Origin of the sequence: Sulfoacidibacillus thermotolerans (assembly GCF_003144315.1) — a bacterium.
GTDB classification, from domain to species: domain Bacteria; phylum Bacillota; class Bacilli; order Alicyclobacillales; family SLC66; genus Sulfoacidibacillus; species Sulfoacidibacillus thermotolerans.
In genome coordinates, this window is sequence record NZ_MPDK01000017.1 from 1 (window position 1) to 56,976 (window position 56,976).

Sequence of the window (56,976 nt, forward strand, 5' to 3'; positions counted from 1 at the left end):
ATGCGGGAAATGTTGATTGAGTACACGAAAAATAAAAGCAGAGAGGAGAAAGGGGATCGCTACTAAAACAACGGCCAGCAAACTATAAATTCCACTGTAGGCCACCATCACGCCGGCAGTCGCAGAAATACTAAATGCAGGGCCAACACTCGAAATTGACAAACTACTTAGATCAAGCAGCGAAAAAGTTTGACGCAATCTATGATGCTTTGGAGTCAAGTTCGTCTCCACATTCAACCATCCTCTCAAGGCTCTTCTGGTAGTTCATACCATCTTACGCGTTCTCCTACTACAGACCTCATGCGCCAAGCTGCCGATTTCGGTGTGAGATCAATCGCTTGTTGTAGCGTATTAATTTTTTCCAATACTTTTGATTGCTGCATCTCATCCGCGATGAGTGTACACATCTCATTAACGAGCAATTGCAAATTTTTTGTGCACGTACGCCATAACCCCCAATCTTTTGCTAACATCTTAGCCAGATAACGTATATTTATAGCTGATGGTTGATCCGTTTCGACTAGCGGTGCAACAAGGAGAAGTGCGACAAGGTCAATCATATCTTTTCTATTTAATTCAACGATTTGTAACTTCGTAAGCAGTAAGTCTGCAAGAGGTAAAGTCTGTGCCTCCAGATGGATTCGCTCCCGCAAGTCAATTCGATGACAGAGTGAAAACTCATCGATAAATACGTCAACCTTTTCATGATTCGCATAATAGAGAAGTCGCGTCTTACCGTTTAATAGATTGAATTCCCGATCCCCTTTAAGACCGATCGTCTCAAGTAACTCTTGTACCACTTTGCGCTCTTTAGAGATGGTGAATAAATCTAAATCCCCAAGAGGCCGGATGAGCACATCTGGTACTCTTCCTACGACATGCAAGCGAAAAGCCCTTCCTCCAAGCAAACGCAAGGACATATGGGGATTCGTTACTAGGTAATCCATAATCTGATCATCCCATCGATTCTCCAACTGTTTCATGTCGATGCCTCCTCTTTTTCCTCTACATCCGACAGCCCAGACACGCTTTACTCGGGTGGAATTTCTTTGAACACTAAACTCAAATCAACTCCTTGTCGCAAGCGAATAAAACGCGCGGCCCCGTAATAAATGAATCCCGACAAAAAGACTACAATGTTGATCAATAACATCGTTGGCGTTGACAAGCTTATGCCAGAGTTTGGATCATTGAGAAACGCCCATTCGATCAAAACAAGTCCAATGACACTGAGTACACCAAGTATAGAAATGACTGGAACGCCAGCAATACGCCATTTTACAGGTGATGCATCAAACATTTCGCGTTGTCGTATCGGAAAGACAATCGCCGCTAGAGAAGTTAAAATAAATGTGAACACTTGACCAAAAAATCCTGCAATGGTCGCAAACGATGGGTCAAATGCATAAAGATAAAGAAAGCCAATTCCCAATACGCCCGACAACCAGAGGGCCCAGAGCGGTGAATGTGTTCGATCACTCACACTCGCCAATTTACTCGGTGCCAATCCATCAAGCGCCCAAGCAAGCACATTGCGCGTAGTTGTTAAAATATAAATTGGCATCCAAGTATACGTCCAAAGCATAAAACTGATGGAGATCAACAGAATCAGCCAAACATTATGAGTCAACATGGCTGCAATTTCTGCAAATGTTGGCGTAAAGCCCAAATGTACTGATGAAGGGTTCATCGCGCCAATGTCACCCATGAAAGAAAATCCAACTACTTTTAATACTCCTGCGGTCAAGAGCAAAATCCAGATTGCGCTATACAATAATGATCCAGGCATGCCGATTAGTTGTGCCCGATTGGCACCTTTAATCTCACCCCCAATGTACGCCGAAGCGATACTAAATCCTAGAACTGTAAATGGCCAAGTCATCGATATGAGTGTACTATGCCAACTAAATGGCATCGAATGTACCGCGTTTGACCCAAGAGAAGAAATGACCGCCTGATACGTATTGTTTAGATGCGTGAGTGGTTGCATATATTGATTGAACGCTTGAGAAAATGATCCGTGAAAGAAGAGGAAAACCAAGAGAGTAGCCAATAGTCCGATGGAAGCGATCATAAAAAAAATCATTTGCATGCGCATGTAAACATTAATCCCAATACTGAAAAGCAAAATATACAGAATGATCAACGCGACACCAGTGATGAACACTCCGAGTGGTGTTGTAAACCAGTTCCCTAATTGAATCAGACCCGGATTGTGCATAACTACACCCAAAATACGCGTTACAGCAGAGATCCCATACTTCCCAAGAAATGCAGCAGGGACTCCGATGTATAGAAAACTCCAAACCGTGTAATTCCAATTTGCGGCAAATCCCCATAGTGGGGACAAGGAGCGACTGACATATACATACTCACCACCAGAACGCGGCATCGCACTGGCAAATAAAGCATAAACCAAGCTGCTAGGTAAAACAGCCAGTGCACAAAGAATCGTTGTCAGAAACATATTATCTCCTGGATAAGATCCCGCCGGCATAAATAGAAACATAAACGCAACACCGATCGCAATGTTAATAAAATTCACATTGTAAATGAACACATCGGATGCTTTTGCTTGGCGTACAAGTCCTGTCGCTTTACGCGAAAAATTGTTGATCACAACGATCTCCCCTTCTTTCACAATCTGCATTGCCCCCGCTTGATCAGGCCGTCACTAGTTGGTAACCTACCACTTTATCCCGTGTTAAACTGACTAGTGCCCCATGCAATATGCCCTCACTGTATTCACTCCCCGGATTCAAGCAAAGTGTACGTCCGATCTTTTTCACACCACGTGATTCATGCACATGGCCATGAAGTCCAAGCTGGGGTTGAAACTGTTCAATTGTTGCGCGCACGGCTGTGCTTCCCACAGGGGTCATCACGGTATGTCCACCGCGCGTAACAACCTCGTGCTCCCTGAGCAAAGGTGCATTATCCAAACCGCTCCCATAGGGTGGAACATGCAGCGTAAAGATGGCACGTTGCGGAAATTTCAATTTTCTGCTTACTTCGCTCATATAGTGAGACAAATCCTCTTCGCTCATCTCACGCGGACTGTTAAATGGAGTCGTATTGCTGTGACCAACCACTAACATCTCATGATCGTCGTCAATTTGAACCACACCGCCATCATGATTTTCTACAAAATTGCTCTTCGCCAAAATTTCATCGACAATCCATTCATCGTCATTGCCAGGATTGATAAAACAACGAACACCTAACCCTTTTAGACGCTCTTCCGCCATATCCATCCAACGTTCAAGTGATTCCGCAACGAGACGATTAAAAAGCGTTTCTTGCTTTTTTGCGTCTGCCGTGAGATCGTCATATTCTTCCTGCGTAACGCGCAATGGATAAAAGCCATTAAAGCGAATTGCTTTTTCTAGCGCCATTAATTCCTCATTTGTGTGCGCTTCATGTGTTTGACCGAGGAAGCGCGCCTCATACGCGTTTCCTCTAGAGATAAGCGGGACAACGACCTTTCCAGTGATATCACCGCCCAAAACGAGAACATTTGCCTGATAAAATTTGGCTGTGTTCAAAAACTTCAAAAAACAACGTTCTGAACCATGGATGTCACTCGTATAAAAAAGCCGTGTTCCTTTTGCCACATTCCTCACTCCGCTCAACAAGATTTTCGTTTAGAGATCCCTTTGCAGCTACTTATTTTCCGCCTAATTTTTTATTTGCTACTAAGGTAGCTAATACATCCATAATCGCCCTCATTGCTAACAACGCCGTTGTGTCACTCACATCATAGGGTGGAGAAACTTCCACGACTTCCATTGCACAAATCCCTTCTTTAGCTACTAATTGCAATAATTTCAAGGCTTCCCGTGGTAAAAATCCACCTGGTTCCGGCCATCCAGTTCCTGGGACAAAGCCTGCATCTACCGAATCGATGTCAAAGCTTAGATAAACAGCTTTTGCACCTTTCCACGCTACTTCCAGTGCAATTTCTGCCGCCTGCTCTAATCCCATTTCATCGACATCATTGATGGTAAGAATGGTCGTCCCGCGCTCACGCGCTACTTGTACACCTGCCCTTGGTACTTGCCACCCCCCAATACCAACTTGCACTAAGTTCTCTGCTGGAGCGTTTGGAATATTGGTCGCATGAAACCATGGCGTTGTATGCATGCGTTCATCCATGTCTTTTTCCTGTGTATCCGCATGACGATCAAGATGAATTATTCCGACTTTTCCATCTATATTTTCTGCAACCCCTCGCAAACAAGGGTACCCAATTGCGTGATCGCCCCCAAGGATGATCGGCATCGTCCCTTTACTCATTACATGAGAGACCGCCTTAGTAATTTGCGCAAAACTTTTTTCAATATTGGCTACAGTAAATACGTCTCCAAGGTCACACATCTTTAGTTGCTCTCGTAAATCTACGCCAAGTTCGTAATTGTACGTTGTGTATAAAGCCGATATACGACGGATTGCCTGCGGACCAAATCGAGTCCCCGCTCGATAGGTTGTTCCAATATCAAAAGGAACACCAAGAATTGCCGCGTCATAATTTCCAACTTCATGCACATTTTCTAGATAAGGCAATTTTAGAAATGTATTGATGCCCGCCCAGTGAGGTAACTCGCCGCGACTAAAACAAGAAATGGTGCGGTCCTCAATCAAATCAGCTGCCTCAAGCCCAAATTCCAAAGCCCGCTCAATCTCCTCTTGCGCCTTCGTCCTAGGCAACAACGCCTCCGCTTCTGCAGCCTGAATGCCTTCTAATTTTGAACGGTCAAAAGAATGATGATTTCGATCGCGATATTTTTCACCATGATGATGATAAAAACTCATGACTAAAAACCCCCTTTAGAATATAAAAAACCCGAGAGTTTGCACAATTAGATTGAGCAATCTCCCGGGTTTTTGTCCCTCCGTGTCACACCCCTGTCGGGTATGGTCACCTCTCGGTCCAGTCCTCACATCGAATACGAGGTGAGCGGAACCCTAGGTGATCTTTTATGGACTATATATAACATACATTTCGACTATTCGCAACATATAGCGTAATATTTTTTGACATTCACAAAAGAGCTTTCATCATTTCTGTGTGAAACAATCACAAAAAGCCTGTACACGTAAGATTAACTAACACTACGATGATTTCTCAACGAACCATATCGACTCTATGAGAGACAACAATCCCTTCTAAAGTTAGAAGGGATTGTATACGCGTCAACTTTACCTAAAGGAAAACTAAATTTTCCTTCCCCAATGCTTGACCATCCACTGATACGTTGTGAAAAGACCTTGATGCAGTTCTGTTTTTGCCGTAAAACCTAACACCGATTTCGCTAAATCCGGCAGTAACGCATTTCTTCGAATGTCTCCTGAACGTTCTGGCTTGTGCAAGACAGAAATTTCCCGACCCGCCACTTGCTCGAAATAAGAGATCAGTTGCGCATTGCTCGTCTCGATGCCTGTACTTACATTACAGATAATGTTTCCTTCATACTGTCCCGCTAATAAATTAGCGCGAACGACGTCCTCGACATAAATATAATCGCGCGTATGCAATCCGTCCCCAAATAAATGCAACGGCTCTTCACGCACAATCCGCTCAGCGAAAATTGCAATCACGCCCCCTTCGCCAGATACACCTTGACGCGGGCCGTATACATTTGCATAACGCAAAGCCGCATATTGTACCCCATACAAGTGATAAAATGCTTTTAAATACGCTTCTGCTGCCGCCTTGGCTACACCATATGGAGAGATAGGGTCAAGCGGAGTTGTTTCAGCAAGTGGCAAGGGAGCTGTGGGATCTCCATATACAGCTGCTGATGAAGAAAAAACCACTTTACGCGCACCTGCCTTGTGCGCACCTTCTAAAACTCTCACCATACCAAGTAACGTAGTTTTCGCATCGTCAATTGGATCTTTAATCGATGCCGGAACGGAAGCCTTCGCAGCCAAGTGAAAGATCACATCTGGCTGATACTCCGCAATAAAGTTCTCAGCATCTTGTGATGAAATATCTAATTCTACCTGTACAGCCAGAGATTCTAAGGACATCTCAGTTGGCGGTTGAATATCAATCACCGCCACTTCATCTCCTTGCGCTACCAAAGCGTCTACAATATGCGAACCAATAAACCCATTACCGCCAGTTACGATCGCTCTCATGCCTAACATCCCCTACTCTTACTCACAAAATTGCATACGCCTGATTATACTATAAAGCTTCCCCTAATTGAGGCGCTTTTGTCGCTCACGCATAAACGTCTCCCAAAATGCTCCTAGTGTATCGATTTTGGCCTCAACCAACAAACGCAATTGTTTTTGCCAAATACGTGCCGTCATCAAAGCATCACCAAGTGCCGTATGGCGATCACTTGACGTGATATCATAAAGTTGTAAAAGCACATCAAGAGCTGGATATTTTTTAAAATGATGAAGATAAAGAGCGACTTCCCCCGTATCAATGACTGGCGATGTCAATTCCACCCCCCACGTCTTACGCAATCCCGCATTAAGAAACGCCATATCATGGCCAGCATGGTGAGCAATCAATACACGATCATCAAGAAAGACGACTAATTGTTGTAAAACATCTTCAAGCGTTGGCGCACCAGCGAGCCGTTCAGGTGTAATTCCAGTCAATTCTTGAACAACGGGCGGAATCGAAACTCCAGGAGGAAGTTTTATGAAAGATGAGAAATTTTCCGCGTTCTGTGATTCTGTACCCTCTGAATAAACGACACCTGCCACAGCAAGTAAAACATCATCACGTGGAGAAAATCCTGTCGATTCAGTATCAATCGCAACATAGGAAAGGTCCATCAACTTTTGCTCAAACAATCCATGTTCGTGCATCGCATGAATCATATTGCGCAATTCCGCCTGTCCTTGCCATGTTTCTAACTGATCCACTCTGCTATAAGAATTTCCCCCGCCAAACAAATGACGCCAGACACGTATGCGTTCAAATCCCATCCGTGTTCCCCCGTTCATGAAATCTTTTCGCTGTAAGAGATTGGAGTTTCCGGACGAATCGAACAGCAGTTTTTATTTGTTCCCACTCACCTGCCGTGAGTTCCTCCAATTGAAGTAAATCTGTAGCCTTAACACCACGCAACAACTGATCAACATGAAGTCGCACACGCCAATTTAAAATTTTTCTTACAACTTGCTGTGCTTCATGTGCCAATTCTCCATTCCAACAGTGAGATTCATGTAAGCGCTCGATCCGTCGAAGAGTGGACGGTTCTGCGACATCAATGCTATGTGCCCACAAACGAATCGAGTTTACAAGCGGCGAATAGAGTGCTTCTTTTAGCGAGAAAACCCCTTTTCTCCAAAGTGGCAAGGGAATCTTATCCGCTCGCCCTTGATCCGCAATTTTCCAACGCACAAAAGATGAGCGAGCGAAGTAATCCACAACTTGTTGGCGCATCATAAAAACGAGTGCTTCTTCCCCTAAAATCGGAACTGCATCTGCTGCAATCAGCAAAAAGCGAATATGCTCCCAAGTGGGTTCTTGCTGATAGCGAGTAAGTCGCAAAGACCAATCTTCGACTGTCCCACGCCACCGTGGATTGCTCGCCATCACATTGCCAGTACAAAGCGTATAGCCAATTTCATGCAAATAGGCGGATACGAGTTCAGAAAGTTGGAAAAAGTAAGTTTGTAAAGATTGTTCCTCCTCTTTCCTACAAGGAGCAAAGATCAGAGCGTGGTCTTGATCGACGCGAAGCGCTTGCTCACTGCGCGCTCCACTCCCTAACATAATGAAACAAAACGCAGCACAGGGCGGATCTAATCCTTCGCGTTGAAGTTGTTTTTGGGCAAGCAAAAACGCCTGGCGATGCATCATACGATGGTGTTGACTCAAGATATGGTACGTCTGTTCCACAGAATCCGCATGCAAACTCCTATCAATCTGATGTGGCAACTTTTGCTGAAACGCACGCAAAGCGTGCAAGCTGTAGATTTTTTCATCCTCAAAAGTAAGCACCCGTCCATCCCCTGTCCGCTCTTACAACATATGATAAATGAAAAGTAACTATGGGGTGGGATCCATGAAATTTAATACCATTGTAAAAGCAGGCACACTCGCGTTTGACATTTTAAATCATCAATCCACACAAGCCCTTAGTGGTCTCGTACGAAATGGCGTCAAACGCCGCGTCGCAGGGAAAAGCATCCCCTTTGCAAAATCAGGAAAGTCTGCAAAAGCACAAAAAGAACCTTCTCTTTTTGAGCATTTCTTAGGAATCGATCGGCCGCCCTACCCAATGCATCCGATGCATTCACACCCGGGACTACCGCACAATCCACATCCCTATCATGCATCGAGAATGGTTCCCCCTCGCTCTGTGTATCAAGTACCTCAACAACCACTACCTACAGAGCATATTAAAAAAGCGTTAAAATACGTTACACCAGAAAACATGCAAAAAGCTATGCAATGGCGCGACATTGTAAAAAGTTTGATCAGTAAAGAATGAAATACACCACTCACTAGTCAGTGCCGCCCACATCATCTTGCGCGTGGCGGCACTTGCAGATCTAAATTCGACAAATCAAGGCTCCGTCGAATGATCAGAATTTGACGTATTTTCAATAGCAGCAGTTCCAGTAACAGAAACAAACCATTTTTTGCGATAAATCACACCAAGAATAAATAAGATAGCAAACGGCACGGACGCCCAAAGAACCCATATGACAGCACCATGACTCACCCCCATAAACAAAGCCCCCATCACAAGGTCAAAGGGAATGATGCCAAGTGCTGTCGTCCAAACAAAAGGCCACAACTCTATATCTAGCAATCCTGCAATATAATTGAGAGCGTGAAATGGCACGAAAGGGACGAAACGCAGAGCAAAAAGACCTAGTGTTCCTCGTTGCGTTACCCAATCATTGACCTGTTGTTGCCGCTTTTCAGGAAGTAAGCGCCGAACGACAGGCTGTCCAAAAAAGCGCGTTAAGTACATCGCAAGGACAGCCCCAATCACCGCTCCCACCCATGAATAGAAAAGCCCCCAACCCACGCCGTAGATGATCATATTGGCAACAATCAAAAACTCGGATGGCACTGGCAATACACAAAGAATTGCCATCAATAACACTGCGACGAGGATCCCGTACATTCCGGCTGACTGAATCACGACAAGTGCATGGTGAATGGAGAGTGAATGGCGATAGTGGAAATAAAGCCAACCCACTCCCGCCAAGAGCAAAACGCCAGTTAAGACAGGAATCGGTTTTAACTCAAATGGCCGCTCTCGTTCATCTGCTCCATCTGGTTTGATAGCGGCCCACCTCCGCACCCTAAAGTTTGTCGTGCTCTATTATACATTACTTTTTTCGCCTTCCAGAACCTACGGGTTGCGCATCCTCGCGATACAACCGAACTGCCCGCGACGTGAATAAAATCCCATCGAGATGGTCAATTTCATGTTGGATACAGCGCGCGCGAAAGTCCGTCTCTTCAAACTCAATCACTTCTCCTTGATGATTCCACGAACGTACGCGAATATATCGATAACGCGGTGTATCCCCATACAGTCCAGGAATCGAAAGACAGCCATCTGGCCCAATTTCTTCGTCGCGCCCTTCTAAAATAACTGGATTAATAAGATCCAGTCGCCCCTTTCCATCCTCCACATCTACCACAGCAATACGTTTTAAGATATTGACTTGAGGTGCAGCCAGACCAATTCCATTTGCAAACTTCATCGTCTCATACATATTGTCAAGCACCCGCAAAACATTAGGTGTCACTTTTTCAATCGGTTTTGCCGGTGTTGTGAGAATCGGATCAGGAAACTTCACAATTTCATAAATCGCCATACAGCCACCCTCCAGACATTACCTTGCTTTTAAGAACTTGCAATCAGATCCCATTTTACGAGATTTTCTAAACCAATGGAAATCGCCACACCCACAAGTAATCCGTTGCCAAGGAAAGTTCGCAATGCGTTTGGCAGTGACAAAAATGCTGTGCTTGGCGTTGCAAGGAGTGCAATACCAAGCAAGGCCGGCAACGCAATCCGATAGATCGTGCGCGGTGTAAATGTCAACCCTTCCAGTTTTTGTAGAGCGGACCCAAAAAGCTGTAAATATGCAACGAGTAAAACGGCATCTCCTACACTCACAGGCAACGTTGAGAAAAATGAGCTTAATGGAGAGATCAACCCTAGCAACATAAACATCACAGCTCCGAGCGCAAACGGCAATCGACCATAAATTTGTGTCGAGCGCAAAAAGCCAATCGACGAAGTATAAGGTGCATACGGGACGAGCCCAAACACACCAGACATCACCGTATTAAACCCAGTGACAAGCAGAGAACGGCGATACATTTCATCTGTAGCATACACGCCAAACAGTGGTTCGACACTCTCAAGCGTCGCGACAGTATTTGTCGAGTTGATCAGTCCTGTAATCACAGCAGTCAGCACAATCCCGACATCAAACTGAAATGGACCAAAAGCAAGTGGACGAAACAACATCCATAAGCTCGCTGTCGGCGCTGGATGAACCGGAGTGATTCCCCATTGATACACTGCCCAGCCAAGGGCAATACCAATCAGTATAGCGAAATTCCGCAACATTTGTTGACCTTTTACGTTAAGCCATACGACAAGTACCACGAGGCCTACCGAAAGGAGAGCAACTTTTACTTCAATGGTCGAATGATCTCCAAGACCGACCATACCGCGAAAAAAAATTGTAATCAACTCTGTCGCTAAAAGCATTAAAAATACTGAAGTCGCAACCGGCGTAAACCACTTGCGCAAAATGCTGCCAAGTCCAAATGCGCCAAGCAGCATGATGAGTACCCCTGAGAGAACAATTCCTGTCTCAAGACTTCCACCAGCTATGACAAGAGATATGCCAGCAGCTTTCGCCCCAAGCAGTACACTTAGCACAACTCCCCACCAAACACCGGATTGTCCCTCTAGGATGGGGAGTTTATGCCCCCAAAAAAGCTGCAAAATGCAGGCTACCCCCGTGTAAAGGAAAGAACGCTGAGTGAAAGCCGCAATTTGCAATGGTCCCATCTGTAAAGCTGCACCAACGGAAACTGGAATCACAACCGTATTGGCAAACATAAATAGCAACCACTGACTTCCTGCCAGCCAGTGTTGAACTTGCAACAACGACCTCGCATTCGAATTCATTTGCGCCACCTCAAACTCGCTACTCTAGAGACATGGCTACACGCGACCCAAGCTGGCGCTGACCCCTCTCGTAAGTAAAGCTCACACCTTCCTCAATCTATCATAATTGTAGCATACACATTCAAACTCGTGACCCCATGATCCTTAAATTCGACTAAAAACCGGGCAATCTCTCTATACAGAGATTGCCCGGTACTTGTAAAATATGTTAGGAAATACCTCCACTACACCTTAAAGCGTTGTTTCATGGGCCGACGCAGTTGCCTCTACACGCAATTCCGGAGCGACGGAAGGACGTTTTAAACTACCTAGCACACTCGCGGCAACATCCCACGTCAGTGTTTCAGGATATGCATTTTCATTGTGCAAGACAATGTCAAGTCCAATTTTTTCTTCTTCTTCTGTGACGCGAAGTCCCATAAGCAGGTCAACGACCTTAAGCAAGATAAAAGTCCCAATCGCCGAGAATGCCCAAGTAGCAGCAACACCGATCAATTGCACAACCGCTTGATGCGGATTGCCATAAAACAACCCGTTTGCCCCCCCAGAATTGACAGAAACCGTGGCGAAAAGTCCAGTGGCTATCGCTCCCCACGTCCCTCCGATGCCGTGTCCGCCAAAAGCGTCAAGTGCATCATCGTACCCAAAATGACCTTTTAGCAGAGTCGAAGAGAAATAGCAGATCACTCCGCCCAGCGCCCCAATAATAAGTGCTCCTTCAACATTCACATAACCGCAAGCTGGTGTGATGGCAACAAGTCCTGTCACCGCTCCAGCACTCGCCCCAACAAGTGTCGCATGACCTGTCATCAGGCGCTCTACAAGCATCCAAGCGAGCGCAGCAGCAGCCGTCGCCGTATTTGTGACGAGAAATGCGCTGACAGATAATTCATTGGCCGCTGCAGCACTACCGGCATTAAAGCCAAACCAACCAAACCACAGCAATGCGACGCCAAGCAATACCATAGGGACATTGTGCGCCTTAATGGAAGGCGAGCCGTGTTCGGCACGCTTGCCAAGATACATTGCGCAGATCAGCCCGGAGATTCCTGAACTAATATGAACGACTGTACCTCCAGCAAAATCGAGAATCCCCATATTATGCAACCAACCGCCTACACCCCAAACCCAATGCGCCAACGGATCGTAGATAAAGGTCGCCCAAAGAGTTATAAAAAGCAGAAACGACGAAAATTTCACGCGTTCAGCTAATCCACCAACAATCAAAGCAGGAGTAATAATCGCAAACATCATCTGAAACGTTCCATATAATTCGTTTGGAATCGTTGGCGCGTAATTCGGATCGGGCGCTCCCCCCACATGGTTAAAAAATGCCCATTGCAGATCGCCGATCACATGATGCACATCAGGACCAAATGCTAAGCTATACCCAAAGATCACCCACTGCACCGAAACGATCAAAACAACTGCAAATACTTGATACAACGTCGTAATGACATTTTTATTGCGCACAAGGCCGCCGTAAAAAAAAGCAAGTCCTGGTGTCATCAGCAAAACAAGTGCGGATGAAGCCAGAATCCAAGCCATATCACCCGAGTTTAGCATGAAATTCCCCTCCGTTATGTTTGATGACGTGGCATGTGATTTTTATTTACGGCTAATCTTACACGTGCCTTGATTGTCTGTCAATATTCAATACAGCATATCGCATAAAAATTCAGTCGATAGTTGCTATGCTCATGTATTGCTGCAAGTACTGCTCGACAACTCTTTCCCAAGTAAACTGTTTGATGATGCGATGGCGGCCATTATTCCCGAGTTTGGCACGCACAGAGGGCTCGCTTGCCAACTGTGCAATCGCGCGAGCAAAAGATTCTGAATGCTCATATGGTCGAAGCAAATACCCAGTGACATCCGCTGCGATTGCTTCACGAATCCCCCATTGATCGCTCGCCAGTACAGGCAACCCACTCGCTTGTGCTTCAAGATTCACAAGCCCAAAAGCTTCTGCTTTTTGCGATGGACACAAGAAAATATCCGCTGCCCGAAAAATATCCGCCAATTGTTCATGATTTTGATATCCCAAAAAACGAATAGCCCCTTTCCTTGCCAATTGTTGCAAACGGTACATATAACTTTTGGCCACTTTAGGCGCTGTCCCAACAATCCATAACACAACCTCTGCCCCATAGTCTGCACGCGCCTGTTGTACAGCGCGAATCGCTAGATCTACACCTTTTCGCGGGATCAAGCGACCTACAAATAAGGTGACAATTTCATTCTCCCGAACTTTCAGTTCTCTACGCAGACGGGCACGGGCTCGTTTCTCCGCCTCGGAGAAGACTGGATGAAAAAGGTGATGATCAACCCCTGGATAGATCACGTGCACTTTATCTTTCGCAAACGCAAAACGACGAAGTAATTCCCCTCTGATAAATTCGCTATTGACAATGATGCGATCAGAACTCTGTAAAGCAACACGAGCATCAACAGGTGAAATTCTATTCTGTGCCAGAAAAGTCAAAGAATGCAAACTGAGCAACACGTTCGCTGCTGGTTTTGCTGCTTTTAAGAGACGCACATAGTGAGGACGATTGTCGATCTGAAAAAGATGTGCTGCTTTTGAATTTTCATCAAGATTGCGATCACAATCTCGAAGTACTTCCGACAAATAATTTTTCCCAACGGCGTGAGGTAACCTCACATTTTCCACACTTTGTTGGACTCCACGTAAAACGGTTTGTTTCCCATATAGACTCACGTCGACACGTGCACGCAAGTTTCGCCATATATGATAGAGATAAATTTCAACCGATGTACACGGGTGCGGCGGTAAAAATGCACCACCAGGTGCGATAAGATGAATTTTTAGATCTGACATACCTTTGACCTCCACTTCGCTCTTTGCTTTGGCATCAGCGCTATCCCACTGTGCAGTTTTGAACGTGAAAGTGAGTGATTTTGCGTGCTCATCACCGTCATCTCCACAGAATATGAACCACACATCATTGGCGGTCTTGGTATCGTGGCCACGCGTTTAGCTGAAGCGTTAGCGGCACGCGGTCACGAGATCGTCGTTTTAACCAAGGGCACAAAACCATATATCGAAGAGTTCAGCAAACGTCATCTGCGCATATTTCGCTATCCACGTGATTCTGAGTATTTTTCAAAACAAACACAAACCTTTTACGCGAATCCCATTCTGCACCATCTGCGCAAGCTCGGTATCTGCCCTGACATCATTCATGTGCACAGTGTACAAGGCGATGCACTCGCCAAAGCACTGAGTGAAAAATTCGGAGCACAAACTCTTTATACTTGTCATTCCCTCATCTCTGAGGAGGGTTTGGAAACACGTTTTAGTCAACAGATGGAACATCGTCAACGCCAACTTATAGAGCATGCGCATGCGATCATTTCGCCAAGTCGTTGGCAAGCCCTACTGCTCATGAGTCAATACCCAACCGCAAACGGAAAAACTTATGTCGTATCAAATGGTACGAACATTGATCCAAATCCACACATCTGGCATGAGCGAACGCTATCCCATCTGCTCTTTGTCGGCCGCTTGATACGTTCCAAATGCGTGCTAGAAACCATTCATGCGGTAGCTTCACTAAAGAAGGTAGATCGCAAGGTCAAACTAGATATCATCGGGCGTGGCAGCAAAGAATACACAACCCTTTTACACCGTGAAACAGATCGTTTACATCTGACGCAAACCGTGCGTTTTCATGGATCGGTGCCTCATCATGAAGTCATTTCCAGGATGCAGAGAGCCGGTATTGTCGTGGTTCCAAGTCGCAGTGAATCTTTTGGACTTGTCGCTTTAGAAGCGATGGGCAACGCCATTGCGCTTGCCTCTACCACATCGGGTGGACTCGCCGATTTTGTTTCAAAAGAAACTGCAAGCATTATCCATCACACAACAGCTTCAGACATTGCACACGCAATTCAAGAAGTATGGGGAAATTCCTCAAAAACTCTACATCGCCGCTATGCTGCTTATGCCACAGCTAAGCAATATACTTGGGAACAATGTGCAAAACGATATGAAGAAGTGATTAATCATCAACAAGATGCCTTCACACTAAGTTTCGAAAATGAGGGAACAAACAAATGACGGATGCTTCATGGAAATTGATTGATAAGTGGAAAAACAAGCCGCAAGGCCAAGTGTGGCGAGTTCGCGATGCTCGCGGCCGAAGTGGATTCTTTAAATTCGCCTATCCCGAACAATGGTATAACGCAGGACCTTTAGTAGGTAATGAATGGATTGCGACAGCGCTGGCAGAGAAACTTCATCTTCCTTGCGCATCAGTTGAAATCACTGAACTTACTGACGGTCCTCACTGCCTTCACGGGATCGTCTCTCTACCACGACAAGGAGTACATCTATTTAGTTGGAATCGCGCGCCAGAACAAATACGCACAAATCCACCTCATTATTTGCGTGATTTCGACCATTTATTAGATGTGATTGCCTTCGATGTCTGGCTTACCAACATCGACCGCGGTTCAGGCAAAAACATAATTCTTTATCGAGATCATGCGATGTATAACTGGTATTTGATCGACCATGCTTATTGTGCTTATGGATGTGATCGCAAATGGCAACCTGCGAAATGGACGGAATTGTACTGGAAACAAGTGTGGCAATTTTATCACATCCCTAGAGGTTGGCTGCAATTTATTAAACCTGAACGTCTGCTTCGTGCGGCACAAAAAATCGCGGCATTACCTGAACGCTCTATTGCAGAACTCATTGCAACTGTCCCTGATCCTTTGTATAGTCAGTCAATTAAAGATCAAGTCACGACCATGTTACTGACCCGAAAGCAAGAATTGGGCGAGATTCTGACCACTTGGATTCATTATCAGGGCACCAAAGAATCTCGCGTATAGATTAATTTTGAGGTGATCTGTCATGACTGAAGCTAAACTAATTCCTATCAGTAAGTGGACGAAATACTGCATCTTGCAAACTCAGTTAAACTTGCGGCCCTATTTGCCAGAAACTCACCCATTTAGCCCTTCTTCACTTATGCGAATGCTACAAGAACATTCACGCGTTGTCGTAAAGACAGAACTTGGCGAAGGGGGGAGCGAAGTTTTATTCATCCATCGCCGCAAACGCGGTTTTACTTTGCGGGAACAAGCAAAACGCGCACACGTGCGCAACTTTCGCGAACTCATTGACCGCTTGCCTGTATTTGTACGACGAGAGCCTTGCATTGTACAACGCTATGTCACTTTACAAAAGATGTATGGACGACCTACAGATATCCGTATGATCATTCAAAAAAACGAGCGAAATTTTTTTGAAGTAACCGGTACATTTGTAAAAGTGGCCAAACCCCACATGCTCATCACAAATGTCAAGCAAGGAGGAACGATTGACACGCTTTCGCAATACTTAACGCATTGCTATCCACAAACAGAAGAAAAAGTTCAACTTATCCAACGCGAATTGTATCTCGTCAGTCAACGCATAGGAGATATACTTGGCACAAAATATAAAAATGTACTCTATGGCATCGATTTCGGGTTATCTCAAAATGGACATCCCTATATTCTTGAAATCAATACAAAACCGAGCCTTTCCATTTTAAGTGAAATTGACATCGCAATGCACAAACGTGCACTTGAATTGCGTAAATTTCACCAAAGTGCAGATACATAAGGTAGGTACACTTTGCCCACGCTAAGTAGGTAGTTAAGTTCAACTTCGTTTTGGTAAGAGTCAAACCCGGGGAGGGCTGACAAGTGACAGACCACGGATTGCAAAATGATCAATCAGAACAAGTTTTAGGCATTGACCCTCAAAATATTCACCGTGCGAATGAACTACCTTCTGCCTTGCGTGTAGAAAAGACCAAACAAGTAAACTTTGAAGCGATTCGTTCGCGTCAAGCAGAAGATTTTATCATTCATCCTGGTCGCCAAAAGCGATAAAATCGCATCCGTGGCTTTCCCTTGACATTTCCGAGTCCTTGCTGTTTTGAAAAGCAGGGACCGGTTTTTTATGCTTTGCAAAATAAAGTTCTCCATGTACAATAAGCCCAAACCCTATTATGTAGTCTTAGGAGCTGATACTAAGTGGAGCTATACGATGTTTCCATTATCGGGACAGGATCTGCTCTCCCTGAACTCGTAATGACAAACGCGGACATGGAGAAATTAGTCGACACAAATGATGAATGGATTTTTACACGGACTGGAATTCGCGAACGCAGGCGTCTAAAAGACGATCAACCTGTAGCTGATATTGCTGCACAAGCCGCAAAAAAGGCGATTGAAAGTGCTGGAATTGATCCTGCAGAAATCGACCTGATCATCGCCGCCTCCATTACCGCTGACCTCGTATTTCCTCCGCTCGCTTGTATGGTTCAGCGTGAGATTGGCGCTAACAGAGCCGCTGCCTTTGACACGAACGCAGTATGTGCTGGATTTTTATTTGCCCTTGTCCAGGGATCACAGTTTTTGCAAACAGGAGCGTACAAAACTGCGCTGATTGTTGCAGCAGAAGGTTTGACACGTTATGTTGACTATACAGATCGTAATTCCTGTATTTTATTTGGCGATGGTGCAGGCGCCGCAATTCTGCGTGCCACTCCTCATCAGGGAGAACGCAAAGGTCTGATTGACTTTGACTTGGGATCCGATGGTACCCGTGTTAATGTTGCAATTTGTCCACGTCCAACAGCTCCCAAAGCATGGCTAGACACACTGACTGATCGCGAGGAAGTGACGCCTTACATATGGCAAGATGGACGAGCCATGTTTAAAGCGGCTGTAAATGGCATGTCAGAGAGTGTGAAACGCATTCTTACAAGACAAGCGTTATCTCCAGAACAGATTGATTGGCTCGTCCCGCATCAAGCGAATTTGCGAATCATTGAAGCTGTCTCAGAGCGCGTAGGTGTGCCAATCGAACGAGCAGCCCTCTGTCTTGAAGAATACGGAAATACATCTGCAGCCTCGATGGCCATTGCACTCGATAAATGGATGCGGCTCGGCCATATTAAAGCTGGGAACCGCATTGTATTTACAGCTTTTGCCGGAGGGTTATCTTGGGGATCTGCCCTCTTCCAGATGTAATCTACCGTGGTTGAACTTCAAAAATGGCAAACTTCAAGTAATCATTTTCTTCCATGCCCATGAGTTGTGGATGATCTTTGGCCGCACTGCGATACTCAACCAGTCGCAAGATTTTGCGAGCATCAAGTGCGGCCTCTGCCACAATGCCGCGCCACTGATCAGGAGAAACATGTGCTGAACAGGATGCTGTCACAAGAAAACCTCCTGGTCGAACTAATTTTAGACCACGTAAATTGATCTCTTTATAACCGCGTAAGGCACTCGGCACTGCCGCGCGATTTTTCGCAAATGCGGGGGGATCTAAAATTACGACATCAAATAGTCGTTCGTTGCGTTCATACTCACGCAAAAGATCAAAAGCATTCCCCATCACAAACTCACAGCGTTCACTGTAGCCGTTGCGCTCAGCATTGCGCTTTGCCTGCTGTAGCGCACGTTCAGAGGCATCGACAAGAATCACGTGTTTGGCACCATAGCGCACCGCATGCAGTGCAAATGCCCCTGTATGCGAAAAACAATCAAGCACTTCTGCGCCAACGCGCGTATTATGCGACTCAGGTACCACAACCTTGTCTGTCCATTCCTCGCGAAACCGAAGATCGGGTCGGGGTTTTTCTAAAGCTCCAAAGCGAACAACTGGTGCAAGCGCCGCGCGATTTTCACGTTGATCAAAAAAATGGCCCGTTTTTTGCCCCTCTTGAATATCTACAAGAAAGAAAATGCCGTTTTCTTTAATCTCTACTTCCTCGGGACATTCGCCAAAGACGCATCCAACTTGCGGCTCGAGTCCTTCTAACCTTCGCACTGGTGCGTCACTGCGCTCATAAATCGCACGTACGCCAAGAACCTCATGCAATGCTGGGACAATCCAATCGCGACGAATGTCCATCGCAAGGGAGAGGATTTGAATAACTGCTACTTCCCCATATTTATCCACAATAAGACCAGGGATCCCATCAGCCTCTCCATAAACCGCGCGACAAGCTTCTGTATGTGCTAAAAAACGTTTGCGATACGCCCAAGCTCGCGCGATTTTCGCCTTTAACCAAGTGCGGTCAATTCGCTCGCTCGTTTGATAAGAAGCGATGCGCACAGCAATTTGCGATGTAGGGTGCCAAAAACCGAGAGCAAGATCATGCCCTTGATGATTTTTTACAACGACAACCGCTCCCGCTTCTGGTTCGCCTTGCACTTCCTCGATTTCATTGCGATAGACCCATGGATGCCCTTGTTCAAGCCGGCGCTTACGCACTCGTTTTAATAAAATCTGTGCCATTTGGATTCCTTTCTTTTTGCAGTTTTATGCAAGATCAGAGGCCTGTCCGCATACACATGTTCTATAGTTGTTTGCACGCGGGAGGAATTGACTTGATCTCATATTTTGCACTGAAGACCGCAGTGCTGATTCTCATTGGACTGTGTGTCTTTCTCGTGGGTTTGCTGACCATGCGTCATGGACTCACCCAGGCAACTTCACAAAAAATGGAGCGCGTGATCACACGGCTAGTCAAAACTCCTACACGCGGGCTCCTTACTGGAATGATTGCCACCTTGTTCACCCAATCAAGTGCGGCTGTCACCATCATCTCCATGGGACTAGTCGCTGCTAATGTACTGAAGTTTACAGATACGATCGGCATCATTCTTGGAACAAATATTGGAAGCACCTTCACAGTAGGATTACTTTCCTTAAATATCGCTCGCTTTGGCCCCTACATTATCTTAGCAGGCGTGATTCTCTACTTGCTTGGAATCTCCCGAAAACATGCCCCTATTTTTACATGGCGCGTCAAATCTCTCGCAATTGGCCTCGTTGGATTTGGCACGTTATTTGTCGGATTTCACTTAATGAGCACTGCAACCGCCCCGCTTGCCTCTTCACAAACATTTATTCGGTGGCTGTTACTTGCTCGCGTCCATCCGATCATCGGGTTATTTGCCGGAACAATCATTACTGCACTCATTGGCAGTAGTTCTGCAAGCACAGCGCTTACGCTTTCACTGGCCCAATCAGGCGCGCTTTCACTACTTGGCGCAACTGCCATCGTCTTTGGCAACAATATTGGTACTTGTACCACAGCACTCCTTGCCAGTATAGGAGGCACTCGCCCCGTGCAACGCGTCGCTGTCACCCACGTTTTTTTAAATGTTGCTGGAGCAACCGTCTTTATGCTGTTTATTCATCCCTTTACCGCATGGATTGAATGGATGACCAAAGATATTGGGACACAAGTCGCACTCGCACATTTTTTATTTAACGTGATTTCATCCTTACTTGCGCTTCCTTTTGTCACTCAACTCGTCTGGCTTTTGGAGAAAATTTTACCTGATCGCCGCGAGTTTCCCGTTGCTTAATCATCGTTATGCAAAAGATTGTGCACGTTCCAAGATGACGAGTGTCGCACCCGCACTAGTTCCGATGCGCGTTGCACCCGCTGCCAGTAGATCTAAAGCCTCTTGCCGCGTGCGAATGCCTCCTGCTGCCTTAATACCCAAAGCATCTCCGACAGTCTCGCGCAAAATTCGCACCGCCGCTAATGTCGCTCCACCTTTTCCAAAACCTGTAGAGGTTTTTACAAACTGGGCTCCCGCACGCAATGCAGCAAGAGCCCCAGCACGTATCTCAGAATCCGTCAACTCTGCCGTTTCCAAGATGACTTTTACTTGTGCTTGGTCTCCAGCCGCTTCAACCACTGCGCGAATATCCGCCTCCACACGCAAAACATCATTAGCTTTTAAATAGCCAAGGGCAATCACCATATCAAGTTCTTGCGCCCCATCGGCGATCGCGCGCAGTGCCTCCGCAACTTTCACTTCTGTTTTGTTAGCGCCAAGCGGAAACCCAATTACCGTACAAACTTTCACAGGCGATCCACCTAGGTTTTCAGCAGCTAAAGCCACATAGACCGGATTCACGCAGACACTAGCAAACTCATACGTTCGTGCCTCGCGGCACAACCGCACAATTTCTGGCGGAGTTGCTGTTGCAGATAGTAAAGTAGAGTCAATTTGTGAAGCAAGTAAAGTTCCTGAAAGCGACTCTTGTTCAATCATTTCTAAGCCAATTGAAAAAATGGCTTGATTGTTTTCATACCCTTGTTCTCTAGCCAAACGGCGCGCATCTGTGAGTGAAACGAACCGTGCTTGCTGAATTTCCTCTATTTGCGTCGCAATTTCTCCTGCCACAGCTTCAACGAGATAGTAATATGCATCTTTTGCAATTTCTTCTCCATTTTGCATAAATGAGTAGGATACTTTTCCAATCGGTGAAATAATACGCCCTTGAATCCCTGTTTCTTCTTGAATTTCGCGCAGTGCTGTCTCCTCTAAAAGTTCATCTCCTTCCACGTGGCCCTTGGGTAGGGTTATATGTGAAAATCGGTCTACGATGACGAGCACTTGTGGTTCTCCATCGATAAACCGATACACAAGTCCTCCTGCAACACGCACGCGATCCGCCATGACGATCACACTCCTCTTTGTAATTCCCCCATTGCAAACAACATCTTATGCGTTGTAAGCGAACGTATCTGTCTTTGTGATCACCGCTTCAAGCACACCCATCGAAACTTCAGTCCCTGACTTTGTCACACGAACATCACATAATTCGCCTTGTAATGATGCATCACCGATAAAAGCGATTTTCATGTAGTTATCAGCATACCCAACTAGATATTCCCTTCCGTCAATCCTCTTGCTCTCTTCTGGGATGACTTGTAAGATGCGTCCTTCCCATTTTTGGTTGTATTCGCGCTGTAAATGCTGCGACAAGGCTAACAAACGATGCACGCGCTCTTGTTTTACCACCTCGTCCACTTGATCAGGGAACTTTGCAGCAGGTGTACCTATGCGTTTTGAATAAGGAAAAACATGTAGCTCAGAAAATTGCTGCTGTGCGATAAAATCCACAGTTGTTGTAAAAAATTCGTCTGTCTCTCCAGGGAACCCTACAATCACATCACTCGTAATCGCCACTTCTGGCAAAACGCGACGCACTTTCTCTAATTTCTGCGCATATTGCTCAATGGTATAATGTCTGTTCATCCGTCGTAAAACTTCACTATGCCCTGCTTGTAAAGGAATGTGCAAATGCCGACAAACTTTTTTTGAATGACCTAGCACATCGATCAACTCATCCGTAATCTCACTCGCTTCAATCGAAGAGATGCGAATGCGATGCAACCCTGTGATGCGCTCTAAGTCTTGTAAAAGATGAGCAAGTGTATAACCGTCCAAATCTTCCCCGTATCCACCTGTATGGATACCTGTCAATACAATCTCATAATACCCCGCATCAACCAGCCGCTTTGCTTGCGCCATGACACTCTCTGGTTTACGGCTGCGCACAAGTCCTCGCGCATAAGGAATAATACAAAACGTACAGAAATGGTTACACCCATCTTCAATTTTCAAAGATGCACGAGTTCGTTCTTTAAAAATCGGAACCTCAAGATCCTCAAATTCCTTTTGCGCTAAAATCGGTGCTACCGCGTTAAACGGTTTCCGTTCTCGCGCTACTTGTTCTACCATATCGACCATTTGTGCGCGAAATTGATTGCCTACCACAAGATCGACACCTGCAATCCCTAAAATTTCTCCAGGGGCCATTTGCGCATAACACCCCGTCACGACAATCACTGCATCCGGATTCGTCCGCACTGCGCGACGAATCATTTGTCGAGATTTGCGGTCTCCTTCTTGTGTAACCGTGCACGTGTTGATCACATATACATCTGCCTGCTGCTCAAACGCCACTTGTTCATAGCCACGAGCTTTAAATAATTGCCAGATCGCTTCCGTGTCATAGTAATTTACTTTACAGCCTAACGTGTGAAACGCCACCGTTTGAGTTCGTTCCATTTTTACGTCACCCCCATTTGATTCAATTCATATAAGACAATGGTCGCAACAACGATCCCCGCCGTTTCTGTCCGCAAAATACGCGGTCCAAGTGTCAAGAGATGTCCGCCTTGCGCGTGTAGCCAAGAGATTTCTGCAGAAGAAAAGCCTCCCTCCGGGCCAATGACAAAACCAATTGCCGATACCTCGAACTGCTCCTTCGCATGAACATGCGTTTTGAGCACACTCTTTAGAGTTGGCAACCGCTCCTCTTGCAGTTCATAAGGAACGAGTAACCACTCTGGTTTTCCATCAATAAAAATATCTGTAATTTCAGGAACAAAAAAGACATCAGGAACCTTTGCGCGCTTAGCTTGTTCAGCAGCTTCCTTGGCAATTTTTCGCCAACGCAAAAGGCGCGCATCGCGTTTTTCTGTCACAACCTTCGCGACTGAGCGCTCCCCTTCAAATATGACAATCCGCGACACACCGATTTCGCATGCTTGCCGAATCACCAAATCAATTTTATCTCCCTTTGGAAGCGCCTGATAGAGTGTGAGTTTAACACTTGGATCTTGAAGTTGAACGGGTTGCATTAACTTTACCATCACGCGATCCGTTAGCATCTCTGTAATCTGTGCTTGATACACTACCCCGCGATAGCCAACTTCCACATACATCCCAGGCATCATCCGCATCACGTGTGCAATGTGATGAACATCGTCCCCTGTAATGGATACGTGTCCAAGGTGCTCTGTCACATCATCTGAAATAAAATAGCGCTGCATGTTCCCACTACCCTTTCTTCCGGCAGCAGACAACCGCCCAATCATCGAGATATTCGACGTACAGCAATTCCAATTTTGCGTTCTCGAGTGCCTCTGTGATCTGCTCAACTTGTGATTTTACAATTCCTGAGAATAACACGACGCCATTTTGAGCCAAATAGCGATATAATACTGGTAAAATACGTTGAACTAAGTTAACTAGCAAATTGGCTGTGATAAGATGATACCCGTGTTCAGGTACTTCCTGTAACAAATCAGAGCGAATGACTTGTACGCGATCTAACACATCATTTGTAAGGACATTGTCACGAGCAACACGTACTGCGACCTCATCTAAATCTGCTGCGACGACGTGACGTGCACCTAGCTTTGCCGCAGCAATCGCGAGAATTCCAGTTCCTGTCCCGATATCAAGCACGTCCATCTGCGATTGTAATTGTGTGATCAGTGCCCGCAAACAAAGCAGGGTTGTCTGATGAGTACCCGTGCCAAAAGCCACCCCTGGGTCGATCACGAGCACAATGTGGTCAGATCCGAAAGTATGCTGTTCTTTTTCCCACGAAGGCACGATCGTCATCTGATCAGAGACCGAGACTGCGTGATAATCTGCCTTCCAGACATCTAGATAAGATTCACTCTCCACTTTCTCCCACTCATACTGAAGCGATCCTGCCTCAAGACCAGACGCGCGAATCTGCTCTAACCGCGCCTGTAATCGCGGTTGCAGTTCGTTTGGCAAAGACGTTCCTAGATATTCAAAATAGCCGTGTACGAAAGCTCCTTCTGTCAGTCGGGCAAAATCTTTCTCCCACACCCATTCGCCAAATTGCGGAGCTTGCAACTTACGAACCCAATCCGCCCGATCTTCAATTTCCACTGCAAGCGCTCCGATATCTTCTAGCGCTACGCTTACGGCGTCAGCAGCTTCTGACGTCGTAGAGAGAGAAACTCTCCATAAATCCACAAAAAAACCCCATTTCTCAGTGACAGTGTCACAATCATTCCGCTCGATAGTTTACATTAAGTGTAGTGTAACATACTAGTGAAATCTATGTGAAATGCCAATCGCGAGGAGATCCCATGATCACAGAAAAACTGAAGGCCAATTTACTGATTTTATTTATTGGGTTTAATCCGTCCTTGCGTTCTTATGAGCGCGGTTTTAACTACGCAGGACGTTCGAATCGTTTCTATAAAATATTATATTTATCAGGACTCACAGACCGCCTTTTTACGCCAGAAGAAAGTCCGCTGCTACTTGATGAATACCAATACGGTTTTACGAATCTCGTCTCGCGACCTACAGCACGTGCCGACGAGGTAACAAAAGCAGAATATCGTGCTGGCGCCCAGGAATTATATCGAAAATTAACTGAATTCCGGCCTACAATTGCGTGTTATGTAGGCAAAGGAGTATATTTATCATTTGCGAATAAACATTCCCACAAAGGCTTTGGATTTACTGAAAAATCGCTTACACCGTATAGTTTAGACTTTGTAGCTCCTGCAACAAGTGGACTCGTTCGCATGAAATTAGAGGAACAGGTTTCTATTTATCGCGGCTTAGCAGAAAAAGTACAACATTTGCGGATTCTGCATGCAAAGTGAATGAATACTTCGTAAAAAGCCCCGATCATTACAATGTTCTATGTTTAACCTCGCGCAGTGTGTAAATAAACGCATAACCCGCTATGCCAAACAGTAAAATGACCGCAAGAAAAAAACCTACGCCGAGCGTATCTAGATTATGAACATGAATACCGGTAACGATTTGTAAACGATCAAGTGGCAAAAATAAACCGAGAATGCCAATCACGACAAAGCCAATTCCTCCGTAATACAACATCATTCCACTCACTCTGCGCGCGACATATTGCAACGCACGTTGAGATAGGTGCCTGTGCTGCATCCACCATCCGACTGCGCTACCAATCGCCATCTGCATGACCATCGTACCAAGTCCAAATAATAATCCTGGGACAAAGGCAACGTAGGGACTAGGCATTTGCGGAGCGATCACTGTATAGATTAAAAGCGCAAACGCGCCTGTCCCAAAACCAGCAATAAATCCGTGCAGTAAGGCTAAGCGCACAGGCGGGCGGCGCGGCGCGCTCGATGCGTCAGGCAAGTCGTCTTCCTCTTCAATACGTGCGATTTTAGCGAGCCAATGTTCAAAAAAACCCAACAAATGAATATGGCGCCCGATTTTTAAAATATAGGAGCCCGAGAGAAACATGACTATCCCCACAATGATATAGATCGCATAGTCCGCTTTTTCCGCCATCAGTGGTCCCACGAGAGCAAAATAAGCTAGCTCTGAAGCGATCGCCCGCTGTAAAGTGAATGCAGCTGAGAATAAGAACCCACTCTTTAAACCTCCCTTTGTACTGTAACTACCAATTGAGTAGCTAAATGTAATGGGCCAAGTGTGTTCATCTGGTGTGACACCATGTACCATGCCAAGCAAAAAAGATGTGATCAGCAATACGAAAAATGGCAGATGTCCGCTTGGGTTCCATAGATTGACCACTTTATCACCATTCTTTCAAACTTGCTCTAATCTATGCCTATGTACACAAAGAAAAAGTCTATGCAACTTTGAATCGCGCAAAGCTACATAGACTCTTATTATGGTGCAAAATCAGGAAACTTAATCGCCCCGCAACGCACTCTTTACGCGATCAAAAAAACTTCGCGATTGTTCATGCGCTTCCTCACCAAATTCACGGGAAAGTTCGCGAAACAATTCCTTTTGTCGCTCCGTTAATCGACTTGGCGTTTGTACGACCACACGCACGCGTTGATCTCCCCGCGAAACCCCATTTCCAAGCCTTGGCATTCCTTTCCCGCGAAGCTGAAATACAGTCCCCGTTTGCGTTCCTTCTGGAATGCGAAGAGTTTCCCGCCCATATAAGGTAGGCACTGTTATTTCATCACCAAGTGCTGCTTGCACAAAAGTAATAGGGATCTCACAATACACGTCATTTCCATCTCGAGAAAAGAAGTCGTGTTTATTTACGCGAATTACGATGTACAGATCGCCCGGAGGAGCTCCTTGATCTCCTGCTTCCCCAGCACCATTTATGCGTAAACGTGTTCCCGTATCCACTCCTGGCGGAATCTTAACTTCGATCTTGCGGCGACGGCGCACCGTGCCTGACCCACGACACTCCGTACAAGGCGTTGTAATTCGCTTTCCTGTCCCTTGACAAGTTGGACACGTGCGACGATTAACCATGCGCCCTAGCGGTGTATTCGTAATAAATTCTTGCATACCCGATCCGTGACAAGTCGGGCACGTCTCCACTTTTGTCCCCGGTTTTGCCCCGCTTCCTGAACATACAGGACAGGTCTCAGTGCGAGGAATCTCAATCTCTTTGGTTAAGCCAAACGCCGCATCTTTAAAGTCAATCGCAAGCGTGTATTCAAGATCCGCACCGCGTTGCGGCCCTCGCGACCTTCCTCCGCCCCCAAAAAACATGTCGAAAATGTCGCTGAATCCACCAAAGTCACCTTGGAATCCTGCCCCGCCAAAACCAGCACCTTGCATAGGATCTTGATGGCCGAAGCGGTCATATTGCGCCCGTTTTTCAGGATCAGACAGCACTTCATACGCTTCCGACACTTCTTTGAACTTCTCTGCTGCACTCGGATCGTCTTTATTGACGTCCGGGTGCAGCTTACGAGCAAGTGAGCGATACGCTTTTTTGATTTCGTCCTGCGACGCCGACTGACTGACCCCGAGGACTTCATAATAATCTCGTTTATTCACAGTGGCGTCCCTCGTTTCACATCCTACTTCTTCTCTTCGTCAACTACATTGTAATCAGCGTCAACAACTGGCTCAGCAGCACCTGCAGATGCAGAATTTGCGGCATCAGTCTGAGCCGTTTGTTCATACAACTTTACCGCGAGTGCTTGCACAGCACTATTCAATTCATCGTACGCAGATTGAATCGCAGCCGTGTCAGTTCCATTTAACGCTTCTTGCAACTTCGCTTTTGCGCTCTCCGCTTTTTCTTTTTCAGCCGGATCTGCTTTTTCACCAAGATCTTTAATCGTCTTTTCTGTCTGATAAATCAAGTTGTCTGCTTGGTTGCGCAGCTCTGTTTCTTCTCGACGCTTGCGGTCAGCTTCGGCATTTAACTCTGCTTCTTTGACCATCCGTTCGACTTCTTCTTTACTCAATCCGCCAGAGGATGTGATTGTTATATGCTGGCTCTTCCCTGTTCCAAGATCTTTTGCAGAGACGTTGACAATCCCATTGGCATCGATGTCAAAAGCAACTTCAATTTGTGGCACGCCACGCGGAGCTGGCGGCAAGTCAGTCAATGTAAAGCGCCCAAGCGTTTTGTTGTCGCGAGCAAATTCCCGCTCCCCTTGCAACACGTGGATTTCTACAGACGTTTGATTGTCTGCCGCCGTAGAAAATACTTGTTTCTTCGAAGTTGGAATTGTCGTATTGCGTTCAATCAAACGCGTCATGACACCACCCAGAGTTTCAATACCAAGGGACAGCGGAGTTACGTCAAGCAATACGACACCTGTCACATCCCCTGTAAGTACACCTGCCTGAATCGCTGCACCAAGCGCAACAACCTCATCCGGGTTCACGCCCTTGGAGGGCTCCTTACCTGTCAATTGGCGAATTGCATCAACCACTGCCGGAATCCGTGTTGAGCCACCGACAAGAATGACTTTGTCAATATCATTTACAGTTAATCCAGCATCAGCTAATGCCTGTTTTGTCGGCCCAAGTGTAGCTTCGACGAGATCACGTGTCAATTCATCAAATTTTGCACGCGTGAGATTCATTTCCAAATGCTTAGGTCCAGAAGCATCTGCTGAGATAAAAGGAAGCGAAATACTGGTGGAAAGAACACCAGACAGTTCTTTTTTCGCTTTCTCTGCTGCGTCTTTCAGACGTTGCAGCGCCATGCGATCATTGCGTAGATCGATGCCGTGTTCCTTCTTGAATTCATCCGCAAGGTATTGGATGATTTTCTCATCAAAATCGTCACCGCCAAGGTGATTATTCCCACTGGTCGCTTTTACTTCAAATACTCCATCCCCTAGTTCAAGAATGGAAACGTCAAACGTTCCGCCTCCTAAGTCAAAGACGAGGATGGTATGATCGCCTTCTTTGTCAAGCCCATAAGCTAGTGCAGCGGCTGTAGGTTCATTGACAATGCGAAGTACTTCAAGCCCAGCAATTTTTCCTGCATCTTTTGTCGCCTGACGCTGACTGTCATTAAAATAAGCAGGCACCGTAATCACAGCTTGCGTCACTTTTTCACCCAAATACGCTTCTGCGTCCGCTTTTAATTTTTGCAAGATCATCGCAGAAATCTCAGGCGGTGTATACTGCTTGCCATCAATCGACACTTTGTAATCTGTTCCCATGTGGCGTTTAATTGAGATCACCGTGCGGTCAGGATTAGTTACCGCCTGACGTTTCGCAACGTCCCCCACCAAACGCTCGCCATTTTTTGCAAAACCTACGATCGATGGCGTTGTACGATTGCCTTCCGCATTCGGAATGACAACTGCTTCTCCACCTTCCATCACTGCAACACAAGAGTTTGTCGTTCCCAAGTCAATTCCAATTACTTTTGCCATAGCAAAATCCCCCTTCTAGTTTATTCACTAACTTTAACCATTGCGGCACGCAAAACCTTATCTTTTAAAAAGTACCCTGGCCGCAACACTTCAAGGACAATCCCCGGCTCCTGATCCTCTACTTTTTCTGAGACGACCGCCTCATGCAAGTTTGGATCGAACGCCTGTCCCACTGCTTCCATCGCACGAAGTCCAGCGGCTTCAAGGACTGATTGCAACTGCTTAAAAACCATATCTACACCTTTTGCCAACCCATCGCTCTCACCTGTCGATGCAGCTGATTTTAAAGCAAGACTAAAATTATCTAATACCGGCAATAGATCTGTTACCAACTTCGCGCCAGCATACAGTGAAAGTTCTTCTTTTTCTTGCCGCGTACGCCGCCGAAAATTATCGAAGTCCGCGTGCGCACGCAACAATTTATTTTGTAAATCTTGAATTTGCGCGTTCAAAAGTTCCACTTCAGATGGACCCGCTTCACTCGCTTCATCCTCCGTTTGCTCTTCCCTTGCGTCCACATCCTCTAAGGCGTGAACGTGTTCCTCTTCTGTAGGGACCGTCTTCTCGCGCTCATTGTCCGCTACAGTGCCGGAATCTTCCTCGCGCATCGATTGCCTCTGCTCCTCAGTCAAATCCAATCCCTCCATAATGCCTACAGCCTACAGGCTATTAGCTCGCGTAAAACTTTGTGAATAGCTCCGTCATTGTCTTTGAAATTTGATCGAGCAACGGAATCACCCGAGCATAATCCATCCGTGTAGGTCCAAGGACTCCAACCACGCCAACTGGCGCGCCACCCACATGATAAGTCGCCGTGACAAGCGAACAATCGCGCAAGGTCAGCACGTCATTTTCTCCTCCAATACGCACTTGTAACCTACCGCGCGCCGTCTCGTCACTACGCAGGGCCTCCATGACATCTTGGTGATGTTCAAGCCACGTCAAAACCGTTTTCGCTTTTTGAACATCCTGGAATTCTGGCTGCAACAACATATTCGTCGTGCCGCCGACATATAATTTCCCTTCTGAATCTTCTCCCATCCAAGAAATCACCTGATCTAACACGCGCATGGCTTCTTCGAAATCATTCATGTGTCGTGCAAGTTCAAGTGTAATTTCTTCTAATGCGCGCGAACGAATGCGATAGAGTGGGATTCCTGACAATTTTTTATCAAGCACCTTAAACATGCGCTCAATATCCCTGACAGGGATTCCCTCTGGAATCGTCACCGTTCGATTGTGCACTTGACCGGTGGATGTAACAACGAGCGCAACCGCTGTACGATCACTGATCGGGACTAACTGTAAACTTTTCAGCGTCGTGTCATATACTTGCGGGCCAAGCACAACTGCCGTGTATTGTGTCAGATTCGATAAGAACGAGGCTGTTTGCTGAGCCACTCGCTCCATCTCGCCAATTCGCTCCGTAAACAGGGATTTGACCCGCTCAATTTCTGCAGCGGACAAATCAGCACCCTGCGACAACAAGTGATCGACATAAAATCGATATCCAAGTTGAGATGGAATGCGACCTGCCGACGCATGTGGTTGCTCTAAATATCCCATTTCCTCCAAATCGGCCATTTCATTGCGAATGGTGGCAGCGCTCAGACCCAAATCTGCTTGTTTCGAGATCGTGCGCGACCCAACAGGTTCAGCTGAAAGCACATAGTTGTCAACGATCAGGCGCAAGATTAACATTTGCCGTTCAGTCAACATATGCATTCCTCCCTATGGGCTTATCACCAACCATCTTGTTAGCACTCAGGAGTCACGAGTGCTAACGAACAACCAAAATGTATCAAATGTCACGTCGCAGTGTCAACTATAAATAGCCGACAAATAACGCAAAGATCTCATTTGCCACTTCATTATACTGAGCGGGAATCCACACTCGTTGATGATCTTGTAAAAGCCAACCGCGTTCACACAACGACTTGATGAGCGGACCAAATACGTCATCCAATTCTTTTCCATGAAGCTGACGAAACTCTTCCCTGCTAACCCCAGACTGCAGGCGCAGGCCTAACATCATCGTGTCTTCCATTGCTTCCTCTGCACTCACAACATGTGCCTCAGCGATCGGTCTCACCTTTTGTGCGATTCGCTCTTCGTACTTTACAAGCGACCGCTCATTTTCATACCGGAGCCCATGCACATAGCCATGAGCTCCTGCCCCCACCGCAAGATAAGGCTTATTTTTCCAATAATGAAGATTATGACGCGCTTCTTCCCCTGGCAGCGCAAAGTTACTAATTTCATATTGTTCAAATCCTGAAGCACGCAATCGTGTTTGTACAAATTCATACATCGCTACTTCTAATTCTTCTTTGGGCAAATGGAGGAAACCCTCTTTTTGCCACTTGGCAAATGGGGTATTCTCCTCTACTTTCAGACCATAAGCAGAAAGATGAGAAATCCCCAATTGCAAAGCTCGTGTCACAGACTCATCCACATCGTCGAGTGTTTGTCCAGGCAACCCTAACATTAAGTCGAGATTCACTCGGTGAAATCCAACGTCGTGCGCAATGCGCACACTTTCCTCGACATCCGCAGCATCGTGCAATCGACCAATCACTTGGAGTAACGTCTCATTAAATGTTTGGGCTCCAAAACTGATGCGATTCACTCCCATATGAAGTAACGCTTGTGCCTTCTTTAGGCTCATAGAAGCTGGATTTGCCTCGATCGTCCACTCAGTTTCAGTTGTCTGTACAAAAAGTTCCCCAAGCCGTTTTGCAATGCGTTCGAACTCATCAATGGTAAGAAGCGTTGGCGTTCCCCCGCCAAAAAAAATTGTCTGTAGTTGCGGACGAGCGCCAACTCCAAAATACTCATTATGAACCATAGTAAGCTCGTTCAGTAAACTCTCCACATAAGCCTTGCGCACCGCTTCAGTAGTAACATACGAATTGAAGTCACAATAAAAACACTTGCTTGAACAAAACGGGATATGCACATAAAGTGCACGCGGCGATTCGGAAAAGACGAGACCGTCAGTCAATTTTCAGCACCGCCATAAACGCCTCCTGCGGCACTTCAACATTTCCGACTTGCTTCATGCGTTTTTTCCCTTCTTTTTGCTTCTCAAGTAATTTTCGTTTACGCGTGATATCTCCACCATAGCATTTAGCCAATACATTTTTACGCATCGCGCGGATCGTTTCCCGGGCAATGACTTTGTTCCCGATCGCCGCCTGAATCGGAACTTCAAACATTTGCTGAGGAATAAGATCTTTTAATTTTTCACAAAGCAGCTTGCCGCGCTGATACGCTTTATCCCGATGTACAATAAAAGAAAGCGCGTCTACGACATCACCATTTAATAAGATATCTAATTTCACCAACTGTGACGGTCGATACCCGATTAACTCATAATCAAAAGACGCATATCCTTTTGTGCCTGACTTCAATCGATCAAAAAAATCATAGACAATCTCGGTAAGAGGCAATTCATAGAGTAGAGTCACCCGCGTCTCATCAAGATATTGCATATCAATAAACGCGCCTCGCTTCTCTTGACACAATTCCATCACGTTGCCTACAAAATCTTTAGGTGTCATAATCGAAGCTTTCACATATGGTTCTTCAATCCGTTCAATCTGATTCGATTCAGGCAATAAACTGGGATTATCGATTTCAACCATTGAATGATTTGTCAAATACACATGATAAACAACACTTGGTGCCGTTGTAATAAGCGTCAAGCCATATTCTCGCTCTAATCGCTCCTGAATAATTTCCATGTGTAATAATCCTAAAAAGCCACAACGAAATCCAAAGCCAAGCGCTGATGAAGTCTCCGGTTCGTAACGCAGTGCTGCATCATTTAATTCGAGACGTAACAACGCCTCACGCAACAACGGATAATCGGAGGAGTCGACTGGATAAAGCCCGCAAAAGACCATCGGGTTCATCCGACGATAGCCCGGAAGTGGCTCAGAGGCCGGATAATCTGCATTCGTAATCGTATCGCCCACACGCGTGTCGCGCACGGTTTTAATTGCTGCCGCCACATAGCCTACATCTCCAGCCCGCAACTCATCAACTGCTGTCATGCGAGGTCGAAACACACCCACTTCTACCACTTCATATTCGGCACCTGTGGCCATCATCCGCATGCGAACACCCGGGGCAATGACACCATCTACTACTCGAACATAGACAATCGCACCTTTGTACGCATCGTAATGCGAATCAAAGATAAGTGCCTTTAGCGGCCGCTGTAAATCGCCAGTTGGTGCAGGGATCTTACTTACAATTTGCTCCAAAATCTCGTGAACACCAATTCCTGCCTTCGCTGACGCAAGAACCGCGTCACTAGCATCAAGCCCAATCACACGTTCAATCTCACCACGCACCCGTTCAGGATCGGCGGACGGAAGATCGATTTTGTTGATTACAGGAATAATTTCCAGGTTATTCTCGAGTGCCAGATACACATTCGCTAGCGTCTGCGCCTCTATCCCCTGTGCTGCATCTACCACAAGCAACGCACCTTCACAAGCAGCCAGACTGCGTGACACTTCATACGTAAAGTCAACGTGCCCCGGTGTATCAATCAGATTTAGTGTATAGACTTGTCCATCATCAGCCGGATACGTGAGCCGTACCGCTTGCAATTTAATCGTAATGCCCCGCTCACGTTCGAGATCCATTTGATCAAGCACTTGCTCATGCATCTCACGGGCAGAGAGCGCACCCGTATACTCCAAGATCCGATCTGCTAGTGTAGATTTGCCATGATCAATATGCGCGATAATCGAGAAATTCCGGACGCGTGCGATATCAGATTGTTCAGACACGATGATCCTCCCTGATCGGTTCCAAATAAAAAGTCATTACCTCTCATTGTACGATACTGTTTCAATGAGAAGCAATGACAAATTGCGCAAATGAAGTGATCTATGCATGTTGATCTTACTGACCATTTGTTAATGGTATGCCTGCTGGCTGTACCGTTGGCAACGAGGTCTTGCGTGTCGCTCGATCAAATATACCGAGTAACCATTGATGGACTTCGCGTTGAAGATAGAGCCCCATATCTACAGCATCTTCTTGCACATACGCATCCGCAGGATTTTGTGAATGTGCAATCCACTGATCTAACACATCACCAAGAGTCGGCCGCCGAATGAGAGTAACTGGTACAGAAGGCACAGAAGTCGAAATTTGTTGCTGTGCTTGTTGCATCGCTTGCAAAGAACGAGAAGCAGGATGTTGGGGCAGTTTTAGCTCCGTCCTAGACGGCTGAGATTGCACGAGTCTAGCTTGTGCAATTGTATAGGTTGAAAGTGGGAGGGAGCCTGGCATATCAAGTCTTGTTACAATCACATGCATGAACGTGGCTAAAAGAAAGACCCCACCAGATAAAGTAAGGCTGCTCACAAATAAAAAAATCAACACCCCAATTGTCTTTTGCAAACGCCGCGGCAAGTGACGATGTGAAACAAATTGTAATGCGATCGCTTCCCGCCGCGCCTGTAAAAAATGAAACAGGTCAAAATCATTCATACGCTCTCCTCTTTCGCACTCTATCATTACTAGATTCGTATGAGAGAGAAAAGTTACGTATGCTATAAATCGATGAATTTCTTTTGCTTCCCTAATGCGTCAATTCTCGCGCATCCTCCATCGACATCCCAGGGTGTAATGCCACATTTAGTCCCATTGCCACCACATGTGCAATATCGTCTACAAATTCATCGATTTCCTTTGGAGTCACCATCAAATTATTGCCCAGTGGTTGCAACACTTCAGCGATCAGTGCACGCTTTTCTTGTGGCGCAAACTGCCCAAAAATGCGCCCAGCCCCATTTCCCGGAACCTTGTTTTCCAAGGTTTGCAGCAAGAGATCCATTGCGTCTGAAGCGATCGTCGCTGCGTCTACTACCGTGGGAACACCAATCGCAATAACATCTACACCAAGTGTTTCACGGTTTAGAGCTCTGCGCCGATTTCCCACACCCGCCCCTGGTTGAATCCCAGAATCTGAAATTTGAATAGTAGAATTTACGCGATCGAGTGACCGTGCAGCAAGCGCGTCGATCGCAATGACAAGATCCGGGTGTAAACGATCGACAATCGCTTGGACAATCTCACTTGTTTCGATGCCCGTGATCCCAAGAACACCCGGTGCGAGTGCACAGACCGAGCGAAACCCTTCATCAATAACTTCTGGCATAAGTGAAAACAAGTGACGTGTCACAAAGAGATCTTCAACAACCAGCGGACCAATAGCATCTGGTGTCACATTCCAGTTTCCTAATCCAATGACGAGTACAACAGCTTGTTCCGGTACATTAATGAAAGCCGTAAGTTCCTTTGCAAAACGATTCGCTACACGATCTTGTAAATCGGGATCTTTTTTTCGCAAATCTGGAACTTCTAGCGTAACGTATTTTCCTTGCAGTTTGCCAATCTGTTTAGCCGCTGCCAAGGTCTTAACCTCAAGCCGCGTAATATGAATTTGCGGTTCTTCATCATTCTCCATCTGAATGCCACGAATGTGCGCGTTTTCTCCGAGCAATTCATTTGCTTCAATGGCAAGATCCGTTCTCACACTATAAAAAGGGATCTCTTCATTTTCTTTACTATCCGATCCGGAGAATGATCCTTTTTGCAAACGTTTCAGTTGGTGATTGCCTCGCGACCATCGACGCATACTCGCCAATTCCCGCCTCCTTCGTCCTGCTATTTTACTAATATAACCATCCCTAGTTTCAGCCATGCACCATCGTTACAAAAGGTTAAGAATCATCACAAGGATTGCTTGTTGCTTCCACACATGTTACAATGTGATCTGTTTATTCAGGTGATGCGAATGCGTAAGGAGGTGAAGTGAATGCCGAATATCAAGTCTGCGATTAAGCGCGTAAAGATTACAAAAGCACGTACGCTGCGCAACGCGTCTGCAAAGTCCGCTCTGCGTACAGCGCTCAAGAAATTTGAGAACGCTTTGCGCGAACGCGACATGGAGACGGCGCAAACTGCCCTGCGCAATGCGACACGTTCGCTAGACAAGGCTGCGACTAAAGGAATTGTGCATCGCAATTACGCTGCTCGTAAGAAATCCCGTCTCACAAAGCGTTTCCAAAAGATGAATCAAGCGATGTAAGACAACAGCTAGCTAGAGAAAAGAGGCGACAAGACCGCCTCTTTTACTTATTTATCGGACGATGTGATAGTTCCTGTGAGTTCCTGTTGCGCAAGTTCAATGAGACGTTTCATCATCTCCCCACCGATTGCACCACCAAGTTTCCCTGCGTCATGCGTCGTCATGGGCTGATCCACCTCGACTTCATGTCGCTTTTCTATGCTTTGAACACTTGAGACCTCGCGAACAACTTCCTTTTTTAATTCAGCCATCGCCGTGCGCGCTTCAGGAATTAACAAACGATTATGTCGTCCCAAGAAATCCCCTCCAATTTCTAAGCGCTCGTATGAACCATGTGATGTAAAAACCACAGATCAAGCGCCGTTTTTTCAGATAAACCCCCTGATTTTACCGCATACTCTAAGTTTGCAATCGCTTCAATCTCACGTTTTGCATTCTCCACAGAAATCCTTCTCGCTTGTTCCCGAGCTACTTTAATCGCGTACGGGTGAACGCCTAACATTGCCGCCAACTCTTGATCTTTGCTGCGCACACCGCTTTTCACCTCTTCGCCCACTCGAGCAATCAAACGATATTGGCGAGCCAAGAGCGCTAAAAAAGCAAATAAGGAACGATCCTCTACTCGATCATAAAGCTGTGCAGCTAAAGAATATTTTTGTTCCACAAAACTTTTTACCACATCAAAAATTTCCACCTGACGGGCATCTACAACGAGTTCGTCTAACTCATCAGAACTTACTGTCGTACGATCTCCTGCATAGGTTTTTACCTTTTCTATCTCTTGCGCCAATAAACCCAACGAATTGCCTGTCCTTACAAGTAAGCGATCGAGCTGTTCTTCTTCTAAAATAAGTGTATGATTGAGCATCATTCGCGCGATTTCACGCCATTCTTTTGGTGTGTGTTTCGCTGTATCAATCATGGTTGCGTTCTTTGAATCCCGCAACTTTTTTGTTATTTTTTTTCTTTCATCCAACTTTTCTGCGGAAGTCGTTAACACCATCGGCGTCTCAAGCGAATGTTCAAGCAGCCATTCAAATACTTGCAACAGTTCACTCTCTTTTGCCTTCCCCTTATACGTTGTCGTTAAAACATCAAAATCCACGCACAATGCGATTGAACGCGTGCCAAATAACCCGCCATCCACATGATCAGACACGATCTGTCCAAAGGATTCAGTGAGCAAAGAATACTTTGCGATCTCTACAGCTGACGTAATCGTCTCTTTTTCCAAAACAGCCTGTAATTCCTGTGCGAGCCATTGTCCCGCATACCCATCGCTTACCCCAACCAAGACATATACTCCGCCATACTTACCCTTTCGGATAGAATGTATTGCCTCGTAAAATGAACTCTGCACAAGTTTCTCCTCTTTACCCATGACTTCATCTTGTCAGTATTCACGTACAAGCGATCTACGGTTGCGCGTTACCATACGCAACCCTCCTAACTGCCATAAATACTTCACCTTTGATAATTCTTTTGCAATACCTGCTGGAGTTCCCGAAGTTTGCATGCCAGCGATAAATCCCACGCCAACATCACGTCCGAGTGATGCTAAGGTACCTAATATTTTGGGCTGGAAGTGCACCATCTGCTCCCCTTTACTCAGTGCAAGTAAATTTGTCGCTGCAACATCGCCCATTTGTGTAGCCAATTGCGCCGTTGGTGGTAAAGGGCGTCCCGCGGATTCAAAAGACGCACAATCCCCAATGACAAATACCCGTTCATCGTCTATTGATTGCAAATAGGCGTTTACTTTAGCACGCCCGCGTCCATCACATGTAAAACCAGAATTCTTTAGTACAGGATTTGCACGCACGCCACCAGTCCAAACGATTGTTTTTGCATGTACTACTTCCCCGGATTCCAAGTATACCGCATCTGCTTCCACTTTCGTAATTTTTGTATTTGTACGGATACGCACCCCTTTTTCCTCTAAAATTTTCTTTGCCTTAGTTTGCAGGTTTTCTGATAAAGCCGGCAAAATTGCTGGTGCTGCCTCGATATTTTGCACCTCAAAGCGATTATTGGGAATTCCCAACCGATCACAGAGATCCGGCAACCAATCCATAAGTTCACCAACAAACTCAATTCCGGTAAGACCTGCGCCTCCGACAACGATGCGCAGATGGGTTTCATCTTGATCCTCTCGATACGCTGTAAATTGCTGTTCAATATGCGTGCGAATTTGTCGTGCTGTCTCTATGGAACGCAGTTGCAAACTGTATTCAGCCAATCCTTTTATGCCAAAAAACTCAGGCGCACTTCCCAGTGCAATCATTGCATAATCATAAGGATATTCCCCTTTTTTACCAATCACTTTTCGCTGTTGTCGATCAATGAACGTGACTTCATCTTTTATTTGTGTAACGATACTTTGCCGAAAAACTTCGCTTAATTCAACCTTATAATCGTCGATTCGATGCCGCCCTCCAGCTGCTTCGTGCAACCAAGTGATGAACTGATGATAAGAATGTTTATTGATTAAAGTAAAGGGTTGCATAGCTTTTTCAAATTTCCGTCCAGCCATTACCCCCCCATACCCAGCCCCTGCAATAACAATGGAAGTCATACACATCCTCCTTCACTCACCTGTCTAAAAAAGATGTCATTATAGTGTTCGCAAAAAAGAAGAAGCACATCCCCTCATCAGAGAACGTGCACAGTTGGATCAGGCGCAATGGATTTTGGGTTAAAATGATGGTCAGACACTGTGTGAAGTAGCGGAAAGACACATACAACGACAAGTGTTGCAATCACTACATGGTTCCTTAACACGATTGATCTTCCAAAAAAGACACGACTTGTGAAGTAGACAACGGAGTTTGCACGTAGCAATTCGGGCATATTGTATAGAGAAACCCATCTCCATTTCCGTTGAATAATACTTGATCTACTGCAACCACCCACTCTTCTTGACAAGCCATACACACTAGCGAAAAAGATGACGATGGCTCCACTGAAGCGCCTCCTCGCGTTCTTTCAGATATTTCGCAAGTTCAGCAGTAGTCTGAAGAACGATTGTCAGAGTATTAAAGTTTGCATTATCACGAAATTGAAATGCATCAGCAATCAATTTTTCCGCCAGCAGTTCAAGGTCTGGCGTCTCTATGGATATCATCCCATCACCTTCCACAGGATAGAATGCATAATCGTGCATCTATGAAAAGTATTCGCGCTCTATTGTGGAAGTATACCGAGCTGGACGTATAAATATGAATAAAATCGCAACATAATATGCTATGAGTATCCACAATGGAGGCTTTGTAAAATATAGCGATAAACTTCTGCCATGCAAAGCGAGGATTTGCATATGAAAAAAAGTAGCGACTGTCTCAAACGTCGGTTTACTGTAAGCTAGAGCTGCTGGATTTAGACAAGCTGCTATACATAAGAGGAAGGAGAAAGGAATGATCCATTCTAATATGGGATATAAAAAGATATTTATAAATAAAGAAAAATACGGGAATTGACCAAACTCTTCCATAACCAGAGGCGAGATACCGATTTGACCTGCAATACCACGACTTAGTATATGACGAGCAAATTTCCACCTTATAAAATATAAGATGCGATTCTCGATTTGTTTTGGCAACAACACTAAGGTCACCGCCGCACCGTATGATAAAATCACGCCAGGATCAAAAAGCAATTGTGGCATCCATACTGTAAGACAAACTAAAGAAATTACATTGGCTGTTAATCGATCGTGTGGACGTTGGAATACCGAAGCAGTCAATTCATATCCATAAACGATACCTGCACGCACTGCTGGCGGAGCAAAACCTGCGCCAAAAAACAATAAAATAATACTGATAAGGCCCGTGAGATACCACCCCAATTGCCCCCTTAATACCTTTTTTAATCTATTTACAAGCGGTGCAACCGTCATCCGAATGGTCGCACCTGAAGCGACCACCGCATGAATGATTCCAAGTGCAGTAAACACTTGCAGTACAGAACGATCGACATTTGTACGATCACCTAATGCAAACGACAAAAGCAAACTACTTGCCATATTCCCATAAGCATCCTGCACACGCCTTGTAATATCATTGAGTACAATCCCTTGCCAAGCGCCTAAATCAAACGTTTCTCTTAATCTAGATACCGATCCAACCCCATACACTGATGCTTCACCAAGCAGAAAGATGTGTTTGCGCAGTAATGCCGTTGCAAATGGGCCAGGCGGGATTTGTTTGATCCGCACATACACATTTAGGACATCAAACGGTTGCAAAGTTCCCATTTGAACGTAATAGTGTTCGATTTCCTGAGTAGCGCTTCTGTGCAAAGGTACCTTCTTGTTACTGGAGCGATAGATCTTTAACCAGAGCATAACAGGCATCGGTAAACGCTGTAGTCCGGAGTCGGAATAAATAGCAAGCAGCTTGCCAGGGACTTGAATCTCCTTTGTAGTAGTTTCCAATTCTCCATCAATCTCAATCATTGCCTCAAGTCCACCAGAGTTCTCCTTAGCCATATCAAGAACCGAGTATACTGCTCGATCATGAATCCCTCGCTCATAAGAAGATACCGCCATGCCAATTCCCATCACAATAACTAGAAGTAAACTAAATATCCATACAGACCGTGTAACCTGCAATTTAGAAATATTTGATTGTCTACTGTTTACACTCCAAACACGTAATGACAGACAATTTTTTGGGGTGATCCGACTTCCCTTATCTATCCCAGACTGTTTACACCTTACTTGCACAAGGACTGCAACAAAACTAAGAAGCAACCCTCCCCATCCGATAAAAATGAAAAAGAACGGAGAAAGTCCCTTTAGATCAATCACCACTCCGACACAAAACGCCATTCCCGCAATCGCTACAAGTCGATACAAGACGCGCTCTCCCCATCCCCTGTTGAGCAAATTTATCCTTGTCAGTCTATGTCGTAACTGATAGAATCTTAGCCAAGAGCGAAATTGCCGAATCCGGTGACTCTGACCGGTACGGGGGACGCAACACCATGGGGTGAATCTGATCTTCAGAGGGGCAACCTTTCAGCCCTAACCCGTCAACTAACCTCGGAGGCAGACGAAAGGGGCCTATTCATTGCGCATATCTACATGGGTTGCATCCCTATCCATTTTAGGGACGACAGCTGCAACTTTGCTTTTGGCGAATCCAGCCTTTGCATCAACCAGTCAAGTCATTATGAAGCCTGGTGTAAAAGGATCAGCCGTTGCAACATTAAAAACTGATTTACAGGTACTCCATGTGTATCCTAAATCAGTGAGAAAGACAGATTATTTTGGGCCCCGCACAGCGAAAGCTGTCATCACATACAAGAAAGAGCATCACCTTGGTTCAAATGCCGCTGTGACGTATTCTACTTTTTACGACATCAAGGTCGATGCGTCTCATGCCCTTGGCGAAAAAATCGTACACAAGGCACTCGCATATTTAGGTGACCCTTATGTGTGGGGCGGTACAAGTCCTTCCGGTTTTGATTGCTCTGGCTTTACGCAATATGTCTTTAAGCAATTCGGCATTGATATTCCCCGTACAGCTGCCGCACAAGCGACTGTAGGTACATATGTCGATAAAGCGAATCTGCAACCGGGCGATCTGGTCTTTTTTGATACCATGGGGGACGGTATCTCCCATGTAGGGATTTACATTGGACAAGGCAAGTTTATTAACGCGGCAAGCACTGATGTAGAGATTGATTATATTAACAATCCCTATTACTGGAGCAGCCGCTATGTAACGGCAAGAAGTTTATTCAATTAAGTTCCAAAGCAAGACTTCATTTTCAAGCATAAATCGATCCTCGACAACCATATGGAGCCAAGCTCTTATGGTTGTCCCTTTTATTTTATAAGGTAAGATAGGGGAAAATTTTCGCCAACAATTTTTCCCCCATGCCTTGCACTTCGCGCAACTGAGAAAGCGATGTAAATGCACCGTGAGACGCTTTATACATCAAAATACGCTCAGCCTTTTTCTCTCCAATCCCAGGTATCTCCATAAGCATTTGCAGATTCGCTCGATTGAGTGAGATCCGCTCCCCTTCTTGCAGCTTTCCTTTTTTTCGTGGATGTATGATTGCCTGAGACGTGGTCACGGTTGCAAATGCAGAAGTTCCTGCGACGGTTGATCCCTGATGTAAACTCGGTATCACAATTTCCATACCATCTTCTACAACAGCCGCCAAATTAATTGCGGCAAGATCTGCATCCAAAGTCGGTCCTCCCGCAGCTCTCAGTGCAACATCTATCCGCGCATCAAGCGGCAGATGATACAATCCAGGTCTTTGCACCGCGCCAATTATGTACACGGTCATCAAATCTGACGGATTTGTTTGTGTTCGTTTCTGCTGTACTTGGGAAGATGCAGTTTGTCGTTCAACAGCTTGTGACACACGTGCAGTTTCTTGTTTACGGAAAGAAAAAATATTTATTCCATGGATGAAATAATTCAGCCAGGCCATCAATAAGATCGCTCCAAATAGAAAAGCAACAAATCCTTTCTTAAAAATTACATTTTGCACATTCTCGCCTCCAACCGCGTATATTTCAAATAAAGCTGTTCGCAGTTAGCAAGCATTCTCCTTTTTACCATCCGCTAATATGCAACTGCATAAGTATGCGTTTTGCCAGTCACACGTCCGTTCCCTAGAGAATCCTGCTCATCTTTATGCATTCTCCGAACAGATGTAGTACAATAATGCAGAATCTCAGTGAAAGTGGGCGACTGCATGCTTACGCCTAGTATGGAAGATTATTTAGAAAAGATCTATGAACTGATGAAGGACAAGGGATACGCACGCGTTTCTGACATTGCAACATCACTCGCTGTGCAACCCTCTTCAGTAACCAAGATGATCCAAAAATTAGACGAACAAGAATATGTCACCTATGAAAAATATCGCGGGATCATTCTTACGAAATCTGGAGAGCAGATGGGGAGAGCGATGAAGCAAAGGCACTCCATGCTCGAAGAACTTCTGCGGATGCTTGGAATTGCCGAGGAAACGATCCAGGTAGACGTCGAAGGGATTGAACATCATGTCAGTCCGCAAACTGTAAAAGCCCTAACAAATCTCGTCGATTTTTTTCAGTGCCATCCTGAATATCTAACAGCATTCGCTCATCATAATCATAAACCACCTCAGCCTGCTAAGCCCGACACCGACCCTTCGAATGATCAAACGTAAGGTCGTGCATCAGACTTCCCCATTCTCGCGGTGCGCGAAGAAAAACCAGCGTTGTGCCGATTCAAGCTGAAACTGTTGCTCCAGACTCTGTATCTCTTTTTTTTGCTCATTCTCTGTATCTGTCGCAAACAGGCTTAGATCTACAGGAGGCACGTGCATAAAAAGAGAGCCGTCTGCGCCGAGGTGAACACTGCGAAATCCTGCTTCAAAAAGCGCTCTTAGCACAGTAAAAAGCGAATACGCTCGTTGCTCATGATGTTCGTCAAAACGCCTATACAGGCCGTTTTTGGCTTTGTCAAAGACCGTCAGATCATAAGCCACAAGAAGTCTTGTCTCGTCTACAGACGTTGTCATCAGGGCCGCTTGATGGTCTGAGATGTCATAGTGGACTTGGTTCCCTAAAACATGCAAAATTTTATATGGGGTATGCAAGTCAAACAAAAAATGCCCATTCTTTGATAACGCACGTGCAATCGAGCGAAAAGATGCGAGGAATTCTTCTTCAGTTAAAACATAATTCAACACATCGCAAAAAGACACACAAAACTCTGCCTGGACTCCTTCACTAGGCAAAGTCGCGGCAGTTGCCTGCACAAAAGACACGCGCTGACGGTAATTCCCAACCTTTTGGGCTGCAACAGCAAGCATCTCAGCCGATGGATCTACGCCTATGACTGTGCGGGACCGACGCAATAAATGCGGGATCATCACGCCGGTGCCGCATCCAAGATCAATTACCCGCACAAACGAAGAGCCAACATACTCTGTAGCGCGCTCAAAGAGTGCAGCAAACTGATCGTAAGGAACATCTCGCATCAAGTCGTCATAGACGCTTGAAAAAGCTTCGTACACCCTCTTGCAACTCCCTTTCCATTCAATCCAATTCCACGCTATACAGAGAGTGAGAGACGAGGTGCGTCTCCCCATAAGCGCTCCAAATCAAAAAAGCGGCGTTCTTCCTCTTGAAAAACATGCACAATAAGATCTCCGAAATCAAGTAATACCCATTTTCCTTCATCGTGACCTTCCATGCTTTTGCATCGAATGCCGCGTAATTCTAATCGCTCTGAAATTGCATCGGCAATCGCCTGCGCTTGAGTACGCGAATTTGCACTGCAGATTACAAAGTAATCGGCGATGACAGATAACTCCCGAATATCGAGAATGACAACGTCATTCGCTTTTTTGTCCTCCGCTGCATCTGCAGCCACTTTAGCGTACTCCCTCGACTGATCGCGCATGCGCAAACCTCCCAATGGTGTCTTTCTTGTCATTTTACTCTACGCTTTTCCGTTCGTTACGTCTATACTTTTCCAAAACTGATTGCGCATTTCAATGGTTTGAATCGCGATCGGCAAATGCCGTTCTAATAAAAACAAAATCGATGAATCTGCGACGCGAGCGACCGCATAAGCCAAACTGACTGTTGCAGCAGCGCGCAAATTCGCTACTTCAGGATACGTTCGCAATGGCTCGATCGCATCTGCCACATAGAGGACTTGAGCCACACTAGACATTTTTGGATGGCCCAACGTATGCCAAGCAATCGCTTCTTTTACTTCATCGTCAGTCACGCCAAAATCAAGTGCTAAACGTGCGGCAGCTACAGGACCATGCCATGTCACAGGGTCAGATTCAGGCAACGGAAAGTCTACCTCCTGTGCTAAACGCTTGAGTTCAGATGGTCCTAATTCGCGAAAGATATCATGCAGCCACGCTGCCGTCACGGCTTTTTGTTCATCCACTCCATAGCGTAATGCCAGCGTATGAGCTGTCTGTACAACCCCTTGTACATGCACATAACGTTTTTGGGATAAGCGCTGAGAGACGATTGAAGACCAATCCTTCACGAATTGTACACCCCCGTTTTTGCAATCCACTTTGCAACTTCTCGTGGTAACAAAGGGTCCACACGCAAGCCAGCCACTAATCTTTTGCGCAACCAGGAGCTTGAGAGATCTAAAGCGGGCATCTCAAGATGAATGACCTTTACATTTGAGATATGTTTTGGTGATTCTCTTTTCATGTCTTGCATAGACTGTTCCGGACGCGGAGCAACAATCAGGGTTACTTCTTTTGCAATTAATGCAGCATCTTTCCATTGAGCAAAATCGTTATACATATCTTCACCAAGAAGCAAAAACAATTCATCTTGAGGATAGCGTTCGCGATATGCACGTACTGTATCCACTGTATAGCTAGGTCCAGGACGTTCGCACTCAAGAGGATTGACATCAAAGTCAGCAAAATCTGTAACTGCCAATCGCACCATCTCCAGACGCACGGAGGCATCCGTCATGACTTGAAACAACTTATGTGGCGGCATGGCAGCAGGAATAAAGTCCACACGATCTAATTGTGCTGCTTCACTAGCAATTTGCGCGATCATCAAATGGCCTACATGGGGTGGATCAAAAGTTCCTCCAAATAATCCAATTCGCATACGATCAAGCGCGCGGCAGCACGATCGTACGATGATCCTGTGAACGACGATACACGATCAGTGTCCGTCCAATCGTCTGCACAATCTCTGCCTTTGTCATAGATTGTATCAACTGCGCCGCTTCCTCTATAGTGACCGCACTGTTTTTTAAAACTGAGATTTTAATTAACTCACGCGCTTCAAGTGCTAACCCAATTTGGTCTACTACCTGTTCCGTCACACCACTTTTTCCGATCTGAAGAATCGGTTGAAGTGGATGTGCAAGCGCTCGCAAATACCTCATTTGTTTCCCTGAAAGCCCCATGTCAACCACCATTTCTATCACTTTTTATGGATGATTCGCTAAAAACGCAAGTACCGCTTGTTCCATCACAGAAATCGCTGGATCTTCCGAAAACCACTGTGAAAATGCCAAAGCCCCTTGTTCGATCAGCATGCCAAGACCACCGTGTACACGTGCACCGCGCGCTTTTGCCGCTTGCAAAAGAGGAGTTTCTAGGGGTCGATACACGAGATCACTAACGATCATATTGGGACGAATCAACTCCTGATGAATGGGCAACAGTCCCTCTAAATGACCATACATCCCCACAGGTGTCGTATTGACTAGCACATCGATTGCTTCTGTGTTTATTTCCTCAATGGCAATCGCTCGCAGTTTTGCTTTGGGCGACCACTGCTGAAAATGTGCAATCAGTCGCTTTGCTCGCTGCACTTCGCGATTCGCCACGGTAAGCGACTCGCAATTTGCTTGTAGCAAAGCATCACCAATAGCTCGTGCGGCACCGCCCGCACCAAGAATCAATGCTTTACTCCCAGAGAGTGAGACGTTCAATTGTCGATTCACAGACTGAATCCACCCAGCACCGTCCGTATTGTCTCCAATCAATCGCTCCCCATCACGTACAATCGTGTTCACAGCACCAATCCGCCGCGCGCGATCAGACATCTCGTCAAGCCATGGCATAGCTAATTCTTTGTGTGGAATCGTTAAGTTCGCTCCCAAAAAACGCAGTGCACGCAGGCCTTGAAGCGCTTGCCCTAACTGCTTTTGTTCCACATCAATCGCTACATACAAAGCGTCTTTTTGCAGATCTGCAATCGCAGCGTTATGCATAATAGGGGAAAGCGAGTGCCCAATTGGATGGCCAAGTACACAAAGTAAATCTGGCAACTGAATCCCCCCCTAGACAGAATTTGTGCCAAAAATGCTAAAATCCTTCCTTCTACTCAGCAATTTTAAATTAAAGCCGGACGCACAGCAGGTTCAATCTGCGCGGGGGTATGCAAACGCAAATCAACTGCCGCTCCTGATAATCGAATCCATCCCAGCCCCGGAATCACCACATCGACAGGCCGCCCTTCTTTAAAGCCCATTTTCTTCACAACCAACTGCTGCAAGGTAGGATCACAAGAGGAACACGGAGGATTTAAAAGTCGACCGCGTTGGCGCTCATAAAGTTCATCAGCATTCTCCAGTTTTGTCCGATGAACAACCAGTTGATTGGCTGCATAAACGACAAAGGACTGAGAATTGCCTGACACAAAATCGAGTCGCGCCAATCCCCCTAAAAACAGCGTTTGTCCAGCATGTAATTGATAAACCCGAGGCCGTATTCGCTGTTTAGGAAGAATTTGTTTGAGCGAATCTGTACATACACGATCCTGAAGTCGATGAGTCCCAAGTAATCCTGGTGTGTCGATCACAGTCATACCCGTTTTTGCCATTTTAAAAGCGAGCGCGCCCAATGTAGTTCCAGGGAATGGACTCGTAGTATACAATTGTCCCTCTTCCGGATCACTCAACTGCAAAATTTTATTTAATAAAGAGGATTTACCCACATTTGCCATTCCAACTACAACCACAGGCTTGTCCCGTGCATCGCGTCGCAATCGATCAAATAGCGATTGTACTCCGCCTCCCGATTTGGCACTTACGACAAACACTTCTGCAGGCTCAAGTTCATGGCGCCTAGCCTCGCGCCATAACCAACTACGGACACGATCGGGATTTGTGCGCAACGGAAAGAGATCAAATTTATTCGCCGCTAAAATCACTTCATGTTGTCTCAAAACACCTTGCAACCCCCGAACGACGCTGCCATTAAAATCAAATAGATCTACTGCATACAGCACAACCGCAGGTCGCTCTAATGCTCGCATTACAGCTGCTCGGTAATCTTGCTCTGTGACACTTGCAGGCGTAATCTCACCGTAATGCTTAATTCGATAGCACCGCTGACACAGTGGAAATTCACGCATAAAAGCGTCCCCTGTAATGTACCCTTTTTCTCCTTCACGCTCCATTTGCAGTGGTGCGCCACAACCCGTACAAACCATACTCATGAATGAAATTCTTCCCCTTCTTTGGCGACTCCTGAAACATCAAACGAAAAATATTCTGCTTGCGCCATATTCGGTTTTTTCCCACGCAAAATCAACTTTTCGGCGACGCGCACCAAACGCGTACCCGCAAACTCCTGCGGATGTATCGGCTCCACTAAAATTGTATAGAGTCCCATCCGATTCCCCCCTAGGATATCCGTAAATAGTTGATCTCCAATCATTGCCGTTTCCTCTCGCGTCGTTTTTAAGAGTTGAAGCGCTGTATAAAAAGACCGCCTACGCGGTTTGCGCGCCTTATGCAAGGCAGGAATCTCAACAAGACGCGCAAAATTTGACACGCGCAGCGCATCGTTGTTTGACAAGATGCAAATGCGAAATCCAAGTTTTTGCACATGCAACAACCATGCGATCAATTTCTCTGTCGCATGTGGGGAATTCCACTCCACTAACGTGTTGTCTAAGTCAGTGATGATCCCGCGCATGCCATTTTGCCATAACCGTTCGAGGTGGATGTGATAGATCGATGTCACATACTCGCGCGGTTGCAGTGAACCGAACACCGACATCCCGCCCTTCCATTTCGATGTTGTTCATCGTATCACAGGCAGAATAGCGATGCAAAACACTTTTTCTGTTTACGTATTCACTTCCCTGTTTTCATGAATTGCTCTTGCAATTTATGCAACGCACGCTTTTCAATGCGAGAAACATAAGAACGCGAAATCCCAAGTTCACGAGCGATTTCCCGCTGCGTCTTTTCTGTTCCATAGGGAAGCCCAAAACGCGCCCAGATGATCTGTCGTTCTCTGTGATCGAGAACCGCTAGACCGTTATAAATACGATCACGATCCATGCGAAATTGGATTGTCTCTACAATTTCTTCCTCTTCACTGCCTAGAATGTCTAGTAAAGAGACTTCATTGCCTTCTTTGTCTTGTCCAATTGATTCGTGAATGGATACGTCTTTGCTCACTTTTCGCAATGCCCGCATGTGCATGAGAATTTCATTTTCGATGCATCGTGCAGCGTAAGTCGCTAAGCGAACCCCTTTCTCAGGTTTAAATGTTTGGATCCCCTTAATAAGCCCGATTGTCCCAATTGAGATCAAATCATCTGCATCTTCTTTTCCTTGGTCATATTTCTTTACAATATGTGCTACAAGTCGCAAATTGTGTTCAATCAACAGATTGCGAGCAGACTCATCGCCCTCTTGCATCTTTAAAATCGCTTGTTCTTCTTGCTCATGCGTCAACGGCTGAGGAAAGGTATGGTTTTTTACGAAAGAAACAAAGACGGATAACTCCCGCACGAGCATCGCCAATATGGTCAAGAGCCCCATTCGTAAACCTCCTTTGCGCTGCGAAAAATTGTATGCGCATGGGACAGTAAACATGTGGAGCTCTATGACTTAATTGCCTGTATGATTCTGTTGCCGTTTTGCGAGATTTTGCTGTCTTTTTGCTTCATTTGCTAATTGTTGTTGGTATGTTGTTGCAAAGTAGCTCGCTCCAGTGCCATTTCCCTTTGCGACATAATAATAATAATCGGTTTTTGCTGGATGCAAAGTTGCCTCAATCGAAGCAAGACCTGGATTGGCGATTGGACCCGGCGGCAACCCATAATCAACATACGTATTATAGGGACTGTTCACCGTGAATGCAGAAGCTGGCAAAATAGAAGGATCGCCAATCGCATAAAGTACGGTCGCATCAATGCGCAAACGCATTGGAGGATGGTGATGCAAGCGATTAAAGATGACACTTGCGATCAATGGACGCTCGCGATTTAACTTTGCTTCACGCTCAACCATCGATGCAATCGTTAACATTTGTGTTAATGTCAAATCTTCTTGCCGCATAGCAAGGAGACGCTTTGGCGTTAATACTTGATTCATCTCGCCTAGCATCGCATTTAGTACGTCTTTTGGTGATTCGCCAAGTAAAAAGTCATACGTATCCGGAAATAAATACCCTTCCAATCGATCACGAATTGCTGGGTTATGCGGAAGTGCTTTTATAAACCAGTAAGAAAACTGATCATGTTGCACAGCATACATAAATGAAGCATAGGAACAAACTTTCTTTGCCGCTAAAACAGTGGCAATCTGGCGAACTGTGAAGCCTTCAGGAATCGTCACGCGCACCGTATTATATTGTGCAGCACCTTGTTTTAGCTCATGTACCACTTGCGCGATCGTCATGCCAGATTGGAATTTATAATGCCCGGCTTGTAGATCTGCACCTTGTTGAGTGATAAACAAATAGAGGCGAAACCATAATGGACTTTGAATGAGACCATGAGCGGTTAAGACATCTGCGATATCTACACTAGACATTCCCGGTCGCACGTTGATCCACTGGCTCTGACCGGGTTTTCCATTCGGTTGATGTGCAATCCAATTGATCACGCCAAAAAATCCAGCGATCAAAAGAAACAAGAAGAGAATTGCCACCCCGAGAATAATCATCACGCGGCGAACGGTTCCTGTCGTTAGACGAGCATTCCACATCAACTTTGGTCGTCCAATTCAAACAAAATCGTATCAAACGCCTCCGCTACATTTTCCCACTCATCATCATCTTCAATCCCAACAAATTCAATTGCGTCAGTCTCAATGTCCCCTTCCACTCGAAAAATGAGTGGTTCTTCTTTCGCATCCTGTTCAGACTGCAAAACGACATAATGACGTTCATTCATCTCAATCACGCGTAACACGCGGTACGGCTCTTCCTGCCCTTCATCGTCTACTAGAACAACATGTCCTTGTAGCAATTCATCCATCATGTTGTGTTCTCCCCTTAGACTCGAGATACGTCTGCAGGATGAGTGCAGCAGCAACCTTATCTACGACTTTTTTGCGCTTGTCCCGACGCACATCCGATTGAATGAGCAATTTTTCTGCGCTAACCGTAGACAGTCGCTCATCAATCCACGCTATCGGCAGTCCTGTGACTCGTTCCAATTCCTGTGCAAACGCCTTTGTTTGTTCTACCCGTTCACCGAGCGATCCATTCATATGCACAGGTAATCCCACAACAAGCAATCCGACATCATTAGCCGAAATAATTTCAGCAATACGAGCAATCGGATCATCCACTTTTTTTCGTTCAATGACTTCATAGGTTTGCGCAGTAAGCCATAGCGGATCACTTAATGCAATCCCAATCCGCGCGTCACCATAATCGATGCCAAGTACCCTCATGACAATCGGGCCGCCAAATAGGCCCGCACAAGCTCCTCAATCAACTCGTCCCGCTCCACCCTTCGAACCGCATCACGCGCATCTTTATAGCTAGTTATATAAGCAGGATCCCCAGAAATTAAATACCCCGCAATCTGATGAATCGGATTGTACCCCTTCTCAGTCAACGCATCATAAGCTAACATCAGCGCGCGCTCTGCACGATTCGGCTCATCAGGCCGAAGGCGAAATTGCATCGTTTCTTCAAATGAAGACATATGGGCAAACCCCCTTCGCGATGCTGATCTCTTTACGCTCGCTATATTCCACACACTTGCCGTGAAATCCTCTTTTGCAAGCGCAATTTCACGGCAAATGCCATTTTGCAAAAACAAAGCGCATGAAAAAATTCAATTGCTAAACTTTCCCCGCACTATTGTGTCACCTGTGCAGCAAGTAATTTTCGCGCTGTTTCAAGTGCTGCATCAAGTTGTTCTGGCAATTTTCCTCCTGCCTGCGCTAAATCAGGACGACCTCCACCTGATCCTCCCGCGATTGCCGCCACTTCTTTTACCAGTTTCCCTGCATGAAATCCTTTAGCTTGCAATTCCTTGGGTACATAGACGACAAATGCAGCTTTCCCCTCTTTTGCAGAGCCTAAGATCATCAACAAATCTTGCTTGCGCGCTTTTAGAGCATCGACAATGACACGAAGTCCATCGACATCTAAGCCCTGAAGTTTGGCGACAAGCATCGAACCGCCTGGCATCGGCTCAACACGCTCGAGTAACTGTAGCGCTTCGAGACTTCCAAGCTTACCTGTAAGCGATTCGACCTCACGCTCCAACTGCTTTGCATGCCCTAGTAGTGATTCTATCCGCTGTGGCACTTGTATAATACTGGAACGCAAAGAATCTGCAACCGTCGTCAAGAGTCTTTCTTCAGCAACCACGAATTCATAGGCGTGTTTCCCCGTCACCGCCTCAATCCGACGAACTCCCGATCCAATTCCGCCTTCTTGCACCAATTTGAAGAGGCCAATTTGCCCTGTGCGATTCACATGACAACCTCCACATAATTCAATTGAATAGGTGCCCGCTTTTACAACCCGCACGATGTCCCCATATTTTTCTCCAAAGAGTGCCATTGCGCCGAGGGACTTTGCTTCCTCTCGCCCCATTTCCTCAATCGTTACCGGTTCATCACGCCAGATTTGTTCATTCACTAGTCGCTCTACTTGTTCCAATTCGGCACGCGATAACGACCCGACATGTGAGAAATCAAAGCGTAGACGCTCGGGCAAAACAAGAGAACCCGCCTGTGCTACATGTTCCCCAAGCACTTCGCGCAACGCTTTATGCAAAAGATGAGTAGCGGTGTGATTCTTTGTGATGTCAGCACGCGCATTTACATCAATTGCGGCTGTGACTGTCTCACCGATCACTGCGGTGCCCATCACTACTTCGCAGTCATGGACATGCTGACCGTGTGGAGCTTTTTGCACGTCAAGTACGCGCAACTCAAAGTCGGGATGTATCAGCATTCCACGATCTGCTACTTGTCCTCCACTTTCCGCATAAAATGGGGTTCGGTCGAGCACAACTTTTACACGCTCACCAAGATGTGCAGATGTGGCCTGTTCTCCATTTACAAGCATCCATTCAATTTTAGCTGAAATTACAGATTCTGTGTATCCGACAAATTCGCTAGAAACGGTCAGCTCATGCAACACTTCACTTTGCACCTGCATACTGTCGACTTCCTGGCGCGCGTTGCGTGCGCGTACACGCTGTTCTTCGAGTGCTTGCAAAAACCCCTCGCGATCGACTTGAAGTCCACTTTCTGCTGCAATTTCTTCTGTCAAATCAATCGGGAATCCGTACGTGTCATACAGCTTAAAAGCCTGTGGACCGGAAATTACCGACCCCTGTTGTGCTTTTACACGTGTGATCACATCTGTCAGTAATGCTTCCCCTTCGCTTAGCGTTTCAAAAAAACGCTCCTCTTCCATGCGAATGATGCGTTCAGTGTATTGTCGTTTCTGTGCGACCTCAGGATAATAATCTTCCATGATCTCACCGACGACCTGCACCAAACGGTAGAGAAACGGCTGATTGTACCCGAGTTGTTTTCCACTGCGAACGGCTCTGCGCAGTAGACGGCGAATCACATACCCACGCCCCTCATTACTAGGCGACACCCCATCAGTAATCGAAAAAGCCACTGTACGAACATGATCGGCAATAATTTTTAGCTTTGTATCAATATCTGACACACTTCCATAACGCACACCAATCAGTTCTGCCGCTCGATCAATAATAGGTCGAAAGAGATCCGTATCAAAATTTGTTGCTACATTTTGCAACACAGAGGCAGTTCGCTCAAGCCCCATTCCTGTGTCAATATTCTTCTTTGGGAGAGGGGTATAGGAACCATCTGGGTTATGATTATATTGGCTGAAAACGAGATTCCAGATTTCTAAATGGCGATCACAATCACATGCAGCATCACAGTCTTCACGGCCACAGCCAACCCCTGGACCGCGGTCGAAAAAAATCTCCGAGTTAGGACCACACGGACCTTCACCGATATCCCAAAAATTATCTTCAACGCGTAAAATTTTCTCTTCAGGAATGCCGATTTCTCGATGCCAAATTAGAAATGCCTCATCATCTTCCGGATGAATTGTTACTGATAATCGTTCCGGCGCGATGTGAAGACGATCGGTCAAAAACTCCCATGCCCAATGAATGGCCTCGCGCTTAAAATAATCGCCAATAGAAAAATTCCCGAGCATTTCAAAAAACGTTTGATGGCGTGCAGTTTTCCCAACATTTTCAATATCATTCGTGCGAATGCACTTTTGACTATTTGTCATACGTGGATTCGCAGGGACGACACGACCATCAAAATATTTCTTTAAGGGAGCCATTCCACTGTTAATCCACAAAAGTGAAGCATCGTCTTGCGGAACTAAACTAGCGCTTGGCATGATATCATGCCCTTTTTCCCGAAAAAACTCGACATACTTTCTGCGCAATTCACTGCCTTTCACTTCAATAACCCCCTGCATCTCGTCCTAAAACAAAAGAAGCCCCTCGTCCTCAAAAGGGACGTGAGACTCACGCGGTACCACCCTCATTATGTCAACGCAACAGATCGTAGCGATTCTGCCTTTTGTCGACACCACTCTGCGCGCGTTAACGGGCGCATCCGTCACGTTCTGCTCCGTGCAGCCTTCGGACTGGCTTCCTTTCTTCTTCACGTGTGAACCCTCTCAGCAAATGCGCAATTCACTCTCTGAACGTGGGCTAGAAAGTACTCTTGTCCTGCATCGCCATTTGAGTTGGAGTATAGCAAATGCGACTCGTTGGCGCAAGTGACCGTACACATAAAATCGTGCAAAGGAGAGAGTCGCAACTGTGCAATATAAGTTGCCACTCTCTCCTTTTGAACGATCTAAAATTTACGCTACATCCCCGGCAAACGAGGAATTCGATTCATCTTTGACAACTTGTAATACATTCCCCAACCTCTTTTCACCCAATGCCCATAGATCGGCATAAATTTCATCTTTGCACGCTTATAATCGCGTTCCACATAAACCGCACCATTCCCGCTATCCATCACACAAAGAATACTCAGATGTTCTTTGTATCCCAGGAAATCACTTCCACCTGCCTCGCGAGTAGCAAGATTATGTGCGGTATTACGGGCCATGACTTCAGCCACATGACCTTGTTTCGCTTCCCAATCCGTTGTACCTAAAGCTGCTGCATCCCCGATCGCATACACATTGTCGAACCCTTCCACCTGACAATAATCGTCTATTTTTATAAATCCAGCTTCAGACAGCGGAAGATCAGAATCCTTTAGTGCATAATGACCAGTCCCCGCTGATATAAACATCGTTAAATCACTTTCCAATTTTGATCCATCTTCGAAAATGACTCCATCTGGAACAAAACGCGTGATTTTCTTTCCAAACTTTGTATCTATGCCTAGATTTTTAAACATTTTATTCATTCCAACGACAACCTGATCTCCCATTCGGGCACCTGGGTTCTCCATGGGCGCAAAAAAAGTGAGGTCGAACTGATCTCTCAACTGTCTTTTTGTAAGAAAGTGATGAAAATTAAACATAACTTCAAATGCCGGCCCACCGCGAACAGCCGAGGGATCTTTGGGATTGCCGCCAAAGCCAACGGCAATTTTTCCATAACCCCTCTCTGCCAGATCTTCTAAGCGATCATTTAACATCACTGCTTCTTTCGGATCACCACAAACCGACAAAGTATGTTCTACACCCTCTGGCTTCAATTTACTTGCACCGATTGCAATGACTAAATAATCATAATCGGTGTATTCTCCTTGATTTTTCAGCAATACTTTGTTTTCTCTCGCTCGCACATTGATCACTTCATCCACAATTACCTGAAACCCATGTCGACGAGCTAATTTTGCCAAGGGAATACTGACGTCATCCAACGTCTTTTCCCCAGTCGGGATCCAAATCGAGATTGGATAAATATAATCATAGTCACGATTAGAAATTAAAGTGACCTCAAAATTTTTCTTTCGCAAATAAATCGCCGCTTCAACGCCAGCGATTCCCCCACCCAAAACCGTTACCTTCTTCATCTTTTTCGCCCCCGTGTATGTTCACTTGTTTCTTCTTTCTGAAATGTATCCAGCATCATCGCTCGCAAACGGGCATTTTCTCGACGTAACGTTTGAATTTCTGTATATGCACGTGCAAGTAATTCACGCAAACGGACAATTTCTTCTGTATCTTGATCATGTGCACACGCTTTTATGTCATTTTGATTTTCCGGGAACTCCGGCAAAGTGGCCCCAAAATACTTGGACGTTCGTTTGCCATTTTCCGTACGCGTACCATACCAATACGGACCATGACCACGCCCTTCTGAACAGGTTCGACAAAAAGGTTTCCCACACTTGCGATAAACCTGACTGAGGCTCCATCCACCTATGCGAAGAGCCAAGGTGATTCACCTTCATTCTTGTATGTTCTTGTATGTCACACAAGCATTGTAAGCGTAAAAGGGGCGATATACAAGAAGACAAACTGTAAACATAACGATTTAAAAGGTAGGAGTATGACATAAAAATTTAACATTTAAGAGAAAAAAACCTCATAAAGAGAACTCAACACCCGAAATAATCGAGTAGGAGGGGGCGGCTAGCCCCCGACCTCTCACACCACCGTACATGCGGGTCCGCATACGGCGGTT

61 protein-coding genes, 2 riboswitches and 1 other annotated feature are annotated in these 56,976 nt (G+C 45.9%); of the genes, 11 read left to right on the forward strand and 50 right to left on the reverse strand.

Going from position 1 to position 56,976, the window contains the following annotated elements:
• From BM613_RS09840 to BM613_RS09875, 8 genes are all read right to left on the reverse strand, one after another.
• Window positions 1–231: hypothetical protein (locus BM613_RS09840; protein ID WP_219930671.1), on the reverse strand; the 231-nt coding region annotated here is incomplete at its 3' end.
• Window positions 232–245: 14 nt separating this feature from the next.
• The gene (locus tag BM613_RS09845; protein ID WP_109431011.1) at window positions 246–983 is read right to left on the reverse strand and encodes a hypothetical protein; all 738 of its coding nucleotides are present in this window, start codon (window positions 981–983) and stop codon (window positions 246–248) included.
• Between the two features lie 47 nt (window positions 984–1,030).
• Window positions 1,031–2,620 carry an APC family permease gene (locus BM613_RS09850; RefSeq protein ID WP_181363035.1) on the reverse strand — a complete coding sequence of 530 codons (1,590 nt, stop codon included), beginning with the start codon at window positions 2,618–2,620 and terminating at the stop codon, window positions 1,031–1,033.
• A gap of 43 nt (window positions 2,621–2,663) precedes the next feature.
• A complete protein-coding gene (locus BM613_RS09855; protein ID WP_219930672.1) occupies window positions 2,664–3,614 on the reverse strand; it encodes a metallophosphoesterase family protein in 951 nt (316 codons plus the stop codon).
• Between the two features lie 52 nt (window positions 3,615–3,666).
• Window positions 3,667–4,812 (reverse strand): agmatinase family protein, encoded by a 1,146-nt coding sequence (locus BM613_RS09860; protein WP_109431014.1) that lies wholly within the window; start codon window positions 4,810–4,812, stop codon window positions 3,667–3,669.
• 59 nt (window positions 4,813–4,871) lie between these two features.
• A riboswitch (guanidine-I (ykkC/yxkD leader) is annotated at window positions 4,872–4,980 on the reverse strand.
• 234 nt (window positions 4,981–5,214) lie between these two features.
• Window positions 5,215–6,144: an NAD-dependent epimerase/dehydratase family protein gene (locus BM613_RS09865; protein WP_181363036.1), complete on the reverse strand. Its 930-nt coding sequence runs from the start codon at window positions 6,142–6,144 to the stop codon at window positions 5,215–5,217.
• A 63-nt stretch (window positions 6,145–6,207) separates the two neighbouring features.
• The gene (locus BM613_RS09870) at window positions 6,208–6,954 is read right to left on the reverse strand and encodes a 3'-5' exonuclease (RefSeq protein ID WP_181363037.1); all 747 of its coding nucleotides are present in this window, start codon (window positions 6,952–6,954) and stop codon (window positions 6,208–6,210) included.
• Window positions 6,944–7,975 carry a DUF294 nucleotidyltransferase-like domain-containing protein gene (locus BM613_RS09875; protein WP_109431017.1) on the reverse strand — a complete coding sequence of 344 codons (1,032 nt, stop codon included), beginning with the start codon at window positions 7,973–7,975 and terminating at the stop codon, window positions 6,944–6,946. The genes BM613_RS09870 and BM613_RS09875 overlap by 11 nt, the downstream gene beginning before the upstream one ends.
• 64 nt (window positions 7,976–8,039) lie before the next feature.
• On the opposite strand from BM613_RS09875, the gene BM613_RS09880 reads away from it, so the two are divergent.
• Complete coding sequence (locus BM613_RS09880; protein WP_109431018.1) at window positions 8,040–8,468, forward strand: hypothetical protein; 429 nt, start codon at window positions 8,040–8,042, stop codon at window positions 8,466–8,468.
• Window positions 8,469–8,543: 75 nt separating this feature from the next.
• Here the strand turns inward: BM613_RS09880 and BM613_RS09885 are convergent, their stop codons facing one another.
• The 5 genes from BM613_RS09885 to BM613_RS09905 all read right to left on the reverse strand — a co-directional run bounded on the left by BM613_RS09885 (window position 8,544) and on the right by BM613_RS09905 (window position 13,992).
• Window positions 8,544–9,293, reverse strand: coding sequence for a TVP38/TMEM64 family protein (locus tag BM613_RS09885; RefSeq protein ID WP_109431019.1), 750 nt, complete (start codon window positions 9,291–9,293; stop codon window positions 8,544–8,546).
• 28 nt (window positions 9,294–9,321) lie between these two features.
• Window positions 9,322–9,816 (reverse strand): peptide deformylase, encoded by a 495-nt coding sequence (gene def, locus BM613_RS09890; protein ID WP_109431020.1) that lies wholly within the window; start codon window positions 9,814–9,816, stop codon window positions 9,322–9,324.
• Between the two features lie 29 nt (window positions 9,817–9,845).
• Window positions 9,846–11,150, reverse strand: coding sequence for a uracil/xanthine transporter (locus BM613_RS09895; RefSeq protein WP_109431021.1), 1,305 nt, complete (start codon window positions 11,148–11,150; stop codon window positions 9,846–9,848).
• A 231-nt stretch (window positions 11,151–11,381) separates the two neighbouring features.
• Window positions 11,382–12,716 (reverse strand): ammonium transporter, encoded by a 1,335-nt coding sequence (locus BM613_RS09900; protein WP_109431022.1) that lies wholly within the window; start codon window positions 12,714–12,716, stop codon window positions 11,382–11,384.
• A 112-nt stretch (window positions 12,717–12,828) separates the two neighbouring features.
• A complete protein-coding gene (locus tag BM613_RS09905) occupies window positions 12,829–13,992 on the reverse strand; it encodes a glycosyltransferase family 4 protein (protein WP_109431023.1) in 1,164 nt (387 codons plus the stop codon).
• Between the two features lie 84 nt (window positions 13,993–14,076).
• Between BM613_RS09905 and BM613_RS09910 the strand changes: the two genes are divergently transcribed.
• The 5 genes from BM613_RS09910 (at window position 14,077) to BM613_RS09930 (ending at window position 18,212) form a co-directional block, all read left to right on the forward strand.
• On the forward strand, window positions 14,077–15,234 hold the full coding sequence (locus tag BM613_RS09910; RefSeq protein ID WP_109431024.1) for a glycosyltransferase family 4 protein: 1,158 nt from the start codon (window positions 14,077–14,079) through the stop codon (window positions 15,232–15,234).
• Window positions 15,231–16,016: a HipA family kinase gene (locus BM613_RS09915; RefSeq protein WP_109431025.1), complete on the forward strand. Its 786-nt coding sequence runs from the start codon at window positions 15,231–15,233 to the stop codon at window positions 16,014–16,016. Before BM613_RS09910 ends, BM613_RS09915 begins: the two co-directional genes overlap by 4 nt.
• A gap of 22 nt (window positions 16,017–16,038) precedes the next feature.
• Window positions 16,039–16,794, forward strand: a complete 756-nt coding sequence (locus BM613_RS09920; protein ID WP_109431026.1) for a YheC/YheD family protein — start codon at window positions 16,039–16,041, stop codon at window positions 16,792–16,794.
• An 83-nt stretch (window positions 16,795–16,877) separates the two neighbouring features.
• On the forward strand, window positions 16,878–17,066 hold the full coding sequence (locus BM613_RS09925; protein WP_109431027.1) for a hypothetical protein: 189 nt from the start codon (window positions 16,878–16,880) through the stop codon (window positions 17,064–17,066).
• A 144-nt stretch (window positions 17,067–17,210) separates the two neighbouring features.
• Window positions 17,211–18,212, forward strand: a complete 1,002-nt coding sequence (locus BM613_RS09930) for a beta-ketoacyl-ACP synthase III (RefSeq protein ID WP_109431028.1) — start codon at window positions 17,211–17,213, stop codon at window positions 18,210–18,212.
• Window position 18,213: 1 nt separating this feature from the next.
• Here BM613_RS09930 and BM613_RS09935 read toward each other — a convergent pair whose 3' ends face one another.
• Window positions 18,214–19,488, reverse strand: a complete 1,275-nt coding sequence (locus BM613_RS09935) for a class I SAM-dependent rRNA methyltransferase (RefSeq protein ID WP_109431029.1) — start codon at window positions 19,486–19,488, stop codon at window positions 18,214–18,216.
• A gap of 92 nt (window positions 19,489–19,580) precedes the next feature.
• On the opposite strand from BM613_RS09935, the gene BM613_RS09940 reads away from it, so the two are divergent.
• A complete protein-coding gene (locus BM613_RS09940) occupies window positions 19,581–20,567 on the forward strand; it encodes a Na/Pi cotransporter family protein (protein WP_181363038.1) in 987 nt (328 codons plus the stop codon).
• Window positions 20,568–20,573: 6 nt separating this feature from the next.
• Here BM613_RS09940 and deoC read toward each other — a convergent pair whose 3' ends face one another.
• Genes deoC through prmA form a run of 4 tightly spaced genes read right to left on the reverse strand, consistent with a single transcriptional unit; the run spans window position 20,574 to window position 24,803 of the window.
• Window positions 20,574–21,674, reverse strand: a complete 1,101-nt coding sequence (gene deoC / locus BM613_RS15800; RefSeq protein ID WP_109431030.1) for a deoxyribose-phosphate aldolase — start codon at window positions 21,672–21,674, stop codon at window positions 20,574–20,576.
• Window positions 21,675–21,719: 45 nt separating this feature from the next.
• Entirely contained in the window at window positions 21,720–23,072 is a 1,353-nt protein-coding gene (gene mtaB, locus BM613_RS09950; RefSeq protein ID WP_109431031.1) for a tRNA (N(6)-L-threonylcarbamoyladenosine(37)-C(2))-methylthiotransferase MtaB, read from the reverse strand.
• A 2-nt stretch (window positions 23,073–23,074) separates the two neighbouring features.
• Window positions 23,075–23,839 (reverse strand): RsmE family RNA methyltransferase, encoded by a 765-nt coding sequence (locus BM613_RS09955; protein WP_181363039.1) that lies wholly within the window; start codon window positions 23,837–23,839, stop codon window positions 23,075–23,077.
• Between the two features lie 7 nt (window positions 23,840–23,846).
• Window positions 23,847–24,803, reverse strand: a complete 957-nt coding sequence (gene prmA, locus BM613_RS09960; protein WP_181363040.1) for a 50S ribosomal protein L11 methyltransferase — start codon at window positions 24,801–24,803, stop codon at window positions 23,847–23,849.
• A 116-nt stretch (window positions 24,804–24,919) separates the two neighbouring features.
• Here prmA and BM613_RS09965 point away from each other — a divergent pair, with 116 nt between their 5' ends.
• On the forward strand, window positions 24,920–25,447 hold the full coding sequence (locus tag BM613_RS09965) for a mismatch-specific DNA-glycosylase (RefSeq protein WP_109431034.1): 528 nt from the start codon (window positions 24,920–24,922) through the stop codon (window positions 25,445–25,447).
• Window positions 25,448–25,475: 28 nt separating this feature from the next.
• Here BM613_RS09965 and BM613_RS09970 read toward each other — a convergent pair whose 3' ends face one another.
• The 9 genes from BM613_RS09970 to gpr form a co-directional block, all read right to left on the reverse strand.
• Window positions 25,476–26,369 (reverse strand): hypothetical protein, encoded by an 894-nt coding sequence (locus BM613_RS09970; protein ID WP_109431035.1) that lies wholly within the window; start codon window positions 26,367–26,369, stop codon window positions 25,476–25,478.
• 120 nt (window positions 26,370–26,489) lie between these two features.
• On the reverse strand, window positions 26,490–27,611 hold the full coding sequence (dnaJ, locus tag BM613_RS09975; protein ID WP_109431036.1) for a molecular chaperone DnaJ: 1,122 nt from the start codon (window positions 27,609–27,611) through the stop codon (window positions 26,490–26,492).
• Between the two features lie 23 nt (window positions 27,612–27,634).
• Window positions 27,635–29,458 carry a molecular chaperone DnaK gene (gene dnaK / locus BM613_RS09980; protein WP_109431037.1) on the reverse strand — a complete coding sequence of 608 codons (1,824 nt, stop codon included), beginning with the start codon at window positions 29,456–29,458 and terminating at the stop codon, window positions 27,635–27,637.
• A gap of 20 nt (window positions 29,459–29,478) precedes the next feature.
• A complete protein-coding gene (gene grpE, locus BM613_RS09985; RefSeq protein ID WP_181363041.1) occupies window positions 29,479–30,090 on the reverse strand; it encodes a nucleotide exchange factor GrpE in 612 nt (203 codons plus the stop codon).
• Window positions 30,091–30,127: 37 nt separating this feature from the next.
• A complete protein-coding gene (gene hrcA, locus BM613_RS09990; protein ID WP_109431039.1) occupies window positions 30,128–31,177 on the reverse strand; it encodes a heat-inducible transcriptional repressor HrcA in 1,050 nt (349 codons plus the stop codon).
• Window positions 31,178–31,283: 106 nt separating this feature from the next.
• A complete protein-coding gene (gene hemW, locus BM613_RS09995; protein ID WP_245926347.1) occupies window positions 31,284–32,417 on the reverse strand; it encodes a radical SAM family heme chaperone HemW in 1,134 nt (377 codons plus the stop codon).
• A gap of 37 nt (window positions 32,418–32,454) precedes the next feature.
• Window positions 32,455–34,263: a translation elongation factor 4 gene (lepA, locus tag BM613_RS10000; protein WP_109431041.1), complete on the reverse strand. Its 1,809-nt coding sequence runs from the start codon at window positions 34,261–34,263 to the stop codon at window positions 32,455–32,457.
• Window positions 34,264–34,378: 115 nt separating this feature from the next.
• Window positions 34,379–34,972: a hypothetical protein gene (locus BM613_RS10005; protein WP_109431042.1), complete on the reverse strand. Its 594-nt coding sequence runs from the start codon at window positions 34,970–34,972 to the stop codon at window positions 34,379–34,381.
• A 91-nt stretch (window positions 34,973–35,063) separates the two neighbouring features.
• Complete coding sequence (gpr, locus tag BM613_RS10010; protein ID WP_109431068.1) at window positions 35,064–36,122, reverse strand: GPR endopeptidase; 1,059 nt, start codon at window positions 36,120–36,122, stop codon at window positions 35,064–35,066.
• A 180-nt stretch (window positions 36,123–36,302) separates the two neighbouring features.
• Here gpr and rpsT point away from each other — a divergent pair, with 180 nt between their 5' ends.
• Window positions 36,303–36,575: a 30S ribosomal protein S20 gene (gene rpsT / locus BM613_RS10015; RefSeq protein WP_109431043.1), complete on the forward strand. Its 273-nt coding sequence runs from the start codon at window positions 36,303–36,305 to the stop codon at window positions 36,573–36,575.
• A 47-nt stretch (window positions 36,576–36,622) separates the two neighbouring features.
• Here rpsT and BM613_RS10020 read toward each other — a convergent pair whose 3' ends face one another.
• The 6 genes from BM613_RS10020 to BM613_RS10040 form a co-directional block, all read right to left on the reverse strand.
• The gene (locus tag BM613_RS10020; RefSeq protein WP_109431044.1) at window positions 36,623–36,871 is read right to left on the reverse strand and encodes an alpha/beta-type small acid-soluble spore protein; all 249 of its coding nucleotides are present in this window, start codon (window positions 36,869–36,871) and stop codon (window positions 36,623–36,625) included.
• Window positions 36,872–36,888: 17 nt separating this feature from the next.
• Window positions 36,889–37,935: a DNA polymerase III subunit delta gene (gene holA / locus BM613_RS10025; RefSeq protein ID WP_181363042.1), complete on the reverse strand. Its 1,047-nt coding sequence runs from the start codon at window positions 37,933–37,935 to the stop codon at window positions 36,889–36,891.
• A gap of 33 nt (window positions 37,936–37,968) precedes the next feature.
• Window positions 37,969–39,150: an NAD(P)/FAD-dependent oxidoreductase gene (locus BM613_RS10030; RefSeq protein ID WP_181363043.1), complete on the reverse strand. Its 1,182-nt coding sequence runs from the start codon at window positions 39,148–39,150 to the stop codon at window positions 37,969–37,971.
• A 199-nt stretch (window positions 39,151–39,349) separates the two neighbouring features.
• Entirely contained in the window at window positions 39,350–39,505 is a 156-nt protein-coding gene (locus BM613_RS14890) for a hypothetical protein (protein ID WP_181363044.1), read from the reverse strand.
• A 5-nt stretch (window positions 39,506–39,510) separates the two neighbouring features.
• Window positions 39,511–39,738, reverse strand: a complete 228-nt coding sequence (locus BM613_RS10035) for a hypothetical protein (protein ID WP_109431047.1) — start codon at window positions 39,736–39,738, stop codon at window positions 39,511–39,513.
• The gene (locus tag BM613_RS10040; RefSeq protein WP_109431048.1) at window positions 39,739–41,430 is read right to left on the reverse strand and encodes a ComEC/Rec2 family competence protein; all 1,692 of its coding nucleotides are present in this window, start codon (window positions 41,428–41,430) and stop codon (window positions 39,739–39,741) included.
• Between the two features lie 75 nt (window positions 41,431–41,505).
• Window positions 41,506–41,640, forward strand: a riboswitch (cyclic di-AMP (ydaO/yuaA leader).
• A gap of 4 nt (window positions 41,641–41,644) precedes the next feature.
• On the opposite strand from BM613_RS10040, the gene BM613_RS10045 reads away from it, so the two are divergent.
• On the forward strand, window positions 41,645–42,325 hold the full coding sequence (locus BM613_RS10045; RefSeq protein ID WP_181363045.1) for a C40 family peptidase: 681 nt from the start codon (window positions 41,645–41,647) through the stop codon (window positions 42,323–42,325).
• Window positions 42,326–42,410: 85 nt separating this feature from the next.
• Here the strand turns inward: BM613_RS10045 and BM613_RS10050 are convergent, their stop codons facing one another.
• Complete coding sequence (locus tag BM613_RS10050; RefSeq protein ID WP_109431049.1) at window positions 42,411–43,085, reverse strand: ComEA family DNA-binding protein; 675 nt, start codon at window positions 43,083–43,085, stop codon at window positions 42,411–42,413.
• A 207-nt stretch (window positions 43,086–43,292) separates the two neighbouring features.
• Here BM613_RS10050 and mntR point away from each other — a divergent pair, with 207 nt between their 5' ends.
• Window positions 43,293–43,751 (forward strand): transcriptional regulator MntR, encoded by a 459-nt coding sequence (gene mntR, locus BM613_RS10055; RefSeq protein ID WP_181363046.1) that lies wholly within the window; start codon window positions 43,293–43,295, stop codon window positions 43,749–43,751.
• Window positions 43,752–43,760: 9 nt separating this feature from the next.
• Here mntR and BM613_RS10060 read toward each other — a convergent pair whose 3' ends face one another.
• The 16 genes from BM613_RS10060 to BM613_RS10140 form a co-directional block, all read right to left on the reverse strand.
• Window positions 43,761–44,603, reverse strand: a complete 843-nt coding sequence (locus BM613_RS10060) for a class I SAM-dependent DNA methyltransferase (RefSeq protein WP_181363047.1) — start codon at window positions 44,601–44,603, stop codon at window positions 43,761–43,763.
• 38 nt (window positions 44,604–44,641) lie between these two features.
• Window positions 44,642–44,992 carry a ribosome silencing factor gene (gene rsfS, locus BM613_RS10065; protein WP_109431051.1) on the reverse strand — a complete coding sequence of 117 codons (351 nt, stop codon included), beginning with the start codon at window positions 44,990–44,992 and terminating at the stop codon, window positions 44,642–44,644.
• Window positions 44,993–45,031: 39 nt separating this feature from the next.
• Complete coding sequence (gene yqeK / locus BM613_RS10070; protein WP_181363048.1) at window positions 45,032–45,601, reverse strand: bis(5'-nucleosyl)-tetraphosphatase (symmetrical) YqeK; 570 nt, start codon at window positions 45,599–45,601, stop codon at window positions 45,032–45,034.
• Window positions 45,598–46,194, reverse strand: coding sequence for a nicotinate-nucleotide adenylyltransferase (gene nadD / locus BM613_RS10075; RefSeq protein WP_109431053.1), 597 nt, complete (start codon window positions 46,192–46,194; stop codon window positions 45,598–45,600). The genes yqeK and nadD overlap by 4 nt, the downstream gene beginning before the upstream one ends.
• 4 nt (window positions 46,195–46,198) lie before the next feature.
• Window positions 46,199–46,510: a ribosome assembly RNA-binding protein YhbY gene (yhbY, locus tag BM613_RS10080; RefSeq protein WP_245926348.1), complete on the reverse strand. Its 312-nt coding sequence runs from the start codon at window positions 46,508–46,510 to the stop codon at window positions 46,199–46,201.
• Window positions 46,511–46,522: 12 nt separating this feature from the next.
• Window positions 46,523–47,368 carry a shikimate dehydrogenase gene (gene aroE, locus BM613_RS10085; protein ID WP_181363049.1) on the reverse strand — a complete coding sequence of 282 codons (846 nt, stop codon included), beginning with the start codon at window positions 47,366–47,368 and terminating at the stop codon, window positions 46,523–46,525.
• Window positions 47,369–47,433: 65 nt separating this feature from the next.
• The gene (gene yqeH, locus BM613_RS10090; RefSeq protein ID WP_109431056.1) at window positions 47,434–48,540 is read right to left on the reverse strand and encodes a ribosome biogenesis GTPase YqeH; all 1,107 of its coding nucleotides are present in this window, start codon (window positions 48,538–48,540) and stop codon (window positions 47,434–47,436) included.
• Window positions 48,537–49,106 carry a YqeG family HAD IIIA-type phosphatase gene (locus BM613_RS10095; protein ID WP_109431057.1) on the reverse strand — a complete coding sequence of 190 codons (570 nt, stop codon included), beginning with the start codon at window positions 49,104–49,106 and terminating at the stop codon, window positions 48,537–48,539. The genes yqeH and BM613_RS10095 overlap by 4 nt, the downstream gene beginning before the upstream one ends.
• 77 nt (window positions 49,107–49,183) lie before the next feature.
• The gene (gene sigK / locus BM613_RS10100; RefSeq protein WP_109431058.1) at window positions 49,184–49,879 is read right to left on the reverse strand and encodes an RNA polymerase sporulation sigma factor SigK; all 696 of its coding nucleotides are present in this window, start codon (window positions 49,877–49,879) and stop codon (window positions 49,184–49,186) included.
• Window positions 49,880–49,948: 69 nt separating this feature from the next.
• Complete coding sequence (mltG, locus tag BM613_RS10105) at window positions 49,949–51,049, reverse strand: endolytic transglycosylase MltG (RefSeq protein ID WP_109431059.1); 1,101 nt, start codon at window positions 51,047–51,049, stop codon at window positions 49,949–49,951.
• Window positions 51,049–51,324: a DUF1292 domain-containing protein gene (locus BM613_RS10110; protein ID WP_109431060.1), complete on the reverse strand. Its 276-nt coding sequence runs from the start codon at window positions 51,322–51,324 to the stop codon at window positions 51,049–51,051. Before BM613_RS10110 ends, mltG begins: the two co-directional genes overlap by 1 nt.
• Window positions 51,314–51,742 carry a Holliday junction resolvase RuvX gene (gene ruvX, locus BM613_RS10115; RefSeq protein WP_109431061.1) on the reverse strand — a complete coding sequence of 143 codons (429 nt, stop codon included), beginning with the start codon at window positions 51,740–51,742 and terminating at the stop codon, window positions 51,314–51,316. Before ruvX ends, BM613_RS10110 begins: the two co-directional genes overlap by 11 nt.
• Window positions 51,739–51,999, reverse strand: a complete 261-nt coding sequence (locus tag BM613_RS10120) for an IreB family regulatory phosphoprotein (protein WP_109431062.1) — start codon at window positions 51,997–51,999, stop codon at window positions 51,739–51,741. Before BM613_RS10120 ends, ruvX begins: the two co-directional genes overlap by 4 nt.
• A 155-nt stretch (window positions 52,000–52,154) precedes the next feature.
• Window positions 52,155–54,776 carry an alanine--tRNA ligase gene (gene alaS, locus BM613_RS10125; RefSeq protein WP_109431063.1) on the reverse strand — a complete coding sequence of 874 codons (2,622 nt, stop codon included), beginning with the start codon at window positions 54,774–54,776 and terminating at the stop codon, window positions 52,155–52,157.
• A 51-nt stretch (window positions 54,777–54,827) separates the two neighbouring features.
• Window positions 54,828–55,065, reverse strand: a binding site (T-box leader).
• A gap of 127 nt (window positions 55,066–55,192) precedes the next feature.
• Complete coding sequence (locus BM613_RS10135; RefSeq protein ID WP_109431065.1) at window positions 55,193–56,362, reverse strand: NAD(P)/FAD-dependent oxidoreductase; 1,170 nt, start codon at window positions 56,360–56,362, stop codon at window positions 55,193–55,195.
• On the reverse strand, window positions 56,359–56,727 hold the full coding sequence (locus tag BM613_RS10140; RefSeq protein ID WP_109431066.1) for a DUF6788 family protein: 369 nt from the start codon (window positions 56,725–56,727) through the stop codon (window positions 56,359–56,361). Before BM613_RS10140 ends, BM613_RS10135 begins: the two co-directional genes overlap by 4 nt.
• Window positions 56,728–56,976 lie beyond the last annotated feature (249 nt).

Bases quoted from the DNA above. Each gene is read 5' to 3' on its own strand.
- BM613_RS09845 (WP_109431011.1), bottom strand. From the start codon at position 983: ATGAAACAGTTGGAGAATCGATGGGATGATCAGATTATGGATTACCTA.
- BM613_RS09860 (WP_109431014.1), bottom strand. From the start codon at position 4,812: ATGAGTTTTTATCATCATCATGGTGAAAAATATCGCGATCGAAATCAT.
- BM613_RS09865 (WP_181363036.1), bottom strand. From the start codon at position 6,144: ATGAGAGCGATCGTAACTGGCGGTAATGGGTTTATTGGTTCGCATATT.
- BM613_RS09870 (WP_181363037.1), bottom strand. From the start codon at position 6,954: ATGGGATTTGAACGCATACGTGTCTGGCGTCATTTGTTTGGCGGGGGA.
- BM613_RS09880 (WP_109431018.1), top strand. From the start codon at position 8,040: ATGAAATTTAATACCATTGTAAAAGCAGGCACACTCGCGTTTGACATT.
- def (WP_109431020.1), bottom strand. From the start codon at position 9,816: ATGGCGATTTATGAAATTGTGAAGTTTCCTGATCCGATTCTCACAACA.
- BM613_RS09895 (WP_109431021.1), bottom strand. From the start codon at position 11,150: ATGAATTCGAATGCGAGGTCGTTGTTGCAAGTTCAACACTGGCTGGCA.
- BM613_RS09900 (WP_109431022.1), bottom strand. From the start codon at position 12,716: ATGCTAAACTCGGGTGATATGGCTTGGATTCTGGCTTCATCCGCACTT.
- BM613_RS09905 (WP_109431023.1), bottom strand. From the start codon at position 13,992: ATGTCAGATCTAAAAATTCATCTTATCGCACCTGGTGGTGCATTTTTA.
- BM613_RS09915 (WP_109431025.1), top strand. From the start codon at position 15,231: ATGACGGATGCTTCATGGAAATTGATTGATAAGTGGAAAAACAAGCCG.
- BM613_RS09920 (WP_109431026.1), top strand. From the start codon at position 16,039: ATGACTGAAGCTAAACTAATTCCTATCAGTAAGTGGACGAAATACTGC.
- BM613_RS09935 (WP_109431029.1), bottom strand. From the start codon at position 19,488: ATGGCACAGATTTTATTAAAACGAGTGCGTAAGCGCCGGCTTGAACAA.
- deoC (WP_109431030.1), bottom strand. From the start codon at position 21,674: ATGGCGGATCGCGTGCGTGTTGCAGGAGGACTTGTGTATCGGTTTATC.
- mtaB (WP_109431031.1), bottom strand. From the start codon at position 23,072: ATGGAACGAACTCAAACGGTGGCGTTTCACACGTTAGGCTGTAAAGTA.
- BM613_RS09955 (WP_181363039.1), bottom strand. From the start codon at position 23,839: ATGCAGCGCTATTTTATTTCAGATGATGTGACAGAGCACCTTGGACAC.
- BM613_RS09965 (WP_109431034.1), top strand. From the start codon at position 24,920: ATGATCACAGAAAAACTGAAGGCCAATTTACTGATTTTATTTATTGGG.
- dnaK (WP_109431037.1), bottom strand. From the start codon at position 29,458: ATGGCAAAAGTAATTGGAATTGACTTGGGAACGACAAACTCTTGTGTT.
- hrcA (WP_109431039.1), bottom strand. From the start codon at position 31,177: ATGTTGACTGAACGGCAAATGTTAATCTTGCGCCTGATCGTTGACAAC.
- BM613_RS10005 (WP_109431042.1), bottom strand. From the start codon at position 34,972: ATGAATGATTTTGACCTGTTTCATTTTTTACAGGCGCGGCGGGAAGCG.
- gpr (WP_109431068.1), bottom strand. From the start codon at position 36,122: ATGCGTCGATGGTCGCGAGGCAATCACCAACTGAAACGTTTGCAAAAA.
- rpsT (WP_109431043.1), top strand. From the start codon at position 36,303: ATGCCGAATATCAAGTCTGCGATTAAGCGCGTAAAGATTACAAAAGCA.
- BM613_RS10030 (WP_181363043.1), bottom strand. From the start codon at position 39,150: ATGACTTCCATTGTTATTGCAGGGGCTGGGTATGGGGGGGTAATGGCT.
- BM613_RS14890 (WP_181363044.1), bottom strand. From the start codon at position 39,505: ATGGCTTGTCAAGAAGAGTGGGTGGTTGCAGTAGATCAAGTATTATTC.
- BM613_RS10035 (WP_109431047.1), bottom strand. From the start codon at position 39,738: ATGCACGATTATGCATTCTATCCTGTGGAAGGTGATGGGATGATATCC.
- mntR (WP_181363046.1), top strand. From the start codon at position 43,293: ATGCTTACGCCTAGTATGGAAGATTATTTAGAAAAGATCTATGAACTG.
- rsfS (WP_109431051.1), bottom strand. From the start codon at position 44,992: ATGCGCGATCAGTCGAGGGAGTACGCTAAAGTGGCTGCAGATGCAGCG.
- nadD (WP_109431053.1), bottom strand. From the start codon at position 46,194: ATGCGAATTGGATTATTTGGAGGAACTTTTGATCCACCCCATGTAGGC.
- yhbY (WP_245926348.1), bottom strand. From the start codon at position 46,510: ATGGTGGTTGACATGGGGCTTTCAGGGAAACAAATGAGGTATTTGCGA.
- yqeH (WP_109431056.1), bottom strand. From the start codon at position 48,540: ATGAGTATGGTTTGTACGGGTTGTGGCGCACCACTGCAAATGGAGCGT.
- BM613_RS10095 (WP_109431057.1), bottom strand. From the start codon at position 49,106: ATGTCGGTGTTCGGTTCACTGCAACCGCGCGAGTATGTGACATCGATC.
- sigK (WP_109431058.1), bottom strand. From the start codon at position 49,879: ATGGGGCTCTTGACCATATTGGCGATGCTCGTGCGGGAGTTATCCGTC.
- mltG (WP_109431059.1), bottom strand. From the start codon at position 51,049: ATGTGGAATGCTCGTCTAACGACAGGAACCGTTCGCCGCGTGATGATT.
- BM613_RS10110 (WP_109431060.1), bottom strand. From the start codon at position 51,324: ATGATGGATGAATTGCTACAAGGACATGTTGTTCTAGTAGACGATGAA.
- ruvX (WP_109431061.1), bottom strand. From the start codon at position 51,742: ATGAGGGTACTTGGCATCGATTATGGTGACGCGCGGATTGGGATTGCA.
- BM613_RS10120 (WP_109431062.1), bottom strand. From the start codon at position 51,999: ATGTCTTCATTTGAAGAAACGATGCAATTTCGCCTTCGGCCTGATGAG.
- BM613_RS10135 (WP_109431065.1), bottom strand. From the start codon at position 56,362: ATGAAGAAGGTAACGGTTTTGGGTGGGGGAATCGCTGGCGTTGAAGCG.